This window comes from Polynucleobacter sp. AP-Nino-20-G2 (assembly GCF_018688235.1).
GTDB lineage: Bacteria > Pseudomonadota > Gammaproteobacteria > Burkholderiales > Burkholderiaceae > Polynucleobacter.
Genome location: NZ_CP061313.1, coordinates 1 through 57,671, shown reverse-complemented (window position 1 = coordinate 57,671; position 57,671 = coordinate 1). Strand labels below are relative to the sequence as shown.

50 protein-coding genes, 7 tRNA genes and 3 rRNA genes (1 of these 60 running past the window's edge) are annotated in these 57,671 nt (G+C 46.6%); 6 read left to right on the top strand and 54 right to left on the bottom strand.

Going from position 1 to position 57,671, the window contains the following annotated elements:
• From rplC to FD960_RS00185, 24 genes are all read right to left on the bottom strand, one after another.
• Positions 1–360, bottom strand: partial view of a 50S ribosomal protein L3 gene (gene rplC / locus FD960_RS00300; protein WP_215300497.1) — the 5' portion only. Its footprint begins 297 nt before the window's first position; the window shows 360 of its 657 coding nt (coding positions 1–360); the start codon lies at positions 358–360; the stop codon falls past the left edge of the window.
• A 197-nt stretch (positions 361–557) separates the two neighbouring features.
• A complete protein-coding gene (rpsJ, locus tag FD960_RS00295; RefSeq protein WP_011901899.1) occupies positions 558–869 on the bottom strand; it encodes a 30S ribosomal protein S10 in 312 nt (103 codons plus the stop codon).
• A gap of 111 nt (positions 870–980) precedes the next feature.
• Positions 981–2,171, bottom strand: coding sequence for an elongation factor Tu (gene tuf, locus FD960_RS00290; protein WP_215299194.1), 1,191 nt, complete (start codon positions 2,169–2,171; stop codon positions 981–983).
• Between the two features lie 51 nt (positions 2,172–2,222).
• Complete coding sequence (fusA, locus tag FD960_RS00285) at positions 2,223–4,325, bottom strand: elongation factor G (RefSeq protein ID WP_215299202.1); 2,103 nt, start codon at positions 4,323–4,325, stop codon at positions 2,223–2,225.
• A 27-nt stretch (positions 4,326–4,352) separates the two neighbouring features.
• Positions 4,353–4,823, bottom strand: a complete 471-nt coding sequence (gene rpsG / locus FD960_RS00280; RefSeq protein ID WP_015420229.1) for a 30S ribosomal protein S7 — start codon at positions 4,821–4,823, stop codon at positions 4,353–4,355.
• A gap of 148 nt (positions 4,824–4,971) precedes the next feature.
• Complete coding sequence (gene rpsL, locus FD960_RS00275; RefSeq protein ID WP_062307031.1) at positions 4,972–5,352, bottom strand: 30S ribosomal protein S12; 381 nt, start codon at positions 5,350–5,352, stop codon at positions 4,972–4,974.
• A 176-nt stretch (positions 5,353–5,528) separates the two neighbouring features.
• Entirely contained in the window at positions 5,529–9,791 is a 4,263-nt protein-coding gene (gene rpoC, locus FD960_RS00270; protein ID WP_215299201.1) for a DNA-directed RNA polymerase subunit beta', read from the bottom strand.
• Position 9,792: 1 nt separating this feature from the next.
• A complete protein-coding gene (gene rpoB, locus FD960_RS00265) occupies positions 9,793–13,893 on the bottom strand; it encodes a DNA-directed RNA polymerase subunit beta (RefSeq protein ID WP_215299200.1) in 4,101 nt (1,366 codons plus the stop codon).
• Positions 13,894–14,120: 227 nt separating this feature from the next.
• The gene (rplL, locus tag FD960_RS00260; protein WP_215299199.1) at positions 14,121–14,495 is read right to left on the bottom strand and encodes a 50S ribosomal protein L7/L12; all 375 of its coding nucleotides are present in this window, start codon (positions 14,493–14,495) and stop codon (positions 14,121–14,123) included.
• A gap of 36 nt (positions 14,496–14,531) precedes the next feature.
• Complete coding sequence (gene rplJ / locus FD960_RS00255; protein ID WP_215299198.1) at positions 14,532–15,164, bottom strand: 50S ribosomal protein L10; 633 nt, start codon at positions 15,162–15,164, stop codon at positions 14,532–14,534.
• 235 nt (positions 15,165–15,399) lie between these two features.
• The gene (gene rplA, locus FD960_RS00250; protein ID WP_215299197.1) at positions 15,400–16,101 is read right to left on the bottom strand and encodes a 50S ribosomal protein L1; all 702 of its coding nucleotides are present in this window, start codon (positions 16,099–16,101) and stop codon (positions 15,400–15,402) included.
• A 2-nt stretch (positions 16,102–16,103) separates the two neighbouring features.
• Positions 16,104–16,535 (bottom strand): 50S ribosomal protein L11, encoded by a 432-nt coding sequence (gene rplK / locus FD960_RS00245; protein ID WP_011901890.1) that lies wholly within the window; start codon positions 16,533–16,535, stop codon positions 16,104–16,106.
• 154 nt (positions 16,536–16,689) lie between these two features.
• The gene (gene nusG, locus FD960_RS00240) at positions 16,690–17,262 is read right to left on the bottom strand and encodes a transcription termination/antitermination protein NusG (protein ID WP_215299196.1); all 573 of its coding nucleotides are present in this window, start codon (positions 17,260–17,262) and stop codon (positions 16,690–16,692) included.
• Between the two features lie 10 nt (positions 17,263–17,272).
• Positions 17,273–17,650, bottom strand: a complete 378-nt coding sequence (gene secE, locus FD960_RS00235; RefSeq protein WP_215299195.1) for a preprotein translocase subunit SecE — start codon at positions 17,648–17,650, stop codon at positions 17,273–17,275.
• A gap of 19 nt (positions 17,651–17,669) precedes the next feature.
• A tRNA-Trp gene (locus FD960_RS00230) sits at positions 17,670–17,745 on the bottom strand.
• Between the two features lie 12 nt (positions 17,746–17,757).
• Positions 17,758–18,948: an elongation factor Tu gene (tuf, locus tag FD960_RS00225; RefSeq protein ID WP_215299194.1), complete on the bottom strand. Its 1,191-nt coding sequence runs from the start codon at positions 18,946–18,948 to the stop codon at positions 17,758–17,760.
• Positions 18,949–19,018: 70 nt separating this feature from the next.
• Positions 19,019–19,093, bottom strand: a tRNA-Thr gene (locus FD960_RS00220).
• 21 nt (positions 19,094–19,114) lie between these two features.
• A tRNA-Gly gene (locus FD960_RS00215) sits at positions 19,115–19,188 on the bottom strand.
• Between the two features lie 5 nt (positions 19,189–19,193).
• Positions 19,194–19,278: transfer RNA gene (locus FD960_RS00210), tRNA-Tyr, on the bottom strand.
• Between the two features lie 112 nt (positions 19,279–19,390).
• Positions 19,391–19,504, bottom strand: a 5S ribosomal RNA gene (rrf, locus tag FD960_RS00205).
• Between the two features lie 106 nt (positions 19,505–19,610).
• Positions 19,611–22,484: ribosomal RNA gene (locus FD960_RS00200) — 23S ribosomal RNA — on the bottom strand.
• 268 nt (positions 22,485–22,752) lie between these two features.
• A tRNA-Ala gene (locus tag FD960_RS00195) sits at positions 22,753–22,828 on the bottom strand.
• A gap of 30 nt (positions 22,829–22,858) precedes the next feature.
• Positions 22,859–22,935: transfer RNA gene (locus FD960_RS00190), tRNA-Ile, on the bottom strand.
• A gap of 58 nt (positions 22,936–22,993) precedes the next feature.
• Positions 22,994–24,526: ribosomal RNA gene (locus FD960_RS00185) — 16S ribosomal RNA — on the bottom strand.
• Together the 16S, 23S and 5S rRNA genes with 5 tRNA genes alongside form the textbook arrangement of a ribosomal RNA operon.
• 495 nt (positions 24,527–25,021) lie before the next feature.
• On the opposite strand from FD960_RS00185, the gene FD960_RS00180 reads away from it, so the two are divergent.
• Complete coding sequence (locus tag FD960_RS00180) at positions 25,022–25,678, top strand: GNAT family N-acetyltransferase (RefSeq protein ID WP_215299193.1); 657 nt, start codon at positions 25,022–25,024, stop codon at positions 25,676–25,678.
• Positions 25,679–25,688: 10 nt separating this feature from the next.
• Here the strand turns inward: FD960_RS00180 and FD960_RS00175 are convergent, their stop codons facing one another.
• From FD960_RS00175 to FD960_RS00165, 3 genes are read right to left on the bottom strand one after another with little or no spacing between them, the layout of a single operon-like run.
• Positions 25,689–26,042 (bottom strand): c-type cytochrome, encoded by a 354-nt coding sequence (locus FD960_RS00175; RefSeq protein ID WP_215299192.1) that lies wholly within the window; start codon positions 26,040–26,042, stop codon positions 25,689–25,691.
• 18 nt (positions 26,043–26,060) lie between these two features.
• Positions 26,061–26,708 (bottom strand): BON domain-containing protein, encoded by a 648-nt coding sequence (locus tag FD960_RS00170; protein ID WP_215299191.1) that lies wholly within the window; start codon positions 26,706–26,708, stop codon positions 26,061–26,063.
• A 27-nt stretch (positions 26,709–26,735) separates the two neighbouring features.
• The gene (locus FD960_RS00165) at positions 26,736–27,338 is read right to left on the bottom strand and encodes a phosphoheptose isomerase (RefSeq protein WP_215299190.1); all 603 of its coding nucleotides are present in this window, start codon (positions 27,336–27,338) and stop codon (positions 26,736–26,738) included.
• 105 nt (positions 27,339–27,443) lie between these two features.
• Here FD960_RS00165 and rsmI point away from each other — a divergent pair, with 105 nt between their 5' ends.
• On the top strand, positions 27,444–28,349 hold the full coding sequence (rsmI, locus tag FD960_RS00160) for a 16S rRNA (cytidine(1402)-2'-O)-methyltransferase (protein WP_215299189.1): 906 nt from the start codon (positions 27,444–27,446) through the stop codon (positions 28,347–28,349).
• Between the two features lie 42 nt (positions 28,350–28,391).
• Here rsmI and FD960_RS00155 read toward each other — a convergent pair whose 3' ends face one another.
• A complete protein-coding gene (locus FD960_RS00155; RefSeq protein ID WP_215299188.1) occupies positions 28,392–28,883 on the bottom strand; it encodes a cytochrome c5 family protein in 492 nt (163 codons plus the stop codon).
• 105 nt (positions 28,884–28,988) lie between these two features.
• Here FD960_RS00155 and FD960_RS00150 point away from each other — a divergent pair.
• From FD960_RS00150 to FD960_RS00140, 3 genes are all read left to right on the top strand, one after another.
• Positions 28,989–29,064: transfer RNA gene (locus tag FD960_RS00150), tRNA-Arg, on the top strand.
• Positions 29,065–29,145: 81 nt separating this feature from the next.
• Positions 29,146–30,288 (top strand): fatty acid desaturase, encoded by a 1,143-nt coding sequence (locus FD960_RS00145; RefSeq protein ID WP_371817432.1) that lies wholly within the window; start codon positions 29,146–29,148, stop codon positions 30,286–30,288.
• 41 nt (positions 30,289–30,329) lie between these two features.
• Positions 30,330–30,515 carry a hypothetical protein gene (locus FD960_RS00140; protein ID WP_129560400.1) on the top strand — a complete coding sequence of 62 codons (186 nt, stop codon included), beginning with the start codon at positions 30,330–30,332 and terminating at the stop codon, positions 30,513–30,515.
• A gap of 32 nt (positions 30,516–30,547) precedes the next feature.
• On the opposite strand, the gene FD960_RS00135 is transcribed toward FD960_RS00140, so the two are convergent.
• Complete coding sequence (locus FD960_RS00135; RefSeq protein WP_215300491.1) at positions 30,548–31,180, bottom strand: MBL fold metallo-hydrolase; 633 nt, start codon at positions 31,178–31,180, stop codon at positions 30,548–30,550.
• A gap of 79 nt (positions 31,181–31,259) precedes the next feature.
• Here FD960_RS00135 and gcvH point away from each other — a divergent pair, with 79 nt between their 5' ends.
• On the top strand, positions 31,260–31,652 hold the full coding sequence (gene gcvH / locus FD960_RS00130; RefSeq protein WP_215299187.1) for a glycine cleavage system protein GcvH: 393 nt from the start codon (positions 31,260–31,262) through the stop codon (positions 31,650–31,652).
• On the opposite strand, the gene priA is transcribed toward gcvH, so the two are convergent.
• From priA to dnaA, 25 genes are all read right to left on the bottom strand, one after another.
• Complete coding sequence (gene priA, locus FD960_RS00125) at positions 31,649–33,772, bottom strand: primosomal protein N' (protein WP_251369797.1); 2,124 nt, start codon at positions 33,770–33,772, stop codon at positions 31,649–31,651. The genes gcvH and priA overlap by 4 nt on opposite strands.
• Positions 33,773–34,032: 260 nt before the next feature.
• Positions 34,033–35,151 carry a uroporphyrinogen decarboxylase gene (gene hemE / locus FD960_RS00120; RefSeq protein WP_215300487.1) on the bottom strand — a complete coding sequence of 373 codons (1,119 nt, stop codon included), beginning with the start codon at positions 35,149–35,151 and terminating at the stop codon, positions 34,033–34,035.
• Positions 35,152–35,160: 9 nt separating this feature from the next.
• Positions 35,161–35,577, bottom strand: a complete 417-nt coding sequence (locus FD960_RS00115) for a F0F1 ATP synthase subunit epsilon (RefSeq protein ID WP_215299186.1) — start codon at positions 35,575–35,577, stop codon at positions 35,161–35,163.
• A 21-nt stretch (positions 35,578–35,598) separates the two neighbouring features.
• On the bottom strand, positions 35,599–36,999 hold the full coding sequence (atpD, locus tag FD960_RS00110) for a F0F1 ATP synthase subunit beta (protein WP_062306980.1): 1,401 nt from the start codon (positions 36,997–36,999) through the stop codon (positions 35,599–35,601).
• A gap of 55 nt (positions 37,000–37,054) precedes the next feature.
• Positions 37,055–37,924 carry a F0F1 ATP synthase subunit gamma gene (gene atpG, locus FD960_RS00105; protein ID WP_215299185.1) on the bottom strand — a complete coding sequence of 290 codons (870 nt, stop codon included), beginning with the start codon at positions 37,922–37,924 and terminating at the stop codon, positions 37,055–37,057.
• Between the two features lie 17 nt (positions 37,925–37,941).
• Positions 37,942–39,483, bottom strand: coding sequence for a F0F1 ATP synthase subunit alpha (gene atpA, locus FD960_RS00100; protein WP_215299184.1), 1,542 nt, complete (start codon positions 39,481–39,483; stop codon positions 37,942–37,944).
• 45 nt (positions 39,484–39,528) lie between these two features.
• The gene (locus tag FD960_RS00095; protein WP_215299183.1) at positions 39,529–40,065 is read right to left on the bottom strand and encodes a F0F1 ATP synthase subunit delta; all 537 of its coding nucleotides are present in this window, start codon (positions 40,063–40,065) and stop codon (positions 39,529–39,531) included.
• Position 40,066: 1 nt separating this feature from the next.
• Positions 40,067–40,537, bottom strand: coding sequence for a F0F1 ATP synthase subunit B (locus tag FD960_RS00090; protein ID WP_215299182.1), 471 nt, complete (start codon positions 40,535–40,537; stop codon positions 40,067–40,069).
• Positions 40,538–40,600: 63 nt separating this feature from the next.
• Complete coding sequence (gene atpE / locus FD960_RS00085) at positions 40,601–40,867, bottom strand: F0F1 ATP synthase subunit C (protein ID WP_012357116.1); 267 nt, start codon at positions 40,865–40,867, stop codon at positions 40,601–40,603.
• Between the two features lie 46 nt (positions 40,868–40,913).
• Positions 40,914–41,789, bottom strand: coding sequence for a F0F1 ATP synthase subunit A (atpB, locus tag FD960_RS00080; RefSeq protein WP_215299181.1), 876 nt, complete (start codon positions 41,787–41,789; stop codon positions 40,914–40,916).
• Positions 41,790–41,828: 39 nt separating this feature from the next.
• Positions 41,829–42,323, bottom strand: a complete 495-nt coding sequence (locus FD960_RS00075) for an ATP synthase subunit I (RefSeq protein ID WP_215299180.1) — start codon at positions 42,321–42,323, stop codon at positions 41,829–41,831.
• 68 nt (positions 42,324–42,391) lie between these two features.
• A complete protein-coding gene (locus FD960_RS00070) occupies positions 42,392–43,279 on the bottom strand; it encodes a ParB/RepB/Spo0J family partition protein (protein ID WP_215299179.1) in 888 nt (295 codons plus the stop codon).
• 22 nt (positions 43,280–43,301) lie between these two features.
• Positions 43,302–44,072: a ParA family protein gene (locus FD960_RS00065; protein WP_215299178.1), complete on the bottom strand. Its 771-nt coding sequence runs from the start codon at positions 44,070–44,072 to the stop codon at positions 43,302–43,304.
• A 24-nt stretch (positions 44,073–44,096) separates the two neighbouring features.
• The gene (gene rsmG / locus FD960_RS00060; protein ID WP_215299177.1) at positions 44,097–44,759 is read right to left on the bottom strand and encodes a 16S rRNA (guanine(527)-N(7))-methyltransferase RsmG; all 663 of its coding nucleotides are present in this window, start codon (positions 44,757–44,759) and stop codon (positions 44,097–44,099) included.
• The gene (gene mnmG / locus FD960_RS00055; RefSeq protein WP_215299176.1) at positions 44,752–46,677 is read right to left on the bottom strand and encodes a tRNA uridine-5-carboxymethylaminomethyl(34) synthesis enzyme MnmG; all 1,926 of its coding nucleotides are present in this window, start codon (positions 46,675–46,677) and stop codon (positions 44,752–44,754) included. The genes rsmG and mnmG overlap by 8 nt, the downstream gene beginning before the upstream one ends.
• A gap of 266 nt (positions 46,678–46,943) precedes the next feature.
• Positions 46,944–47,873, bottom strand: coding sequence for a branched-chain amino acid ABC transporter permease (locus tag FD960_RS00050; protein ID WP_215299175.1), 930 nt, complete (start codon positions 47,871–47,873; stop codon positions 46,944–46,946).
• Between the two features lie 2 nt (positions 47,874–47,875).
• Entirely contained in the window at positions 47,876–48,796 is a 921-nt protein-coding gene (locus tag FD960_RS00045) for a branched-chain amino acid ABC transporter permease (protein WP_215299174.1), read from the bottom strand.
• Positions 48,797–48,809: 13 nt separating this feature from the next.
• Positions 48,810–50,033, bottom strand: coding sequence for an ABC transporter substrate-binding protein (locus tag FD960_RS00040; RefSeq protein WP_215299173.1), 1,224 nt, complete (start codon positions 50,031–50,033; stop codon positions 48,810–48,812).
• Positions 50,034–50,055: 22 nt separating this feature from the next.
• Positions 50,056–50,760: an ABC transporter ATP-binding protein gene (locus FD960_RS00035; RefSeq protein ID WP_215299172.1), complete on the bottom strand. Its 705-nt coding sequence runs from the start codon at positions 50,758–50,760 to the stop codon at positions 50,056–50,058.
• Entirely contained in the window at positions 50,757–51,518 is a 762-nt protein-coding gene (locus tag FD960_RS00030) for an ABC transporter ATP-binding protein (RefSeq protein WP_215299171.1), read from the bottom strand. Before FD960_RS00030 ends, FD960_RS00035 begins: the two co-directional genes overlap by 4 nt.
• 108 nt (positions 51,519–51,626) lie before the next feature.
• Entirely contained in the window at positions 51,627–51,842 is a 216-nt protein-coding gene (locus FD960_RS00025) for a DUF3717 domain-containing protein (protein ID WP_215299170.1), read from the bottom strand.
• Positions 51,843–51,858: 16 nt separating this feature from the next.
• The gene (locus tag FD960_RS00020) at positions 51,859–52,353 is read right to left on the bottom strand and encodes an SET domain-containing protein (protein ID WP_215299169.1); all 495 of its coding nucleotides are present in this window, start codon (positions 52,351–52,353) and stop codon (positions 51,859–51,861) included.
• A gap of 5 nt (positions 52,354–52,358) precedes the next feature.
• On the bottom strand, positions 52,359–54,857 hold the full coding sequence (gyrB, locus tag FD960_RS00015) for a DNA topoisomerase (ATP-hydrolyzing) subunit B (protein WP_215299168.1): 2,499 nt from the start codon (positions 54,855–54,857) through the stop codon (positions 52,359–52,361).
• 11 nt (positions 54,858–54,868) lie between these two features.
• Positions 54,869–55,984: a DNA polymerase III subunit beta gene (dnaN, locus tag FD960_RS00010; RefSeq protein WP_215299167.1), complete on the bottom strand. Its 1,116-nt coding sequence runs from the start codon at positions 55,982–55,984 to the stop codon at positions 54,869–54,871.
• A gap of 262 nt (positions 55,985–56,246) precedes the next feature.
• Positions 56,247–57,671 carry a chromosomal replication initiator protein DnaA gene (gene dnaA, locus FD960_RS00005; protein ID WP_215299166.1) on the bottom strand — a complete coding sequence of 475 codons (1,425 nt, stop codon included), beginning with the start codon at positions 57,669–57,671 and terminating at the stop codon, positions 56,247–56,249.

The window sequence follows — 57,671 nt, the reverse complement described above, 5'->3', positions numbered from 1 at the left end:
TTTACCAATTGTTACGCCTTGCACGTCCACTTTTTGACCAGCAGTAAATGCAGCTTCAGCAGGAATTACTTGTCCAGCTGTCATTTCTGCAATTTTTGCTGCATCCAATGGGAATTCGTTGAGACCGTTACCAGCCATCACCCCTGCTTTAGCGAAGTGACCAGCCATTGCTTTGGTAACGCGAGTAGCTCTACGTGTGCCATGTGCTAACTGGATAGCATCATAGCCATCAGTTGCCTGGGTCTTGATTTGAGCGATTCTGTTATCGCTCACGTCAATTACGGTGACAGGAATTGCTTCCCCTTCGTCCGTAAATAGACGGGTCATGCCGATCTTGCGACCGATTAAGCCTAAGCTCATATTCATGCTCCACGCCGACTTCGATTGGTCGGCAAAATTAATTTAAGTGATTTACAAGTAAAAGTACTTCTAAATCAATAAGTTACAACGTTTTTAATGCTGATAAAACCTTAAAATCCGCCCAAATAATTGAGCGAAGCCTTAGATTCTATCCCGAAAGGCCAGTCTTGGCAAGTGCAAAGACTGGAAATACTGAATTACTGCAACTTAATTTCGACGTCCACACCTGCTGGGAGGTCTAATTTCATCAAAGCATCTACTGTTTTCTCTGTAGGATCAACAATATCCATCAAACGGAGATGGGTACGAATCTCTAACTGATCACGTGATGTCTTGTTCACGTGCGGTGAACGCAAGATATCAAAACGCTCGATACGAGTTGGCAAAGGTACTGGACCCTTAACCACTGCACCAGTACGCTTGGCTGTATCAACGATTTCAGCTGCAGACTGGTCAATCAAACGGTAATCAAATGCTTTAAGACGAATACGAATTTTTTGGTTTTGCATATTAATTCCAAAGAGCGTTGTGGTGCTGCCACGTTATATTTCTAAAGAGCACGGTGACATCATCAGCACTGATGTCACCGGTTAGCAAACCGCTAAATATTTTTACTGCTATTAAGCCAAAATCTTTGCAACCACGCCGGCGCCAACAGTACGGCCACCTTCACGGATCGCAAAACGTAAACCTTCTTCCATCGCGATTGGAGCGATGAGTTTTACGGTAATCGTGACGTTATCACCAGGCATTACCATTTCTTTGTCTTTTGGCAACTCGATTGAACCAGTTACGTCCGTTGTACGGAAGTAGAACTGTGGACGATAGTTGTTAAAGAATGGAGTATGACGGCCACCTTCGTCTTTACCCAAGATGTAAACCTCGGCTGTAAAGTGAGTATGTGGGGTGATTGAACCTGGCTTAGCCAATACTTGGCCGCGCTCAACTTCTTCACGTTTTGTACCGCGTAACAAGATACCAACGTTATCGCCTGCTTGACCTTGGTCGAGCAATTTACGGAACATTTCAACACCAGTACAAGTTGTTTTGAGAGTTGGTTTGATACCAACGATTTCAATCTCTTCACCAACTTTAACAATACCGCGCTCGATACGACCAGTCACTACAGTACCGCGACCGGAGATAGAGAACACGTCTTCTACTGGCATCAAGAACGCGCCGTCAACAGCACGCTCTGGAGTTGGGATGTATGTATCTAAAGCTTCAGCCAACTTCATGATGGCTTCTTTACCCAATGGGCCTTCGTCGCCTTCAAGCGCTAACTTAGCAGAACCTTGAACGATTGGTGTGTCATCGCCTGGGAAGTCATACTTAGAAAGAAGTTCACGAACTTCCATTTCTACGAGCTCTAACAACTCAGGATCGTCAACCATGTCGCACTTATTCAAAAATACGACGATGTAAGGAACACCAACTTGGCGTGCCAAGAGGATGTGCTCACGAGTTTGTGGCATTGGGCCGTCAGCAGCGGAGCAAACTAGAATCGCGCCGTCCATCTGAGCAGCACCAGTAATCATGTTCTTAACGTAGTCAGCATGTCCTGGGCAATCAACGTGTGCGTAGTGACGATTTGCTGTCTCGTACTCAACGTGTGCTGTGTTAATCGTAATACCACGTGCTTTTTCTTCTGGAGCAGCATCGATCTGATCGTATGCTTTTGCTTCGCCACCGAATGCTTTTGAGAGCACTGTAGCGATCGCTGCTGTCAATGTAGTTTTACCGTGGTCAACGTGACCGATTGTGCCAACGTTTACGTGCGGTTTTGTCCGCTCAAACTTTTCTTTTGCCATTTTTTTGTCTGCCTTCTTTAGCTAGTCAATATTCAAAATAATGTGGATAAATTACTTCGCTTTAGCAGCCATCACTGCTTCAGCAACGTTCTTAGGTGCTTCGGAATAATGCTTAAATTCCATGGTGTAGGTAGCGCGACCTTGGGTCAACGAGCGCAAGCCAGTTGAGTAACCAAACATCTCTGCCAATGGCACTTCAGCGCGAACAATCTTGCCGCCACCCGGAATGTCATCCATACCTTGCAAAATACCGCGACGTGATGAGAGGTCGCCCATTACGTTACCCATGAAATCTTCTGGTGTTTCAACTTCAACAGCCATCATTGGTTCTAGCAACACTGGGGATGCTTTGCGCATACCGTCTTTGAACGCCATCGAGCCCGCCATCTTAAATGCGTTTTCGTTGGAGTCAACGTCATGGTATGAACCGAAGAACAATGTTGCTTTGATGTCTACCACTGGATAGCCAGCCAAAATACCAGAGTTTAAAGTTTCGATAATTCCTTTTTCTACTGCAGGAATGTATTCACGAGGAACTACACCACCCTTAATAGCGTCAACGAATTCAAAACCTTTTCCTGGCTCTTGTGGCTCAAGCTTCAGTACCACGTGACCGTATTGACCACGACCACCAGATTGCTTAACGAATTTACCTTCGATCTCTTCGCAAACCTTGCGAATCGTTTCACGGTAAGCAACTTGTGGCTTACCAACAGTTGCTTCAACACCGAATTCACGCTTCATACGATCAACCAAAATTTCCAAGTGGAGCTCGCCCATACCGGAAATAATTGTTTGGCCAGATTCTTCGTCAGTCTTCACGCGGAAAGAAGGGTCTTCTTGTGCCAAGCGGTTCAAAGCAAGACCCATTTTTTCTTGGTCAGCTTTTGTCTTTGGCTCAACTGCCTGTGAGATCACCGGCTCTGGGAATACCATGCGCTCCAAAATCACGATGCTATCTGGATCGCACAATGTTTCGCCAGTGGTTGCATCTTTGAGGCCAACAGCCGCTGCGATGTCACCTGCAAATACTTCTTTAATTTCTTCGCGCTCGTTTGCATGCATTTGCAATAAACGACCAACACGCTCTTTTTTGCCCTTGATTGGGTTATAGATCGTATCGCCAGACTTCATTACACCTGAGTACACGCGGAAGAAGATGAGCTGGCCAACAAATGGGTCAGTCATGATCTTAAATGCCAATGCTGAGAATTTCTCATCATCAGATGCTTTACGGGTCGTCGGTGTACCGTCTTCTTCTTCACATGGGACTGGTGGAACGTCCAATGGAGATGGCAACAATTCAACAACCGCATCCAACATCGCCTGAACGCCTTTATTTTTAAAAGCGGTTCCGCACAACATTGGAACGATTTCATTGGCGATAGTGCGTTGACGCAATGCTTTTTTGATTTCTTCTTCGGTCAAGCCTTCGCCGCCGAGATATTTTTCCATCAACTCTTCAGAGCTCTCTGCTGCAGCTTCGAGCATCTTCTCGCGCCACTCTTCAGCAGACGCTTGCAATTCAGCAGGAATATCTTCGTATGTAAACTTAGTGCCCTGTGAAGCCTCATCCCAAATGATGGCCTTCATTTTTACCAAGTCAATAACACCTTTGAAGTTTTCTTCAGCGCCGATTGGAATTTGAATCAAGATTGGGTTCGCCTTGAGACGAGCCTTCATTTGGTCGTAGACCTTGAAGAAGTTCGCACCTGTACGGTCCATCTTGTTTACGAATGCCAAACGTGGAACTTGATACTTGTTTGCTTGACGCCAAACAGTTTCAGATTGTGGCTGTACACCACCCACCGCACAGTAAACCATGCAAGCGCCATCCAAAACGCGCATTGAGCGCTCAACTTCAATAGTGAAGTCTACGTGTCCTGGGGTATCAATAATGTTGATGCGATGCTCAGGGAAATTACCAGCCATGCCCTTCCAGAACGTAGTAGTAGCAGCGGAAGTAATCGTGATACCACGCTCTTGCTCTTGCTCCATCCAGTCCATGGTTGCAGCGCCATCATGTACTTCACCGATCTTGTGATTAACACCGGTGTAGAACAAAACGCGTTCTGTTGTTGTTGTTTTACCTGCGTCAATGTGCGCAGAAATACCGATATTGCGGTATTTGTCGATGGGGGTTTTACGTGCCACTGTTGGTACCTTTTCTTTGCTGTGCGATTAGAAGCGGAAATGTGAGAAAGCTTTATTAGCTTCAGCCATACGGTGAACTTCTTCACGCTTCTTCATTGCGCCGCCACGGCCTTCAGCAGCTTCTAATAATTCGTTGGCCAAACGTTGTGCCATTGATTTTTCGCCACGCTTCTTTGCGGCTTCGCGCACCCAGCGCATTGCCAAAGCGGAACGACGTGATGGGCGAACTTCAACAGGAACCTGGTAGTTAGCACCACCAACACGACGACTCTTCACCTCAACCATTGGCTTAACGTTGCCCATAGCTGTTGAGAAAACTTCGAGTGGCTCTTTGTTTGCTTTTTTCTCGATGTGATCAAAGGCACCGTAAACGATACGCTCTGCTACCGATTTCTTGCCGTCCAACATGAGGACGTTCATGAATTTTGCTACTTCTACATTGCCGAATTTTGGATCAGGCAAGATTTCCCGTTTGGGAACTTCACGACGACGTGGCATAACTACTCCTTCAGTTCAGTTAGGGGTGGCCCACATGGATCACCCGCTCCGGCTGCCCTACTACCTGGAAGATTCCAGGCGGAGCAGCCACTTACTTGTCTTTTAAGTCTGACAAACGAAGACTTGCTACAAAAACTTTAAGTTGCTATTAAGCAGCTTTCTTAGCGCGCTTAGCACCGTACTTGGAACGTGACTGCTTACGGTCTTTAACACCTTGCAAGTCAAGTGAGCCACGAACGATGTGGTAACGAACACCTGGCAAATCCTTTACACGACCACCACGGATCAACACTACTGAGTGTTCCTGGAGGTTATGGCCTTCACCACCAATGTATGAAATCACTTCAAAACCATTGGTTAAGCGAACCTTGGCTACTTTACGAAGCGCAGAGTTAGGCTTTTTAGGAGTTGTTGTATATACACGTGTACATACACCACGGCGCTGCGGGCTGTTTTGCAACGCAGGGCTCTTGCTTTTAACGGTCAGCCGACTTCTTGGCTTGCGTAATAATTGATTAATTGTTGGCATAAAATAGCTCGGTTAGTACTTCTTTGTTGCTTTCTTCAAGAAAATCAATGACTTAGAGAATTTCTAGGTCAAAAAGACCCTCTTCTGAATCAGTAGAACTCAGCATTCTAGCCTGGCCAGCCTTTTCCGTCAACCTCGAGGGGAAAAACTGGCCATTTCTGGCCAGAACTACCAAATTAGCTCGGATCAGCCTCCCCAGCAGGAGCAATCACTTCAGCCTCTATTTCTACAGGCATATCAGCCATTGCTTCCTCTTCGGCGGCAATCATTTGAGCACGATCACGCTCGAATTGCTCTCTGACCTTGCGTGCACGGCGGTAAGACAAGCCGGTACCAGCTGGGATCAGGCGACCAATAATGACGTTTTCCTTGAGGCCACGGAGTGTATCGGTCTTGCCCATAATTGCAGCCTCGGTCAATACACGGGTGGTTTCTTGGAAAGAAGCCGCTGAAATGAAGCTGTCTGTCGACAAGGATGCTTTAGTAATACCCAACAACACGTTCTCGAACTGAGCTGGGTGTTTACCTGCAGCGATCGCAGCATCGTTTGCGTCATACAGCTTAGAACGCTCAACTTGCTCACCAGTAATGAAGGATGTATCGCCTGGATCAGTTACCTGAACGCGACGCAACATCTGACGCACGATAACTTCGATGTGCTTGTCATTGATCTTCACACCCTGGAGACGATATACGTCTTGAACTTCGTCAACGATGTAGATTGCCAACTCTTCGATTCCTTTGAGCGTCAAGATGTCGTGTGGATCGGCAGGGCCTTCCACAATCATCTCGCCCTTGTTCACGACTTGACCGTCATGAACGAGAACCTGCTTCTCTTTAGGAATCAAGAATTCATTTGCTTCGCCATCCATATCGGTAATCACTAGACGTTGCTTGCCCTTGGTTTCTTTACCGAAGGAAACTGTTCCAGTGACTTTTGCCAATACAGCAGCATCTTTTGGTGAACGCGCCTCGAACAATTCGGCAACGCGTGGCAGACCACCGGTAATGTCACGAGTCTTCTGTGATTCGATTGGAATACGCGCCAATACTTCACCAACTTCAACTTTTTGACCGTCTTTAACAGTGATCAAAGCGCCAACTTGCAAGCCAATGTTTACTGGGTGATCTGTACCCGCAATCATCACTTCACCGCCCTTGTCATCAACTAAGTTGATCATTGGACGAACGCCTTTGCTTGCTGCAGAGCGACGCTTACCGTCAATTACCACCAAAGTGGAGAGACCGGTCACTTCGTCAACCTGCTTAGCAACAGTAACACCTTCTTCAACGTTGTCGAAGCGAGCGATACCAGCGTACTCAGAAATAATTGGACGTGTCAATGGATCCCATGTCGCCAAGCTTGCGCCAGCCTTTACTGCCGCACCTTCTTTTAACAAGAGAGTTGCGCCATAAGGCACTTTATGACGCTCACGCTCGCGACCGTTGTCGTCAATGATCAAGGCTTCACCAGAACGTGAAATCACGATCTGCTCACCCTTCGCATTTTTCACAACACGCATCGTGCCGGAGAACTTCAAAGCACCGTTAGATTTGGCTTCAATATTGCTTGCAACCAAAGCACGTGACGCAGCACCACCAATGTGGAAGGTACGCATAGTCAACTGTGTTCCTGGCTCACCGATAGACTGAGCAGCAATCACACCAACTGCCTCACCAACGTTCACCAAGCCACCGCGACCCAAGTCACGTCCGTAGCACTTTGCGCACAAGCCGAAGCGAGTTAAACAAGAAAGTACTGTACGAACTTTAACTTCGTCAATGCCCAATGCAACGATTTGATCTACATGATCTTCGTCAAGCAATGTATCGTTTGGAACGATCACTTCTTGTGTATCAGGATGAACGATGTCACCGATACAGACACGACCCAAAATTCGATCGCGCAATGCTTCGATAATTTCGCCGCCCTCAACAAGCGCCTTCATCGTTACGCCAGATGTTGCGCCGCAATCTTCTTCGATCACAACCAAATCTTGCGTTACGTCACATAAACGACGTGTCAAGTAACCAGAGTTCGCTGTCTTCAATGCTGTATCGGCTAGACCCTTACGAGCACCGTGGGTAGAGATGAAGTACTGCAACACGTTCAAACCTTCACGGAAGTTCGCAGTAATTGGGGTTTCGATAATGGAACCATCAGGCTTCGCCATCAAACCACGCATACCAGCCAACTGGCGGATCTGCGCCGCAGATCCACGCGCACCAGAGTCCGCCATCATGTAGATGGAGTTAAAGGACTCTTGACGCACTGTTTTACCGTTACGGTCGAGCACGTCAACGTGTGACAACTCATCCATCATCGCCTTACCAACCTGGTCACCGGCAGCACCCCAAATATCAACCACGTTGTTATAACGCTCTTGATTGGTTACGAGGCCTGACATGAACTGCTTGTCATACTCTTTAACCTTGGTAGAAGCTTCAGTGATGATGCGCTCTTTAGAAGTTGGAATCAGCATATCGTCGATCGCAACCGAGATACCGGCGTTAGTCGCCAAGCGGAAACCAGACTGCAAGAGGCGGTCAGCAAAAATAACAGTTTCACGAAGACCGCACTTACGGAATGAAGTGTTAATCAAACGTGAGATTTCTTTTTTCTTCAGAGGCTTATTAATTTCCTCGAAAGACATGCCTTTAGGCAAAATCTCTGACAAGATGGCGCGGCCGACTGAAGTTTGATAGATCTTGGTCTTCTCAGCAAAACGGGCATCGCCCTCTGCCTTCTTATCCACGATCTCAAACTCAGTAATACGTACAGCAACGCGTGAAGCCAATTCAACTTGACCAGCTTCGTATGCACGAATCACTTCAGTGATATTAGCGAAGACCATGCCTTCGCCTTTACCGTTGATCTTGTCACGAGTAGCGTAGTACAGACCCAACACCACGTCCTGTGAAGGAACGATAGATGGTTCGCCGTTAGCTGGGAACAATACGTTGTTCGAAGCCAACATCAATGTACGTGCTTCCATTTGCGCTTCGAGCGACAAAGGAACGTGAACCGCCATTTGGTCACCGTCAAAGTCGGCGTTAAATGCCGCGCAGACTAATGGGTGCAATTGGATTGCCTTACCTTCAATCAGCATTGGCTCGAAAGCCTGAATACCGAGACGGTGCAATGTAGGCGCACGGTTCAACATGATTGGATGTTCACGAATGACTTCTTCGAGAATGTCCCAAACGATTGGAGTCTGACTTTCAACTTCTTTCTTCGCAGCCTTAATCGTGGTTGCAATTCCTAAAGTCTCGAGCTTGTTGAAAATGAATGGTTTGAACAATTCCAAGGCCATTAATTTTGGCAAGCCGCACTGATGCAATTTCAATGTAGGGCCAACCACGATGACTGAACGACCTGAGTAGTCAACACGTTTACCCAACAAGTTTTGACGGAAACGACCGCTCTTACCTTTGATCATCTCGGCCAAAGACTTGAGAGGACGCTTGTTAGCGCCAGTCATAGCCTTACCGCGACGACCGTTGTCGAGCAATGAATCAACCGCTTCTTGCAGCATGCGCTTTTCGTTACGAACGATGATCTCTGGCGCGCGCAACTCTAACAAACGCTTTAAACGGTTGTTACGGTTAATCACACGACGATAGAGGTCGTTCAAATCGGAAGTAGCAAAGCGACCGCCATCCAATGGCACCAATGGGCGCAACTCTGGTGGCAATACTGGCAATACTTCCATGATCATCCAGTCGGGCTTAATGCCTGAAGTCTGGAATGCCTCGAGCACTTTTAAGCGCTTAGCGTATTTCTTGATCTTGGCGTCACTACCAGTTGCTTTCAAATCAGCACGAATTGTCTCTACTTCACGATCGATATCGATACCGCGCAAGAGGTCACGAATACCTTCCGCGCCCATGATGGCAGTAAATGCACCGTCACCATACTCTTCGGTCTTGGCGTAGTACTCATCTTCAGACATGATTTGACCGCGCTTCATCGCGCCTTCAGGAGTCATGCCGGGATCAACCACTACATATGCTTCAAAGTAAAGAACGCGCTCGATATCACGCAATGTCATATCGAGAACCATGCCCAAACGGGATGGCAATGACTTCAAGAACCAAATGTGCGCTACAGGGGCCGCCAACTCAATGTGGCCCATGCGCTCACGACGTACTTTGGCGAGCGTAACTTCAACGCCACACTTCTCGCAAATAACGCCACGGAACTTTAAGCGCTTGTACTTGCCGCATAAGCACTCGTAGTCTTTGGTTGGTCCAAAAATCTTGGCGCAGAACAGACCATCACGCTCGGGCTTAAAAGTCCGGTAGTTGATGGTTTCTGGCTTGCGTACTTCGCCAAAAGACCATGAGCGAATTTTCTCAGGGGATGCAAGACCAATCTTGATGACATCAAACTGCTCATCACCCTGCGTTTGCTTAAATAAATCGAGCAATGCTTTCATATCAGTTGCGCTCCATGTCAATGTCAATACCCAACGAACGGATTTCTTTTACCAGTACGTTGAAGGATTCGGGCATGCCAGCATCAATTGTGTGCTCGCCCTTGACGATGTTTTCGTAAACCTTGGTACGGCCTGCGACGTCATCGGACTTCACTGTCAGCATTTCTTGCAAGACATATGAAGCACCGTATGCTTCGAGGGCCCAAACTTCCATCTCACCAAAGCGCTGACCACCAAACTGAGCTTTACCGCCCAGTGGCTGTTGCGTTACTAACGAGTAAGGACCAGTTGAACGCGCATGCATCTTGTCATCAACCAAATGGTGGAGTTTCAAGACGTGCATTACGCCAACAGTGACTGGACGCTCGAACTGATCGCCAGTACGGCCATCGCACAAAATCATTTGCTGACGTGAAGGCGTCATCTTCAAAGAAGTAGCGACTTCTTCTGGATATGCCAACTCGAGCATGCGGCCGATTTCGGCTTCAGTAGCACCGTCAAATACTGGGGTAGCAAATGGCAAGCCTTGGCGTAAATTCTCAGCCAATACCGTGATTTGCTCATCAGTGAAATTGTCGATATCTTCTACGCGACCAGTTTCGTTATAAAGCTGCTTCATGAACTTGCGGAGTTCAGCTTGTTTAGCCTGTTGACGAACCATCTCATCAATACGCTTACCAATACCTTGAGCCGCCCAACCTAAGTGGGTTTCCAAGATCTGACCAACGTTCATACGGGAAGGAACACCCAATGGGTTCAAGACGATGTCAACCGGGCGTCCGTCAGCCATAAATGGCATATCTTCAGCAGGGGCGATTTTAGAAACCACACCTTTGTTACCGTGACGACCAGCCATCTTGTCACCAGGCTGTAAGCGACGCTTAACGGCCAAGTACACCTTAACCATCTTAGTTACGCCAGGCTGCAAATCATCGCCTTGGGTAAGCTTGGTGCGCTTCTCTTCGAAGGCCTCGTCAAACTGCTTGCGCTTCGCTTCGATAGAGGATTTGATTGCTTCAACTTGTGAGGCAACTTCATCATCCGCTGGACGAACATCAAACCAATGATATTTGTCTAAGTCAGCAAGGTATTCCTTGTCGATCTTAGTGCCTTTAGCTAATTTCTTAGGACCGCCATTAGCAACTTTACCAATCAACAGTTTTTCTAAACGCATGAAGGCATCACCCTCAACAATACGCAACTGGTCATTCAAGTCCAAACGATAGCGTTGTAATTCTTCTTGAATGATTGACTGTGCACGGGCATCGCGCTCAATACCTTCACGGGTGAAGACTTGAACATCGATAACGGTGCCAATCATTCCTGAAGGAACGCGCAAAGAAGTATCTTTAACGTCAGATGCTTTTTCACCGAAGATCGCACGCAGTAACTTCTCTTCCGGAGTGAGAGTAGTCTCGCCCTTAGGAGTTACCTTACCAACCAATACATCGCCAGCTTCAACTTCAGCACCAATGTAAACAATACCGCTCTCATCCAAGCGGGAGAGTTGTGACTCTGCCAAATTGGAAATATCGCGAGTAATTTCTTCTGAGCCAAGCTTGGTGTCACGTGCAACTACTGACAACTCTTCAATATGAATCGAGGTGTAGCGGTCATCAGCAACAACCTTCTCAGAGATCAAGATTGAATCTTCAAAGTTGTAACCGTTCCATGGCATAAATGCCACAGTCATGTTTTGACCCAAAGCCAATTCACCTAAGTCGGTAGATGCGCCATCAGCAACAACGTCGCCACGGGCTACACGATCACCAGCCTGAACGATTGGACGTTGATTGATATTGGTGTTTTGGTTTGAGCGGGTGTACTTGATAAGGTTATAAATATCCACACCAACTTCACCAGCAGCAGTTTCATCATCGTTTACACGAATCACAACACGATTCGCATCTACGTAATCAACGATACCGCCACGTGAAGCCAAGATTACTGTGCCAGAGTCAACCGCAACAATGCGCTCTAAGCCCGTACCAACCAATGGCTTATCTGGACGCAAGCAAGGAACCGCTTGACGTTGCATATTCGCACCCATCAATGCACGGTTCGCATCATCATGCTCCAAGAATGGAACCAATGAAGCTGCAGCAGAAACGATCTGGCTAGGAGCAACGTCGATGAAATCGATACGCTCTGGGCTAACCATCATTGTTTCGCCAGCTTGACGCGCTGAAACCAATTCGTCGGCCAACTTGCCGCTCTTGTCGATTGTTGCATTTGCCTGAGCAATCACGTATTTCGCTTCTTCAATCGCAGAGAGGTAAACAACTTCGTCGCTTACCTTGCTATTGGAAACTTTACGGTATGGAGTCTCAAGAAAGCCATGCTCATTCAAACGCGCAAATAACGCGAGTGAGTTGATCAGACCAATGTTTGGTCCTTCTGGAGTTTCAATTGGGCAAACACGACCATAGTGAGTAGGATGCACGTCGCGCACTTCGAAGCCTGCGCGTTCACGTGTCAAACCACCAGGTCCCAGCGCGGAAATACGACGCTTGTGCGTGATCTCTGACAATGGGTTTGTTTGGTCCATAAACTGGGACAACTGTGAAGAACCGAAGAACTCACGAATCGCTGAAGAGATTGGCTTGCTGTTAATCAAATCATGCGGCATGAGGTTTTCTGTTTCGGCTTGACCGAGACGTTCTTTAACCGCACGCTCAACACGTGATAAACCAGCGCGGAATTGATTCTCCGCCAACTCACCTACGCAACGTACGCGACGATTACCTAAGTGATCGATATCATCAACTTCGCCCTTACCGTTACGCAAATCAACAAGAGACTTAATGGTGTCGAGAATATCTTCATTCGACAAGACCATTGGGCCTTCCATCTCTGAGCGACCGAGACGGCTGTTTACTTTCATACGACCAACGCGAGATAAATCGTAGCTATCTTCGTTGTAGAACAAGCGCTGGAACAACGCCTCAACCGCATCTTCAGTTGGAGGCTCGCCAGGACGCATCATGCGATAGATGGCAATACGAGCAGCCATTTGATCGGCAGTTTCGTCAGTACGCAATGTCTGAGAAATATATGCACCAGAATCTAAATCATTGGTGTAAATCGTTTCCAATTGCTTGATGCCAGCATCGCGCAATGTTGCTAACAATTCTTCCGTGATTTCATCATTAGCGTAAGCCAAGATCTCACCGGAGTCTGGATCAATGATGTTGCGCGCAACAACGCGACCAATTAAGTAATCATCTGGAACAACGATATTCTTAGTCTTGGCGGCTTCGAGTTCACGAATATGTTTCGCATTGATACGCTTATCTTTTTGAATGACTACAACGCCATTCTTATCAAGCACATCAAAGCTAGCCATCTGACCACGCAGACGCTCTGGAACAAATTCCATTGAGGCGCCATTCGCGCTCAACGCGAAATGGTCAAAATTAAAGAAGTTTGCAAGGATCTGTTCGTTGTTTAGGCCAATTGCTTTGAGCAAAATGGTTACAGGCATCTTGCGACGACGGTCAACGCGGAAATACAGAATGTCTTTTGGATCAAATTCGAAATCGAGCCATGAACCACGGTAAGGAATGATGCGCGCTGAGAACAGCAACTTTCCTGAGCTATGTGTCTTGCCCTTATCGTGTTCAAAGAACACGCCTGGGGAACGATGCAACTGAGAAACGATGACACGCTCAGTACCGTTGATCACAAAAGAGCCGTTATCTGTCATGAGTGGAATTTCACCCATGTAGACTTCGCTCTCTTTTACTTCTTTAACCTTGGTAGGCGCTTCGCGATCATAAATAATCAAGCGAACTTTTGCGCGTAAGGCTGAGTGATATGTGTAACCACGTTGTTGACATTCTTTTACGTCAAATGGTGGCTGTGATAACTGGTAAGACACGTATTCCATACGTGCATAGCCGTTGTTAGACACAATTGGGAATGCTGATGTAAAGGCAGCTTGAAGTCCCTCAGTAAGACGAGACATTGCTGGCTTTTCAGCCTGTAAAAATTTAGCGTAGGATTCCAGCTGCGTTGCGATCAGGTACGGAACCTGGTGATTATTTACTCGCTTAGCAAAGCTTTTACGGACTCGCTTGCGTTCGGTGAAGCTATAGTTCATTTCATCTCCGAATTCAGCGACTGTACAAAGATTTGGCGGTTGGCCACTACCAACCACTGGCGGACAACACTAAATCGGATAGATCTAGTGTCCGACCAAACTTGCATTCTGCAGTCGTATCAGAAGGCAAACCCGATTCCAATCAGAAATGAAATCGGGTTTGACCACTAATGGTCAAACCCAACAGGACTAGCACCCCCTTTTGAGGGGCGCTAACTGAGTTTGTATTACTTGAGTTCTGCTTTAGCGCCAGCTTCTTCAAGCTTCTTCTTGGCTTCTTCGGCAGTCTTCTTGTCAACGCCTTCTTTGATTGGCTTTGGTGCGCCGTCAACTAAGTCTTTAGCTTCTTTCAAACCAAGACCAGTGATTTCGCGAACAGCCTTAATTACTGAAACCTTGTTTGCACCAGCTTCTACGAGGTTTACAGTGAATTCAGTTTGCTCTTCAGCAGCAGCGCCGCCAGCTGCACCAGCAGGACCAGCAACAGCCATAGCTGCAGCTGAAACGCCAAACTTCTCTTCGAACGCTTTTACCAAGTCGTTCAAATCCATAACGGACATGCTACCTACTGCATCAATGATTTCTTCTTTAGTAATCGCCATTTTTAGCTCCTAATACTTAAATAGTTAATCTGTCGCTTATTCAGCGGCAGGGGTTTCGTTTGCTTCTGTTCCAGCTTCTGGGGCTGCGGCTGCAGGCTCAGCGGCTGCTTCAGGAGCGGCTTCAGCGGCTACTGCTGCTGGGGCTGCTGCTTCTACAGGTGCTGCCGCGGGAGCAGGTGCTCCAGCTGCCTTTTGTGCTGCTACTGCGCCCAATACGCGAGCCATTGCAGAAACTGGGGCCAACATGACACCCAACAACTGAGATAACAACTCGTCGCGGCTTGGAATAGTTGCGAGGGCTTTTACGCCTGCAACGTCTAACAACTTGCCGTTATATAAGCCAGCTTTAATGACTAGCAGGTCTTGAGTCTTAGCAAAGTTCTGCAATACTTTTGCCGAAGCAATCGGATCAGCAGAGATGCCGTAAATCAAGGGGCCAACCATCGAATCAGCAAGGGGCTCAAACTGTGTGCCTTGTGCAGCACGGCGTGCCAATGTGTTCTTCAAAACGCGAAGATATACACCTTGGTCACGTGCGCTAGCACGCAGCTTAGTCAACTGCTCTACTGGAATACCACGGTATTCTGCGAGCACGACTGTTTGAGCTCCAGCCAATTGAGCGCCGACATCAGCAACAATCGCTTTTTTGTCTTGTACATTCAAAGGCACGGTTTAACTCCTAAAAAACCAACTGTTTCCAGTTGGGGTTACACACCAGCGTCTGATCATTTGTCACAAGAATCTTGTGAAATTTTTTCAGGGTCGCCATCTGCGCTGGCCATTACTCTCGTAACGATTAAGAATTAATTTCTATGTAAGCAAACCAATCCGCCAACGGTCTTTGATGTTCGACTCTCACTCAAAGAGCGGGAGTCGACCCAAAGTTCTTTTTGCTACAAGCCTATTACTGAGCGGCTTGTATCGATGCTTGGTCTACACGTACGCCTGCACCCATGGTGCTGCTTACGGCAACCTTCTTTAAATAAACACCTTTAGATGCAGGTGGCTTAGCTTTGTTCAAAGCTTCAAGCAATGCGAGCAAGTTGGATTTCAATGCTGCTGGCTCGAATGAACGACGGCCAATACTTGCGTGCACGATACCGGCTTTGTCCACACGGAATTGGACTTGACCCGCTTTTGCATTTTTAACTGCAGTAGCAACGTCAGGAGTAACAGTTCCAACTTTTGGATTCGGCATCAAACCACGTGGGCCCAATACTTGACCTAAAGTACCAACGATTTTCATTGTGTCTGGAGATGCGATCAAAATATCAAAGTCGATCTTGCCGCCCTTGATTTGCTCTGCCAAATCTTCCATTCCAACGATTTCTGCACCGGCAGCTTTAGCTTGTTCAGCTTTTTCGCCTTGTGCAAATACCGCCACACGTACATGCTTGCCTGTACCAGCTGGGAGCACAACTGCGCCACGCACAACTTGGTCAGATTTCTTAGCATCAATACCCAACTGAACAGCAACGTCGATAGACTCATCGAATTTAGCAGTTGCACACTCTTTAACAAGATTCAACGCCTCTTCCAATGCGTAAAACTTATTGCGATCAACCTTAGATTCGATTGCTTTTAAACGCTTAGATAATTTAGTCATGATTAGAGACCTTCCACAGTGATGCCCATGGAACGGGCGCTACCAGCGATTGTTCTTACAGCTGCATCCATATCAGCCGCTGTCAAATCTGGCATTTTTGCTTTAGCAATTTCTTCTGCTTGAGCACGAGTAATTTTTCCTACCTTATCGGTATGGGGACGTGGTGATCCTTTTTCGATCTTTGCAGCCTTCTTAATCATGATGGTTGCCGGAGGAGTCTTCATGATGAATGTGAAGCTCTTATCAGCAAACGCTGTAATCACGACTGGAATTGGAAGGCCTGGTTCCATGCTCTGAGTTTGAGCATTAAACGCCTTACAGAATTCCATAATATTGAGACCGCGTTGACCCAAAGCTGGACCTACGGGAGGTGATGGATTTGCTTTACCTGCAGGGATCTGCAGCTTAATAAAGCCAATGATCTTTTTTGCCATTGATTGCTCCTAAAAGCGCGCCTAACCTGATTAGGAAAGACCGCTGTTGAGTAAACGCTTTGCTAGTTTTTGGCTTTCTAGCTCCGCTCCTCGGTTATTGCTAACCTCTAAAAAACACTACTATTGCTACAAAACACCGCTAAAACGGAGTTTTTTACATCTTTTCTACCTGGCCGAACTCCAGCTCAACTGGGGTACCGCGGCCAAAAATTGTAACAGAAACGCGCAATCTTGACTTCTCGTAGTTCACTTCTTCAACGTTTCCGTTGAAGTCTGTAAACGGACCTTCTTTAACGCGAACCATCTCACCCACCTCAAACAAGGTCTTAGGCTTAGGTTTATCCACCCCAGCCTGCATTTGATCCATGATTTTGGTGACTTCTGCAGTAGAAATTGGGCTTGGACGGTTTCTTACGCCCCCTACGAATCCAGTGACTTTTGGTGTGTTTTTAACCAAATGCCAGCTTTCATCGGTCATTTCCATCTCAATCAGGACATATCCTGGGAAGAAACGGCGCTCAGACACGGATTTAGTGCCAGACTTGATCTCAACAACTTCTTCGGATGGAACCAAAATACGGCCAAATTTATCCGCCATGCCTGAACGAGCAATGCGCTCTTCCAAGCCTCTTTTTACGCTCTTTTCCATTCCGGAATAAGCATGAATAACATACCAACGCATATTGCCAGTAGCTTGTGGATTTGAGGCCAATTCTGAATCAATCATTTTTTCTTACTCACTTCCAGCCTAAGAAGACTGAAAAAACTAGCCATTCAATTAATTTGTCTGCAATCCACAAGAAGAGGGACATGATCAGAACAAAGCCAAATACGACTAGAGTCATTTGGGTTGTCTCTTTACGAGTTGGCCAAACAACCTTTTTTACCTCGTACCAAGAATCTTTTGCGTAATGGATAAAACGACGTCCATCAGGAGAAATTGCCACAATCAAAACTGCAGCAGCAATGCCACCAAACAAAACAGCCAGTCTAACTAATAAAGATTGATCGACGAGCGTGTAGTACAGAACTAGCGCTGCAACGACAATGAGAGCAGCGAGTCCGGAGACCCAGCTGCTCTTTTCTTCAGAGTGGCTTGCTGTTTGTTGAGACATATACTTTCAGTTCAAATCGTGGCAGGGGCGGAGGGCATCGAACCCCCAACCTTTGGTTTTGGAGACCAACGCTCTGCCAATTGAGCTACACCCCTTTATTAAAACTATTAAGCCAAAATCTTTGCAACCACGCCGGCGCCAACAGTACGGCCACCTTCACGGATCGCAAAACGTAAACCTTCTTCCATCGCGATTGGAGCGATGAGTTTTACGGTAATCGTGACGTTATCACCAGGCATTACCATTTCTTTGTCTTTTGGCAACTCGATTGAACCAGTTACGTCCGTTGTACGGAAGTAGAACTGTGGACGATAGTTGTTAAAGAATGGAGTATGACGGCCACCTTCGTCTTTACCCAAGATGTAAACCTCGGCTGTAAAGTGAGTATGTGGGGTGATTGAACCTGGCTTAGCCAATACTTGGCCGCGCTCAACTTCTTCACGTTTTGTACCGCGTAACAAGATACCAACGTTATCGCCTGCTTGACCTTGGTCGAGCAATTTACGGAACATTTCAACACCAGTACAAGTTGTTTTGAGAGTTGGTTTGATACCAACGATTTCAATCTCTTCACCAACTTTAACAATACCGCGCTCGATACGACCAGTCACTACAGTACCGCGACCGGAGATAGAGAACACGTCTTCTACTGGCATCAAGAACGCGCCGTCAACAGCACGCTCTGGAGTTGGGATGTATGTATCTAAAGCTTCAGCCAACTTCATGATGGCTTCTTTACCCAATGGGCCTTCGTCGCCTTCAAGCGCTAACTTAGCAGAACCTTGAACGATTGGTGTGTCATCGCCTGGGAAGTCATACTTAGAAAGAAGTTCACGAACTTCCATTTCTACGAGCTCTAACAACTCAGGATCGTCAACCATGTCGCACTTATTCAAAAATACGACGATGTAAGGAACACCAACTTGGCGTGCCAAGAGGATGTGCTCACGAGTTTGTGGCATTGGGCCGTCAGCAGCGGAGCAAACTAGAATCGCGCCGTCCATCTGAGCAGCACCAGTAATCATGTTCTTAACGTAGTCAGCATGTCCTGGGCAATCAACGTGTGCGTAGTGACGATTTGCTGTCTCGTACTCAACGTGTGCTGTGTTAATCGTAATACCACGTGCTTTTTCTTCTGGAGCAGCATCGATCTGATCGTATGCTTTTGCTTCGCCACCGAATGCTTTTGAGAGCACTGTAGCGATCGCTGCTGTCAATGTAGTTTTACCGTGGTCAACGTGACCGATTGTGCCAACGTTTACGTGCGGTTTTGTCCGCTCAAACTTTTCTTTTGCCATTTTTTTGTCTGCCTTTAGTTAACTCTTAAACCAACACACGAAATTTAAAATTAATACTTACTACATAGCCTGGTGCCCATGGGCAGGATCGAACTGCCGACCTCTCCCTTACCAAGGGAGTGCTCTACCACTGAGCCACATGGGCTAAATCAAATGCTGTTAATACTGGAGCGGGATAAGAGAATCGAACTCTTGACCGAAGATTGGAAATCTGCTGTTTTACCATTAAACTAATCCCGCACATCTGGTGGAGGGGGTAGGATTCGAACCTACGTAGGCATAGCCAACAGATTTACAGTCTGCCTCCTTTAGCCGCTCGGACACCCCTCCGCGAACCCAATATTCTGACTCCAAATGGAGTTTCTGTCAATCTCTAAAACCTCAAAACGCTTTGCACAAGTAAAAACGCCCAGACCTAAGAGGGTCTGGGCGTCGCATTGGTGCCCGGCAGTTACCTACTTTCACACGGGTAATCCGCACTATCATCGGCGTAAAGTCGTTTCACTGTCCTGTTCGGGATGGGAAGGAGTGGTTCCAACTTGCTATGGTCACCGGGCGTAGAGGGTCGAGTTGCTGATAAATCAACAACTCTATTTGAGTAAGCATGTAATTAAGGATGCAGATTAAATCTGGCAAACATCCAACACAATAGTGCTGGTTATAGGATCAAGCCTAACGGGCAATTAGTATCGGTTAGCTTAACGCATTACTGCGCTTCCACACCCGACCTATCAACGTTGTGGTCTTCAACGACCCTTTATGTAGGTTAAACCTACGGGAGATCTCATCTTCAGGCAAGTTTCCCGCTTAGATGCTTTCAGCGGTTATCTCTTCCGTACATAGCTACCCTGCGATGCTTCTGGCGAAACAACAGGTACACCAGCGGTACGTCCACTCCGGTCCTCTCGTACTAGGAGCAGCCCCCGTCAAATCTCCAACGCCCATGGCAGATAGGGACCAAACTGTCTCACGACGTTTTAAACCCAGCTCACGTACCTCTTTAAATGGCGAACAGCCATACCCTTGGGACCGGCTACAGCCCCAGGATGAGATGAGCCGACATCGAGGTGCCAAACACCGCCGTCGATATGAACTCTTGGGCGGTATCAGCCTGTTATCCCCAGAGTACCTTTTATCCGTTGAGCGATGGCCCTTCCATACAGAACCACCGGATCACTATGACCTGCTTTCGCACCTGCTCGACTTGTCGGTCTCGCAGTTAAGCACGCTTTTGCCATTGCACTTTAGGTACGATGTCCGACCGTACCAAGCGTACCTTCGTACTCCTCCGTTACACTTTGGGAGGAGACCGCCCCAGTCAAACTGCCTACCATGCACTGTTCCCGACCCGGATAACGGGCCAAGGTTAGAACCTCAAACAAACCAGGGTGGTATTTCAAGGTTGGCTCCAGCGGAACTAGCATCCCGCTTTCAACGCCTCCCACCTATCCTACACAGACCGGTTCAAAGTCCAATGCAAAGCTACAGTAAAGGTTCATGGGGTCTTTCCGTCTAGCCACGGGTAGATTGCATCATCACAAACATTTCAACTTCGCTGAGTCTCAGGAGGAGACAGTGTGGCCATCGTTACGCCATTCGTGCAGGTCGGAACTTACCCGACAAGGAATTTCGCTACCTTAGGACCGTTATAGTTACGGCCGCCGTTTACTGGGACTTCAATCAAGAGCTTGCACCCCATCATTTAATCTTCCAGCACCGGGCAGGCGTCACACCCTATACGTCCACTTTCGTGTTTGCAGAGTGCTGTGTTTTTATTAAACAGTCGCAGCCACCTTTTTATTGCAACCCTTTCGTCCTCCCCTTGTACAGGGTCAAACTACCAGGGCGCACCTTATCCCGAAGTTACGGTGCAAATTTGCCGAGTTCCTTCTCCTGAGTTCTCTCAAGCGCCTTAGAATACTCATCTCGCCCACCTGTGTCGGTTTGCGGTACGGTCTTGTTAGACTGAAGCTTAGAGGCTTTTCTTGGAACCACTTCCAATTGCTTCGCGAATAAATTCGCTCGTCTCACGCCCTTGAATTACGCTACCGGATTTACCTAATAGCCATCTCCAACGCAAGAACCGGGACTTCCAACACCCGGACAACTTTCCGCGATCCGTCCCCCCATCGCATCTAACAATGGTCAAGGAATATTAACCTTGTTCCCATCAGCTACGCATCTCTGCCTCGCCTTAGGGGCCGACTCACCCTGTTCCGATGAACGTTGAACAGGAAACCTTGGGCTTACGGCGAGGGGGCTTTTCACCCCCTTTATCGCTACTCATGTCAGCATTCGCACTTCTGATACCTCCAGCATCCTTTACAAGACACCTTCACAGGCTTACAGAACGCTCTCCTACCATCACATTACTGTGATCCGCAGCTTCGGTTATATGCTTAGCCCCGTTACATCTTCCGCGCAGGACGACTCGATCAGTGAGCTATTACGCTTTCTTTAAAGGATGGCTGCTTCTAAGCCAACCTCCTGACTGTTTTAGCCTTCCCACTTCGTTTCCCACTTAGCATATATTAGGGACCTTAGCTGGCGGTCTGGGTTGTTTCCCTCTTGACACCGGACGTTAGCACCCGATGTCTGTCTCCCGTGCTTGCACTTGTAGGTATTCGGAGTTTGCTATGGCGCAGTAATCCGCAATGGACCCCACTACCATGACAGTGCTCTACCCCCTACAGTGATACACGAGGCACTACCTAAATAGTTTTCGGAGAGAACCAGCTATTTCCAGTTTTGTTTAGCCTTTCACCCCTATCCACAGCTCATCCCCTAACTTTTCAACGTTAGTGGGTTCGGTCCTCCAGTACGTGTTACCGCACCTTCAACCTGGCCATGGATAGATCAACTGGTTTCGGGTCTACACCCAGCAACTAGCGCCCTATTCGGACTCGCTTTCGCTACGCCTTCCCTATTCGGTTAAGCTTGCTACTGAATGTAAGTCGCTGACCCATTATACAAAAGGTACGCAGTCACCCCTTACGAGGCTCCTACTGTTTGTATGCACACAATTTCAGGATCTATTTCACTCCCCTCCCGGGGTTCTTTTCGCCTTTCCCTCACGGTACTTGTTCACTATCGGTCGATTACGAGTATTTAGCCTTGGAGGATGGTCCCCCCATATTCAGACAGGATTTCACGTGTCCCGCCCTACTTGTCTCTAGCCTAGTACCACCCAATAATTTTCACATACGGGACTATCACCCTTTATTGTTGGACTTTCCATTCCATTCTGTTAATTACTGAGCTATCACTAGAAGGCTCTTCCCATTTCGCTCGCCACTACTCTGGGAATCTCGGTTGATGTCTTTTCCTCTCGCTACTTAGATGTTTCAGTTCACGAGGTTCGCTTCTCATACCCTATGTATTCAGGTATGGATACCACAAAAGTGGTGGGTTTCCCCATTCAGAAATCCCCGGATCAAAGCTTATTTACCAGCTCCCCGGGGCTTATCGCAGGTTATAACGTCTTTCGTCGCCTGTAATCGCCAAGGCATCCATCATGTGCACTTATTCACTTGATCCTATAACGAGCACCATTGCTAGTACCTGTTACAGGTTTACTTCTACTTCTGACATGTTTGCCGTAATCCAAACTGTAAGTACTTTGTTAAGAACTTGGTAAAACTCGTTTGATATTACTGATTGATGATTCAATCTTTACCCTTATTACATTGTCAAATGTCCTCTCAAAGAAACATTTGACACTTTGCTTACTCAAATTTTTAAAGAACAGCCATAAATGGCAAAACTAAACGATTAAATGTTCGCTTAGTTTTGACATTTAGATGATGGTGGAGGATGACGGGATCGAACCGACGACCCCCTGCTTGCAAAGCAGGTGCTCTCCCAGCTGAGCTAATCCCCCAACGTCCCACTAAGTCTTGTTTCTGGCTGGTGGTGGGTCTGGTAGGACTTGAACCTACGACCCCTGCGTTATCAACACAGTGCTCTAACCAGCTGAGCTACAGACCCGTGGCTTTTATTGTCAACCGATAAGTGTGGGCACTATAGCTCCAGCATCTTTCTCTAGAAAGGAGGTGATCCAGCCGCACCTTCCGATACGGCTACCTTGTTACGACTTTACCCCAGTCATGAACCCTGCCGTGGCAGTCGCCCTCCTTGCGGTTAGGCTAACGGCTTCTGGCAAAACCCACTCCCATGGTATGACGGGCGGTGTGTACAAGACCCGGGAACGTATTCACCGCGACATTCTGATCCGCGATTACTAGCGATTCCAGCTTCACGTAGTCGAGTTGCAGACTACGATCCGGACTACGATGCATTTTCTGAGATTAGCTCCCCCTCGCGGGTTGGCAACCCTCTGTATGCACCATTGTATGACGTGTGAAGCCCTACCCATAAGGGCCATGAGGACTTGACGTCATCCCCACCTTCCTCCGGTTTGTCACCGGCAGTCTCTTTAGAGTGCTCTTGCGTAGCAACTAAAGACAAGGGTTGCGCTCGTTGCGGGACTTAACCCAACATCTCACGACACGAGCTGACGACAGCCATGCAGCACCTGTGTTCACTTTCCCTTACGGGCACCTAATGTATCTCTACTTCGTTAGTGACATGTCAAGGGTAGGTAAGGTTTTTCGCGTTGCATCGAATTAATCCACATCATCCACCGCTTGTGCGGGTCCCCGTCAATTCCTTTGAGTTTTAATCTTGCGACCGTACTCCCCAGGCGGCTGACTTCACGCGTTAGCTACGTTACTCAGGATGTAAATCCCGAACAACTAGTCAGCATCGTTTAGGGCGTGGACTACCAGGGTATCTAATCCTGTTTGCTCCCCACGCTTTCGTGCATGAGCGTCAGTGTTATCCCAGGGGGCTGCCTTCGCCATTGGTATTCCTCCACATATCTACGCATTTCACTGCTACACGTGGAATTCTACCCCCCTCTGACACACTCTAGCTATACAGTCACAGGCGCCATTCCCAGGTTAAGCCCGGGGATTTCACGCCTGTCTTGTATAACCGCCTGCGCACGCTTTACGCCCAGTAATTCCGATTAACGCTCGCACCCTACGTATTACCGCGGCTGCTGGCACGTAGTTAGCCGGTGCTTATTCTTCAGGTACCGTCATTCCCGGACTGTGTTAGAGCCGGTGTTTCTTCCCTGACAAAAGAGCTTTACAACCCGAAGGCCTTCTTCACTCACGCGGCATTGCTGGATCAGGGTTTCCCCCATTGTCCAAAATTCCCCACTGCTGCCTCCCGTAGGAGTCTGGGCCGTGTCTCAGTCCCAGTGTGGCTGATCGTCCTCTCAGACCAGCTACTGATCGTCGCCTTGGTGGGCTTTTACCCCACCAACTAGCTAATCAGGCATCGGCCGCTCTAATCGCGCGAGGTCTTTCGATCCCCCGCTTTCCCCCTCAGGGCGTATGCGGTATTAGCACAGCTTTCGCTGCGTTATCCCCCACGATAAGGTACGTTCCGATGTATTACTCACCCGTTCGCCACTCGCCACCAGGTGCAAGCACCCGTGCTGCCGTTCGACTTGCATGTGTAAGGCATGCCGCCAGCGTTCAATCTGAGCCAGGATCAAACTCTTCAGTTCAATTCCTGTGATCCTTGCGGATCGTCGCACTCATTCAAGAAATTGACTTGGTAATAAAACCAAATCTTTTTACTGTCTATGAGTACTATTTATTTACATCTGTCCCGAAGGACTGGATGCTTTCACTTAGTACCCACAATTATCGGTTGACTAATTTTTAAAGAGGGCTGTTTCGTTTTTGTATTTCGTTAAAACGTTGCAGCAGAGAGATGAGACTTTATACCCATTTTTTGGGTCCGTCAACACCTTTCGTAGTCTTTTTCTTAAAAAAGATGAAGTTTTTTCTGATTGTTGAAATAAACCCTTTAAAAACAGTGGGTTATCTATTGAAAATATTTTCAACTTTTTTTCAAAATATTCGGTTTTTTCTTTATCTTTGCGAAAACTTATCCCGAGGCACCCCCAATTTTTGATGTTTTGTTGCTTTTTTCATCGTTAAATCCAATACCTAGGGAAAACCCTGTTATTTCTGATGATTTCTGCTACTATATTGCTATGCACAATAAATTAGCTAACGGTCACTTACCTGGTAAGCCATATATGGCGGGCCTCGTTGTGCCTGTTCGTGAACTTCATGCGGGCCATAGAGAAGAGATTTTGCGGCACCTTTTACTATTAAATGAAGAGGATCGTCGCTTGCGCTTTGGTACTCAAACGCCCGATGAGGTAATTGAGCACTATGTTGAGCGTCTGGACTTCAATAAGGATGCCGTATTTGGCAGCTTTGATTCTCAACTCCACCTCGTGGGCATGGCTCATCTGGCCTATCTACCCAAGGTTGAGGGTCAATCACAAGCTGCGGAGTTTGGAGTCTCTGTTCTCCCCAATGGCCGGGGGCAAGGGATAGGCACTGCCTTATTGGCCCGCGCCGCTGTGCATTCAAGAAACACCCGCATTGAAACTCTGTTTGTGCATTGCCTTGCGAATAACAAAGCCATGATGCATCTGGCCCAGAAGGCCGGTATGCGTGTTGAATACGCCTACGGCGATGCAGATGCTTACTTAAAACTGCCACCAGCTAATCCAGCAACGATTGTGGAGGAGGCCGCTAATAAGCAGTGGGCAGACTTTGACTATGCGCTTAAAGAAAACCTCAAGCGCTCTAATGAAGCGTGGTGGTGGTTCTTAGGAAGACCTACAAACGCTTCTTAATTTGCGCTTCTTAGTTTCCATTTGGCGCACCGAGCAAGACCCAGGCCACCAACAACGATAGATCTACATCACTTAATTTGGCGTTAGCCGGCATGGGCACAACACCCCATGATCCTGAGCCACCTTTCAGTATTTTGTTTTTCAAAAACACTTTTGCGTTTGGATCAGTTGCATATTTTTTTGCAACATCTTGAAAGCTTGGGCCAACAATTTTTTTATTTACTGCATGACAACCTAAGCAGGCATTTTGTTTTGCAATGCGCTGTGCGCTTGTTGCATCAGTATCAGCAAGCGCGCGCGCAGAACAAGAAGCGAGTATGGCGACCGCGAGTACACAACGCGCATATCGCTTGATCAAAACCATGTGAATCAAAATCGATGATTAGTATTTTGGTGGGCTAGTTGGTTGAGATTCATCAGCCTTACCTTGCTTCTCTAGGCGAGTCTTTTCTGCTTCAGAAATAATATCGAAGTAGGCATAAACATCTTTTACTCCGTTGGTATTGCTTGCCACTTTCTTAGCAATCTCCGCCTCGTTCTCCGTCAAAATTCCCATCAGATAAACGCTGCTACCTTCAGCAACAATTGTCATTGAGTTGGACGGCAACTTATCTGTAAAGATCATTTGGGTTTTAATTTTTGATTCAAGATAAGAATCATTTGCACGAGCGCTGTATGTGCTTACTGGGCCGATGACTAGCTCATTAAAAACCGAGCGAACATTTTTATTTGCCTTAGCATACGCTGCCGCTTGCTCTTTCATATCAGCGTCTTTTACTTCGCCAGTCAACAATACCTTCTGATTAAATGATGTGACGTTGATATGTGCGCTATCGCCAAATTTCTTGTCAAGAGCATTCTCTACCTCTAATCCAATGCCCTTGTCGATCGCCTGTACAGCCGGCGTGCGCCGATCGGCCATGACACTAGCTCCGGCAGCAACGCCGCCTACTGCAACTACTGCGCATGAAGACAAAAAAGAAGTGAGGGTTAATGCGGCTAATACTTTTGCGAATAATTTAATACGCATGGCGGACGCCTTCCAAATGTGAAACGATTAATCGAGCAGCAAATGATCTACGCCATCGCATAGGCTATGCAGTAAAACTAGATGGGTTTCTTGAATCCGAGCAGTGCGCGTAGAAGGTGCGCAAAGATGAATGTCATCGGCATCAAGCAGTGTTGCGATTTTTCCGCCACCATTACCCGTGAGCGCAATAATTTTGATTCCCATTTTCTTGGCGGCTTCAATTGCCTTCACTACATTTTTTGAATTTCCAGAAGTAGAGATTCCCAACAAGATGTCGCCTTTCTTACCAAGACCGCGCACTTGCTTGCTAAATATTTCGTCATAGCTGTAATCATTACCGACCGCTGTCAAAATTGACGTGTCGGTTGTCAGTGCGATTGCAGCTAACTCTTGGCGCTCTCTTTCAAATCGGCCAATCAATTCAGCGGAGAAATGTTGCGCATCTGCAGCAGAGCCGCCGTTACCGCAGGCCATTACTTTTCCGCCGGCGCGCAAACACTCAGTCATAGCTACTACACCACGTGCAACTTGTTCAGGGAGAATTTTCTCAGCTTCTTGCTTAACGGCAATGCTGTCTAAGAAATGTTGGGATGCGCGAGCGCGCAAACGTTCGAGGGTATCTTTATCCATCGCATTATTATGCGCCAAAGTACAAGCAATTACGCAAGCATGCCGGTTCGACCAAAAGCAACGTATGCTCTTACTTATTAACACTTCTTATGCAAAAAGACCCCCATGGAACTAAGCTCCTTTGAATTTCTAAAACAACAGGATCTGCCTGCTGGAGCACTCTATATGGTCGCCACCCCCATCGGGAATATGGGTGATATCACTCTAAGAGCGCTGCATGTTCTCAACTCAGTGGATGGGATAGCTTGCGAAGACACCAGACATAGCGCGCCCCTATTGCAACACTTTGGTATTCATAAAAAGTGTCTGGCCCTCCATGAGCACAATGAAATAGCAGGGGCACAAACGGTTATTCAACATCTCGCCCAGGGCGAGCGTTGGGCGTACATCTCCGATGCGGGCACACCAGGCGTTTCTGATCCCGGCGCGAGACTGGTCAACGCCGTTCAAAATGCGGGCTTTCGCATCATCCCCATTCCCGGTGCAAGCGCAGTATCTTCCGCAATCTCCGCAAGTGGATCCGTAATGCTGCCATCGGAAGGGCGCTTTCAGTTTCTTGGCTTTTGGCCCAATAAGACAAAAGATCGAGATTTGCTAATTCAGGACATTCGCACTAATTCAAAAACTAGTATTTTTTTTGAATCGCCACATCAGATCAAAGAAACGCTAACGAGCTTAAATAAGCACCTTGAATCTGATCGACAAATCCTCGTTGGTAGGGAGCTGACAAAAAAATTCGAGCAGCTAGTGTCACTGCAAGCTTCAGAAATTCCAGGATGGCTAGAAACAGCGGAAAGTCTTAAGGGCGAATTTGTTGTTTTGGTTGCAGGGCGCCAAGCCAGCGCAGACGAGGCTCCAGAGCACGCTTCACTACTTCTTTGGGCAAATGCATTGGGCCCGTATCTTGGAAGCAAAGAAATCGCCGCGGTGCTTTCGCAAACCTTAGGTCTAAGCAAGAAAGAAGCTTATCAAGTTGCGCTAGATGCAAAAGCACAAACTGAGAAAAAATAAAAAGCCGGCATAGAGCCAGCTTTTTATTGGAGCAAAGAAGAATTACTTTTCAGTGGGCGCTTTAGGCTCTGCCAACTTACCGCCTGCGGAATTTGCTAAATACACAACCGCACGGCCAAGCTCGTAATCACTCACATCCGCTGGGCTAGAGCCGCCACGGGCAGGCATCGCGCCCTTGCCTTTGAGTACAGAGCTTAATAAGCCATCGTAGCCCTTGCCCAGGCGAGGTGCCCAAGCAGCCGCATCACCAAACTTCGGCGCACCAGCCGCACCAGTTGCATGGCATGAAGAACAAACTGTTTTATAGACCTGCTCACCCGTCTGCAATTGACGTGGAGCGCTAGCATCTTTGAAATTTAATTGGGCCACTGGCTTAATTAATTGCTCAGCAGAGGCAGAGGAATCTGCGCGTTTGCCATTATTAACAAATACCATTAGCAACAGAATAATGATCAAGGGCACAAAAAAGCTTGCGAACACCATGATGATCAATTGTTTGGGGGACTTAATTAGGTTTCCGTGCTCTTCGCTCATATGACTTTTATCGTTTGACGGGTTGTAGGGTTACTTTGCCGAGATTATAACGAGAGCGCAGGGGTTTAGGCACTTACAATAGCGAAGTTACCGTTTTTACTGCTGGCGCCCGTAGCTCAGTGGATAGAGTATTGGCCTCCGAAGCCAAGGGTCGCAGGTTCGATTCCTGCCGGGCGCGCCAAACTAGGGTGTTTTTTGACCTACATCATGCGTGAAATCGTGAAAAAGGCTATCATTTGCACCTAACTTATTGATTCTTAACATGTCAAATCACCTAAATTCATCCCTTACTGAGCCCTCTATGGCTAATCCTTTGGCTCCTGATCTGCCATTGCCACACCGAAAAATCATCCGTAGCTGGTTGATTCCCATGGCAAAAGGGGAAACAGCAAAAGCCATCATGCTTTTAGTAATTGATGCCGCCTTATGGCTGGGCTGTATTGCTGGAACTATTTTTGTTGAAAGTATCTTACTTAAGATCATCTTTGGCGTAATCGCGGGCTTTGTTACAGGTCGCATCTTTATTTTGGGCCATGACGCCTGCCATCAAAGCTTTACTCAGCACCGTGAGTTGAACAAAATATTAGGTCGCATCGCTTTTCTCCCATCCCTAACGCCTTATAGTCTATGGGATGTAGGTCATAACGTTGTTCATCACGGTCAAACCAACTTAAAGGGATTCGACTTTGTTTGGGCGCCTCTCTCAAAGGCAGAGTTCGATGCACTACCAGCCTGGCGCAAAGCGCTTGAGCGCCTTTACCGCAGTGGCTGGGGCCCTGTTTTCTACTACCTCATAGAGATCTGGTGGAGACGTGAGTATTTCCCAAATGCCAAAAATAAACCTGGCGACCGCCCAATCTTCCTCAAAGACAATCTATTGGTTACTGGTTTTGCCATCATCTGGATTGCGTGCTTGATTGCTGGCGCTATCGCTACAGGCCAATCTGTTTGGGCGGGACTTATTACAGGCTTTGCCATCCCATTCTTGTTCTGGAACGGCATGATCGGTTTTGTGGTCTACGTGCACCATACCCACCCATCAGTGTCTTGGTACGACAAGAAGTCTGAATGGTTGCGTGCCCAGCCATTTGTCTCCACAACCGTCCATTTGACCTTTAACGGGATTTGGGGTTCGTTAATGCACCACATCATGGAGCATACTGCCCATCACGTGGATATGAGCGTCCCTCTCTATCGACTGCAAGAGGCTCAAAATACCCTGGAAACCATCCTTCCAGAGCGTATTTTTGTACAAAAGTTCTCTTGGTCTTGGTATTTCGATACCGCCCGCAAGTGCAAGCTCTATGACTTTGAAAATAAGGCTTGGCTCGATTTCGATGGCAATAAGACAGCTGATTCAGTCAGAGTTGTTCTAAGTCCGGTCCCAGGCGCACAAAACGGGTAAAATAGACCCTCTGTACAAGATTTGGATTACCCGGATTGCCCATGACTACCTCGACTCCAGCTGCTACCCAAGATACATCCCAGAGCCTTAAATTTTGCTCTTCTTGCAGTCGCGAGAAGCGTCTGGAGGGTGGCACATGGATTCCGACAAGCAACCGCAAGCAGCGCTGGATTTGCGCGAGCTGTTTGTACAACCGCACACACCGCACTGGCTCAGCAAAAACCTAATTAAATAAAATTAGGTTTTTGCTTTTTATCCCCTAATCTCCTACGTAGGGATTTGTTTGGCGCTCTTTGCCAAATGTCGACATTGGGCCATGGCCTGGAACAAACTGCACATCATCGCCCAGCGGCCATAACTTAGTCTTAATGGCATTAATGAGGTCTGCATGATTGCCGCGAGGAAAATCGGTTCTGCCGATTGATCCCGCAAATAGCACGTCACCCACCAAAGCCAAACGATCTTCTTTATCAAAAAACACAACATGACCAGGTGTATGGCCTGGGCAATGTAGAACCTCTAAATCAACATTACCAACCTGCACGTGATCACCATCTTCTAACCAGCGCGTTGGTACAAAAGCTTTCGCATGGCCAAAACCAAAGCGCACTGTTTGCTCGGGCAACTGATCCAACCAAAACTGTTCGTCGATTTGGGGGCCCTCAATAGGTACGCCTAGCTGATCGGATAAATCTTTTGCTGCCGCACAGTGATCCAGGTGGCCATGCGTCAACAAAATCTTTTTTACTGTGCCCCCCATCTGCTTAACGCCATCAAGAATTTTGTCTATATCTCCGCCCGGATCGACGACAGCAGCATCTCCGGTCTCTTGGCAAACTAAGATCGAACAATTTTGCTCAAATGGTGTAACGGGAACAATTCCTAATTTGATTGGCATGAATATAAGGCCTTAAATAGTTAAGCCACTAGTTTATGGCAAAGAAGCTAGAATATGTCTCACTGGATAAGACATGAAAACACAAGACACCTTTAAATTAGCAGAAACACACGAGTGGGCAAGCGTAGAAGATGACGGCCTCATTTGGGTTGGAATTAGCAATCATGCTCAAGAAGCCTTAGGTGATGTCATGTTTTTTCAGGCGCCTAAAATCGGCCAGCAAGTGAAGCAAGGTGAGGCAATCGCCGTCATTGAATCAGTCAAAGCAGCTAGCGATATTCATGCGCCAATTAGTGGTGAAATTATTGAGCTCAATGATGAAATGGATGCCAGCCCTGAGATCGTGAATGAAAAGCCGTATGCAGTATGGCTTTTCAAAATTAAACCATCATCTGAAGCGACCCTAAATGCAGATTTAAATAATTTGATGAGTCTTGAAAAATACAGCTCGAGCGCCGGAGCTTAAATAGCGATTGGATCGCGCTCTATCAACCATCGAATGCGCGAGGTCTTACTAATTCGGCCTTGAGAATCTTGTCGTAAATCTTGATCAATCATTTCTAGTGTTTCTTGCAACACTTTTCGATTTGCAGACTCAATCACTAGCTGGGCGCGCTCTGAACCAGCAACACGCATCACTGGCTTGGGTACGGGGTCATACACCCTTAATTCTCGTGTCATCATGCCTCTATTCTTTAAGCGCCCTTTGAGTTCATTTAAAAACCGTATGGCCTTTTCTAAACTCTTCGCTTCCGCATGAATTAAAGCCTGATAAGAGTAAGGCGGCAATGCAGCCTCCTCTCTTTCGTTTGCTGTAAACGCTAAAAATCCATCAACATCATGACGCAAGAGATATTGAAATACGGGCGATTCCGGATATTGTGTTTCAATCATAATGGCGCCACTTTCTTCGCCATCCACACCCGATCTTCCAGCACGTCCCGCAACCTGTACCAACTGCGCAAATAATCTCTCTGCAGCCCTGAAGTCAGCGGAATAGAGTCGACTATCTGCATCTAGCACTGCAACCAAACCGATGTTTTGATAGTCATGCCCCTTGGCAATCATTTGAGTGCCCACCACAATATCAACATTACCTTCATGAATTTCCTGAAAGAGCGCCTCCGCTCCCTTACTCTTTCTGCTTGAATCCGTGTCGACTCTGAGCACTCTTGCTTGAGGCCACATTTTCTCTATGGCATCTTCCAGCTTTTGCGTACCATGACCCAGCGTTTTTAAATCGGCATTGCCACAATCTGGACAGTGGTTTGGGATAGGACTCACCAAGCCGCAATGATGACAACTTAATACGGCGCGCCTACCTAATGCGCCCGCCTTGTGCATTACCGTGTAAGTGGAACATTGCGTGCACTTTGATAGCCAGTTGCAAGCGTTGCAACTCAGTACTGGAGCATAGCCACGGCGATTAATCAAAATTAAGCTTTGTTTTTTTGCCTCGAGTGCTTTTGATATTGCGTTCGCTAAAGTTTTTGTAATTAAGCTTTTTTCCTTGGGCGCGCTAACATCACCATGACTAAATTGATTTTGTGGATCACGCGTATTAATCAAATGTACTCTGGGTAAGCTTGCACCTCGCGCTCGTTGATCAAGGCGTATGTACTCATAGCGACCAGCCTGTGCAGCCATCCAAGTCTCTAAAGATGGCGTTGCCGAGGAAAGCAAAATTGGAATTTTCCGATCATGTGCTCGCCATATGGCTAAATCTCTTGCAGAGTAACGCGTTCCCTCTTGTTGTTTGTATGAAGGATCGTGCTCTTCATCCACAACAATCGCACGTAAATTTGGCATGGGTGTTAATGCTGCCAAGCGCGTCCCCAAAATGATTTGCGCCTTTCCCGTCATCGCTTCTAACCAAGCGATCCCTCTTTTCTTTTCGCTGACGCCACTATGTAGCACCGCCATCGTTTTGTCTGGAAAGTAGGCGCGAACCCTTCGCTCTAGTTGCGGTGTCAAATTAATTTCCGGCACAAGTAATAACACTTGCGCTTTCTCATCTTTCAGGATGCTTGCTAGCCAGTTTAAAAAAACCGCAGTCTTTCCGCTTCCTGTTTGGCCCTGCAACAAAATTGCACGAAATGATTGTCCTGTGTTATTTAACAAATCTTGTAATGCTTGTTTTTGATTTGGATTTAGCTGCGCCTCGGTAATCAAACCCTCTGCCGCAATCTCTTTTTTTATTTTCTTTTTTTCTGCTAATTCTAGTTTTCTGGGGATCTTTTCCCATTCATCCGCTTTTTTCCACATCTGTGGAATGGCCGGCAAAATGGTTTCGCCCAATGAATGTACGTAATATTGACTCGCGAAATTCATCAGCGCCAGGAGAGCAGAATCCAACGGGGGCAATGGTGCAATCTGATTTACTGTTTTTAGTTTTTCTATATCAAATTCGGAGTGATCGCTAACTTTAATGACAACACCCACCGCTTTTGATCTTCCAAATGGCACATCTACCAGTTGCCCAATTTCTGGTAATTTGCCTAATTTTTGAGCATCCCATAGGTAATCAAAGCCTTGCGCTAGAGGCTTATCGAGGACCACCTGAACCACTATGGGCTTATCTATCATTTCCTAAAATTTCCAGCTTTGCTTGTGGATAAGTCTGTGGATATCATTCAAAGATTCGAAAATCTTTTGTTATTTTATAGGATAGTGATTAGAGGCTTAAATTGCTGAATTTGGTAAATATACATATAAATCAGTTATTTACAATGCTTATTAAAAGTGAATGTTCATATTTCTCATGAATCTCACTGTATTTATGTCTCTGCACGTATCTGTGCATAACTTTAGCTAAATTTTTAGCCAAAGTTAGCAATTACTTGGGATTATTGCTTGGCCCGAAGGGCTTTTGATGTGGAGATTACCGCCTCAGATAGGGCGGTGACGCTTTCCGGAGGCGTGAACTGATTAATCCCATGGCCGAGATTAAATATATGCCCATCCAGTGCATGCAGGCCTGGCTTAAGGGCTGGAGCACCAGCCAAATCCTCTAATACCAAACTTGCAGCAGCGGCTACCTGCTTTGGCTCTGAAAATAATATCAGCGGATCAAGATTTCCCTGGAGTGCTAAAGGCTTATTGATTTCTAACAGCTGTTTTCGTGCGCGTCCGAGCGACATTGTCCAATCTACCGCAATGACATCCGCGCCAACTTGAGCCATATCGTTTAGCCAAATTGCGCCGCCTTTAGTAAACATGATGACCGGAATTTTTCTGCCGTCATGCTCGCGCGGCAACAAAGAGATTACTTTTTGCATTGAGGCCAAAGACATTTTTTGATACCAACCATCTGGAAGCATGCCACCCCAAGTATCAAAAATCATCAGCGCTTGTGCGCCAGCCTTAACCTGTTCAGTTAAGTATGCAGCTACCGACTGGGCGTTGATATCCAAAATATGTTGCAACAAATCGGGGCGACTAAACATCATGGTTTTGGCATGACGAAAATCGTCTGAACTGGAGCCATCAATCATGTAGCACGCCAATGTCCATGGACTACCGGAAAAACCAATCAATGGAACGCGCTGCTTGCCGTCCTGAATTAACGCTTTACGAATTTCAGAAACGGCATCAAATACATATTTGAGCTCATTCATGTCAGCTGCGCGCAATTTCTTCACCGCCTCTTCATTGCGAAGAGGGTGATCAAAACTTGGGCCTTCGCCGGCAGTAAATTTCAAACCCAATCCCATTGCATCTGGAATGGTCAAAATATCAGAAAATAAAATTGCAGCGTCTAGAGGATAGCGATCCAATGGCTGGAGAGTTACTTCCGTTGCATATGCTGGATTTTTCGCAAGGCCAAGAAAGCTTCCAGCTCTTGCGCGAGTAGCGTTGTACTCTGGTAGATATCGACCGGCCTGGCGCATGAGCCAAAGCGGTGTTTGATCAACCGCTTCGCCCAAGCAGGCTTTTAAAAACCGGTCATTTAACAACAAGGAGATGACCGGCTTTTACTTTTTACGACGGAAACGTGCAATTGCTGCCAACTGAGCCGCTGCCATTGCAAACTCGGATTGAGCCAAGGCCAAATCAAAGTCTGTGCCACGATTCTGCATTGCTTCTTCAGCACGCTTCTTGGCTTCAGTTGCTTTAGCTTCATCCAAGTCATGCCCGCGAATAGCAGTATCTGCCAGCACGGTTACATGATCAGGCTGCACTTCTAAATAGCCACCCGCCACGAATACAAACTCTTCATCACCATCAGCTTTTTCAATACGAACTGAGCCCGGACGAATACGTGTAATCAAAGGAGTGTGGCCGCGCAAAATACCGAGCTCACCACTTTCACCAGGAAGCGCTACAAACTTGGCTTCACCGCTGAAAATAGATTGCTCAGCACTTACTACATCGACGCGTATGGTTGACATAATTTCCCTAGATGAGTTCGATTAAAGCTTCTTAGCTTTCTCGATGGCTTCATCAATTGAACCCACCATGTAGAACGCTTGCTCAGGCAAGTGATCCAATTCGCCGCTGCAAATCATTTTGAAACCACGAATAGTTTCTTTCAATGGCACGTATTTGCCTGGTGAACCAGTAAACACTTCCGCAACGTGGAAAGGTTGGGACAAGAAACGCTGAATCTTACGTGCGCGTGATACAGCCAATTTGTCTTCTGGTGACAACTCGTCCATACCCAAAATTGCAATAATGTCGCGCAATTCTTTGTAACGTTGCAATGTCATCTGTACATCACGAGCTACTTCATAGTGCTCTTGACCAACCACTTGTGGGTCGAGCTGACGGCTTGTTGAATCCAATGGATCAACCGCTGGGTAGATACCCAAAGCAGCGATGTCACGTGACAACACCACGGTGGAGTCTAAGTGCAAGAAGGTTGTTGCTGGTGATGGATCTGTCAAGTCATCCGCAGGAACGTAAACGGCCTGAATAGATGTAACAGAGCCAGTCTTAGTTGAGGTAATACGCTCTTGCAACTTACCCATTTCTTCAGCCAATGTAGGTTGGTAACCCACAGCTGAAGGCATACGACCGAGCAATGCAGAAACTTCAGTACCAGCTAGTGTGTAGCGATAAATATTGTCAACGAAGAACAAAATGTCACGACCTTCGTCACGGAACGCTTCAGCCATTGTCAAACCTGTCAACGCAACGCGCAAACGGTTGCCAGGAGGTTCGTTCATTTGACCAAACACCATCGCCACTTTGTCGATAACGTTAGATTCTTTCATCTCGTGATAGAAGTCATTACCTTCACGAGTACGCTCACCAACACCGGCAAACACAGACAAACCTGAGTGTTGCTTAGCGATGTTGTTAATCAATTCCATCATGTTCACGGTCTTACCAACACCCGCACCACCGAACAAGCCAACCTTACCGCCTTTAGCAAACGGGCAAACTAAGTCGATCACCTTAATACCGGTCTCGAGCAAGTCAACAGAAGGTGAGAGCTCATCAAACTTCGGCGCTGGTTGGTGAATAGCGCGACGCTCTTCAGTAGCAATAGGGCCTGCATCATCAATTGGGCGACCCAAAACGTCCATAATGCGACCGAGTGTAGCTGGGCCAACTGGTACAGAAATTGGCTTGCCAGTGGAAGCAACTTCCATGCCGCGACGCAATCCATCGCTTGCACCCATCGCAATTGCGCGAACTACGCCATCGCCGATCTGTTGCTGAACTTCGAAGGTTAAACCCTTTTCAGCAAATGATTTTTCGCCGCTTTCAACTAATGTCAACGCATCATAAATGTTTGGCATTTTGTCGCGTGGGAACTGAATGTCCACCACTGGACCGATACATTGCACGATATTTCCGTTACTCATCGCATTTCTCCGCTTTTAATTCCTGAATTCTTTCGTATTCTTAAACGCTGACCGCTTAAACCGCAGCCGCTCCGCCAACAATCTCTGACAACTCTTTAGTAATAGCAGCCTGTCGTGTTTTGTTGTAATCCAATTGCAATTCGCCAATGACATTCTTCGCATTATCTGAAGCGGCCTTCATTGAGACCATGCGAGCAGATTGTTCTGAAGCCATGTTTTCAGCAACAGCTTGATAAATCATTGCTTCTACGTAGCGCTTTAATAGTCCATTCAAAATGGACTCTGCATCAGGCTCGTAAATGTAATCCCAAGAATTTCCTACTTTTTCTTCTGGAGTTAAAGCTGCTGGCTCCAAAGGCAAGAGCTTTTCTAATACTGGCTCTTGCTTCATTGCGTTAACAAAGCGGGTATATGCCAAATAAACAGCATCAATCTCGCCGCGCTCAAACGCTTCTAATTGGGCGGTGATCGCGCCAATCAAAACATCCATATGTGGCGTATCGCCAATTTGGATTGTTTGAGAAATCAACTTTGCTTTTGAGCGATTTAAAAACTGAAGGCCTTTTGAACCGATGGCAGTGTATTCAATGCCAATATTCGTTGCCTCCATGTCGCGCACTTGGTTTGCAATCAGACGCAATACGTTGGTGTTCAAGCCGCCGCATAAGCCCTTGTCTGTTGTAACCAAAATCGTGCCAATTTTCTTGACTTCGCGAGTTGCCATGTAAGCAGGGCGGAACTCAGGATTTGCTTTAGAAAGATTAGCAACAATCTCACGAATTTTTTCAGCGTATGGACGCGCATTACGCATGCGCTCCTGGGCGCGACGCATCTTGGATGCGGCGACCATTTCCATTGCCTTCGTGATCTTGCGCGTGTTTTGCACGCTCTTGATCTTTGATCGTATCTCTTTTGTGCTTGCCATGATTTATGCGAGCCCTCTTAGAAAGAGGCTGAACGCTTGTAATCCTCAATTGCAGCACGCAAAGCAGCTTCGTCATCTTTGCTCAAGTCTTTGGTTTCTTCAATACGCGCCACTAAATCAGCGTACTTAGATTTCAAATGATCTTGCAAACCTTTTTCGAATGCCAATACGTTCTTCACTTCGAGGTCATCAAAGTAACCATTGTTAACTGCGAACAATGACGCAGCCATTTCCCAAACTTGCAATGGCTTGTACTGCGCTTGCTTACACAATTCAGTAACGCGACGACCACGCTCTAATTGCTTGCGGGTTGCTTCGTCCAGGTCAGAAGCGAACTGGGCAAACGCTGCCAATTCTCGATACTGTGCCAAGTCGGTACGAATACCGCCAGACAATTTCTTAATGACTTTAGTTTGTGCAGCACCACCAACACGTGAAACAGAAATACCAGCGTTAATCGCAGGACGTACACCCGCGTTAAACAAGTCAGTTTCCAAGAAGATCTGACCGTCTGTAATCGAAATCACATTGGTTGGAACGAATGCAGAAACGTCACCCGCTTGAGTTTCAATAATTGGCAATGCAGTTAAAGAACCTGTCTTACCTTTTACAGAACCATTTGTAAATTTCTCAACATACTCAGCATTTACACGAGCAGCACGCTCAAGCAAACGTGAGTGGAGATAGAACACATCGCCAGGGTAAGCTTCGCGACCTGGTGGGCGACGCAATAGCAAAGAAATCTGACGGTATGCAACCGCTTGTTTTGTTAAATCGTCATAAACGATCAAGGCATCTTCACCGCGATCGCGGAAGTATTCGCCCATTGTGCAACCAGCATACGCTGAGAGGTACTGCATCGCTGCAGACTCAGAAGCACTTGCTGCAACAACAACGGTATATTCCATTGCGCCTAGCTCTGTGAGCTTGCGAACAACGTTAGCAATGGTGGAAGCTTTTTGACCAATCGCAACGTAAACGCAATATACGCCTTTACCTTTTTGGTTAATGATCGCGTCAACCGCAACCGCTGTCTTACCAGTTTGACGGTCGCCAATGATCAACTCGCGCTGACCGCGGCCGATTGGAACCATCGCATCAATCGCCTTCAAACCAGTTTGAACTGGCTGGCTAACAGATTGACGAGCGATAACGCCTGGGGCAACTTTTTCAATAAAGTCAGTCAACTTAGTATTGATCGGACCTTTTCCGTCAATAGGCTGACCGAGTGCGTTTACTACGCGACCGAGCAACTCTGGACCAACTGGAACTTCCAAAATGCGGCCAGTACATTTCACTGGATCGCCTTCTTTAATGTGGGTGTATTCACCCAACACCACAGCACCAACTGAATCACGCTCAAGGTTCAACGCGAGGCCGATTGTGTTGTTTGGGAATTCCAACATTTCGCCCTGCATCACACCAGACAAGCCATGTACGCGGCAAATACCGTCGGTCACTGAAATTACAGTGCCTTCGTTGCGAAGTTGGGAGTCGACACCCATTTCGCTAATTCGGCTTTTGATCAGCTCGCTGATCTCGGAAGGATTGAGTTGCATTACTTACTCCTGGGTCTTATTTCGTATGTTCTTAATAGGGATAACTTATGCGCCAAGACTTGCTTGCATTTGAGCTAACTGTGCCTTAACTGAACTATCCAACACTTCATCTCCAACCTGAATGCGAACTCCGCCAATCAGTGTTGGATCCACTTGGATAGTTGGGCGCAATTCTTTACCCCCAAAGCGCTTCTTCAAACTTGACAACAAATCATTTAGCGCAGAACCCTCTAATGGGAATGCGCTAGTAATCATTACTTCTGCTGCACCTTCGCTCTTATTCTTCATCGCCTCAAATTGACGCGCAATTTCAGGGACTGCAGCTAAGCGGTGGTTTTGATTTACAAGACTCAAAAAGCTCGAGATTTTGCCGTCCAGCTTTGTCTTCACCATGCCGGAAAGCAATTTACTTAAATCATCTGCGGATACTTTTGGATTGTTTGATAGAACGGCAACTTCCGGCAATTCTGCCAATTGCGCCAATTCATTTAACTGCTCTAAACAACCAGCAAGCTCAGCAGGCTTGGCGCTTTGAAAAAGCGCTTCAGCATAAGGGCGTGCAATCGTGGCTAATTCAGCCATATCAAAGTTCTGCCTTTAGTTGATCAAGCAATGCGCCGTGAGCTTTTGCATCAACTTCGCGACGCAAAATTTGCTCGGCACCTTTAACAGCTAACAAAGCCACTTCGGCGCGCAACACTTCACGGGCGCGAGTCACTTGTTGATCTGCATCTTGCTTAGCTTGAGAAATGATGCGAGCAGCTTCAGCTTGTGCATTGACGCGAATTTCTTCAGCGGACATTTGCGCACGTTTTTCTGCTTCTGCAACACGCTGCACACCTTCTTGGCGTGCTTTAGTTAATTCTTGCTCTGCTTCATTGCTTGCCAATGCGAGTGCTTCTTTACCACGCTCGGCGGCAGCTAAGCCATCGGCAATTTTGCTTGAACGCTCATCTAGCGCCTTAACTAGCGGTGGCCACACAAAGCGTGCAACAACCCACCATAAGACGAAGAAAACGATCATTTGCGCGAATAGGGTCGCGTTCAGATTCACGATATTCCTTTCAGTATTGTTGAGAACGGTTGGATGACCCGGTGGTCATCCACGCCAAAACAATTACTTAATAACTGCGAGCAGTGGGTTTGCGAAAGCAAACAACATTGCCACACCAACGCCGATCAAGAACGCAGCATCGATCAAACCAGCCAAAAGGAACATCTTAGTTTGGAGTGGCTCCATCAATTCTGGTTGACGTGCACAAGCTTCGATGTACTTACCGCCCATCAATGCAATACCTAAACAAGCACCAATCGCGCCGAGGCCGATGATGATACCGATAGCGATTGCTGTGAAACCTTGAATGTTTGCGAGAAATTGTTGCATGTTGCTGACTCCTGAAGTTAAAGAGATAAGTTAAAAATAAAAAATCTTAGTGATGGCTATGCGCTTGCCCGATGTAGACCAAAGTCAACATCATGAAAATAAAGGCTTGCAACAAGATAACCAAAATGTGGAAGATGGCCCAGGCTGATCCAGCAATAACATGGCCCACCAATCCGAACAGGGATAAATCTAAATTAAATGTCCACACACTACCTAGCAATGCGATCAACAAGAAAACCAACTCGCCGGCATACATATTGCCAAACAGTCGCATTCCCAAAGAAACGCCTTTTGCAAGATATTCGATGATGTTCAAAGCGAGGTTAAATGGCGCTAAATACCACTTAGCACCAAAGGGTGCGGAAACGAGCTCATGTAAAAAGCCGCCAAAACCCTTAACTTTGAAGCTATAGAAGAAAACCAGGACCAAGACAGACATGGACATGCCCATAGTGGCATTGAGGTCAGTTGTTGGCACTAGTCTGTGATGCGGAACATGAACGCCGAAGCTTTCAATAAAGTGGTTTACACCCAAAACCCAATCCACCGGGATTAAGTCAAGCGTATTGAGGAGGATGATCCAAAAGAATACGAACAATGCGAGCGGCGCAATAAAAGTGCGATTGCCGTGAACAATGCTCTTAGCTTGCGTATCAACCATTTCCACAATCATTTCTACAAAACACTGGAAACGGCCGGGAACGCCTGGAGTTGCGCGACGTGCTGCGATCAACAAAACAAACACTGACAAGAGCCCCATGAGGGACGCCCAGAAAATAGTATCTAAATTGATGATGCTGAAATCAATAATGGACGACTGTGGTCCACCTGTATTAGTGAGGTTTTGTAAGTGCTCAGAAATGTACGCTGTTGGCGTCATTTGCTCGGCTGCCGCGTGGGCTTGGTTTACTTCGCTAGACATCTCTTAACTAGTCCTTTGGTTCAATCTCATTTATTACTTTTAGCGCCAAAACCACGCTAGCCACACACACTTCAGGGTGAGCACATAAGTCACCAACAATGGGACCCAAAGCACACCCGGGATCAAATAAGCAACCCCCAAAAACAGCATTAAGGTCACGGCAATTTTGATAAATTCACCCGAAACCAATGCTGCCAAAAAATTCCCTGGATTCAATATTTGCGATTTTTTTGCTAATTCCAGCCTTATTAAAAACAAGGCTGACGGCAAGACGCTAATTAAACCACCTAAAAAGGCCGACTGAGTATAAACGCTTACCCCTTCCGGCTCCCCAAAATATGACCAAATCACCATACTAAGCACGGTAACAAGCAATTGTGCGGCCAAAATTTTCCAAGGCGACAGTGGGGGGTGTTTAACGGCGTTGCTAGCTTGCAGCGCTGCCATTTCCGCCTTACTGAAAACCCGATACACCTCTTCTTCGGGATCATCCCACTCATTTACCTCGGAAAATCGATTTTTTTGAGGAATCAATTTAGCCCCGTGAGTTTAATGTGTGCACTGCAATAGGTCAAATGTTTTAGGGTCATTTCCAAAGACTTTTAAGCCTCGACGCCTAGCTTTTTTAACAAAGAATCCAGCTCGTCGAATTGGCTAAAGCGAATTCTCAACTCGCCACCCCTTCCCTTGAACTTAAATTCTGCGTTTAAACCGATTAAATCAGCAATTTCTTGGGTTAAACGACGCATATCCGGGTCTCGACTTGGGGCACCGCCATCAGTCTTGGTTTTCGCTTTTTTGTCCCCAATCTGACCGCCGGCGAGCGCTAGAGCAGCAGACATTCTTTCGGCCTCTCGCACAGAGAGGCCTTGGGCTGCAATTCTTTGCGCCAAGGCAACCTGGCTGGCCCCAGGAAGCGAAAGCAATGCGCGCGCATGACCCATGTCAATTTCACCCGCCAAGAGCATTGCCTGCACCGGTTTTGCCAGCTGACTTAAGCGCAACAAATTGGTAATAGCGCTACGCGATTTGCCCACCGCTTTTGCAGCTTGTTCATGTGTAAAGCCGAACTCTTCAATCAACCTTGCAAGGCCCTGAGATTCTTCCAGCGGATTTAAATCTTCGCGCTGCATATTTTCAACCAAGGCCATTGCTGCGGCAGCCTGATCATCTGCGCCCGATACTAAAACTGGCACCTCTTTTAAGCCCGCTAAAGTTGCCGCACGAAAGCGTCGCTCACCAGCAATAATTTCATATTTACCCGGAGCAACTAGACGCACCAACAACGGTTGCATTACCCCTTGCTCACGAATGCTTTCTGCTAACTCCTGCAGTGCACTCACTTCCATCTTTTGGCGTGGCTGATACTTTCCTGCCTGCAATGCTGTAAGTGGCAGACGATTGATCTCGACTGAATTTTCTTTTTGCGCCTTATCACCAAGCAACGCCTCGAGTCCACGACCCAAACCTTTTTTCTTTATTGCAACCATAATTTTTTATTATTCCCGAGAGTTACATCTGCTTGATACGTTCAATCATTTCCGCACCAAACTCTAAGTACGCTTTTGCGCCACGCGATGATTTATCAAACGCCACCCCAGGAAGCCCATAGGATGGAGCCTCTGCCAGTCGAACGTTCCGCGGAATGATGGTCTTAAATACTTTATCGCCAAAGTGTTCTAGCAACTGTTCTGAAACTTGTTGTTGCAAGGTCATGCGTGAATCAAACATCACACGTAGCAAACCAATGATGACTAAGTCCGGATTTAAATTTGCGTGAACTTGTTTGATAGTATTCACCAAATCCGATAGACCCTCCAACGCAAAGTATTCACATTGCATTGGAACAATCACACCATTGGCCGCACACAAACCATTGAGCGTTAACAATGACAACGCAGGAGGGCAGTCAATCAGAATAAAGTCGTAATCATTTGCGACAACAGCAAGCGCATCTTTTAAGCGCTGCTCACGAGAATCCAAATCTACTAATTCAATTTCAGCGCCAGCTAAGTCACGATTTGCTGGCAAGACATCGTAGCCAGAACTCTCGCACCGCTGCGCACATTCTTGCACTGACGACAATCCAATTAACACTTGATAGACGCTAGTATTGAGATCTGCTTTTTCAATGCCAGATCCCATTGTGGCATTTCCTTGAGGATCCAAATCAACCAACAAAACCCGTTGTTGGTGTCCAGCCAAACCGGCGGCCAAATTCACAGCGGTTGTGGTTTTCCCAACACCGCCTTTTTGATTAGCAATACAGAATATTTTCGCCATGGTTTTTCTTTAAAATGTCTCGCCTTAAAGGGGTAATTTTCTCACGGGGGATAGCACCAAAAGGCGCCTCTCCACCGCTAAGTTTGGGATATGAAGGGGCTCATCAGCAATCAGACGCCATCTGTCCATGGACACCTCTTGAAGCTCTTCATCAGCGCGCTTTGCTTTCATTGCAAACACCAAGCCATCTGGCTTCAAGAGAGGCAAAGATAGCTCCAAAAAATGGGCAAGATTAGTAAACGCCCTAGAAATAACGGCATCAAACTGACCCGGCTTATTTTTCGCTACCGCCTCTACACGTTCACTCAATACCTCAACATTCTTCAAACCCAATCTTCCCCGCACATGTTGCAAAAAAGCAGTCTTCTTACGAATTGCTTCAATCAAGGTTAAATGCCAATCGGGCTCGAGAATTGCAATCGGAATCGCGGGTAGGCCACCGCCAGAGCCTAAATCGGCAATCTGAGGTGTTTTCTGCGACAAAAATTGGCGCATTATTGGTAAAACTGCAATAGAATCAATAAGATGCAGATGTATAGCGTTTTTTTCACCCTCAATAGCGGTGAGGTTATGAACTCGATTCCAGCGGCTCATTTCTTGCAAAAAGACTTCTAAATTGGCAATATTTTCAGGGCTCAGGCTTAAGCCCAAATCCCCAATTCCCAAAGCCAATAACTCATTACTCATGCGCTTGCTCTTGGGTTCGGCCCAAACCTTTTTTAAGGTGCACCAACAACAAAGATAGTGCAGCTGGTGTTACCCCTGAAATTCTGCCGGCTTGGCCGAGAGTGCTGGGCTTGTGTAAGTTGAGCTTTTGCTGCACCTCTTTAGACAATCCGAGCACCTGGGTGTAGTCGAGCGAATCCGGAAGGGGGAAAGACTCATTATGTTCCTGGCGGGCAATTTCTACCGCCTGTCTATCTATATACCCTTGATATTTAATAGAAATTTCTACTTGGTCGGCAATCTGCTGCGCTAAACCCAAATCATCGTCCAGGGTTTCCGGGGCCCACATGCGATCAGCGAGGCCCGTTATCGCCTCATAACTAACGCCTGGACGCCGCAAAATATCAGCCAAACTACATTCGTGAGATAGCTCTTGACCCAAGAGGCCCGCAATAGCCTGCGCAGAACCATGCTTTGGCCCAATCCAAATATCTTGCAAACGAGATGTTTCACGTGAAACAGCCTCTTGTTTTCTGCAAAATACATTCCAACGATAGTCATCCACCAACCCAAGTTCGCGACCAATTGTTGTTAAGCGCATATCCGCGTTATCTTCACGAAGGCTAAGGCGATACTCAGCTCTGCTCGTAAACATGCGATAAGGCTCTTGAACTCCCAAGGTAATGAGGTCGTCTACAAGAACGCCAATATAGGATTCACTCCGCTTTGGTAGCCAAGGTTCCTTGCCTTGTGAGGCAAGGCCGGCGTTAATACCCGCGAGCATCCCTTGGGCCGCAGCCTCTTCATATCCTGTGGTCCCGTTAATTTGGCCTGCAAAGTACAGGCCTGCAATTGCTCTGGTCTCCAGGCTATGACGAAGGTGCCGAGGGTCAAAGAAGTCGTACTCAATTGCATATCCTGGGCGCACAATCACAGCAGACTCTAGGCCGCGGATACTCCGCACTAAATCCCACTGGACATCAAAGGGGAGGCTGGTTGATATCCCGTTTGGATAGAACTCATTGGTTGTTAACCCCTCTGGCTCCAAAAAGATCTGATGGCTATTTCGGGAGGCAAAACGATGAATTTTGTCTTCAATAGAAGGGCAGTAGCGGGGACCTACACCCTCAATAACGCCTGTGTACATTGGGGAGCGATCTAAGCCACCCCGAATAATGTCATGGGTCTGCTCATTGGTATGGGAAATCCAGCAAGGAACTTGCTTGGGATGTTGCTCCGGGCGGCCTAGGTAAGAAAAAACCGGCACAGGGTCCAGATCACCGGGCTGCTCAAGCATGACGGAGAAATCAATCGTTCGGCCATCAATCCGAGGTGGAGTACCCGTCTTTAATCTTCCCTGTGGAAGCTTTAATTCTTTTAATCTGGCCGACAATGAAACAGATGCAGGGTCGCCTGCACGTCCGCCGGCATAGTTATTTAAGCCCACATGGATCTTGCCATCCAAAAAGGTGCCGGCAGTCAACACTACTTTCTTGGCAAAAAACTCTAGGCCCATCTGGGTGACCACACCCTGGACCTCATCACCCTGAACCAAAAGGTCATCCACCGCAGCCTGAAATAAAGTCAGATTTTGCTGATTTTCTAGACGACGTCGAATCGCGGCTTTATAGAGGATCCGATCGCCTTGGGCGCGGGTTGCGCGCACGGCTGGCCCCTTACTGGAATTGAGGATCCTAAACTGGATACCCGCTTCATCAGTGGCCGCAGCCATGGCCCCACCCATGGCATCAATTTCTTTTACTAGATGACCCTTGCCAATACCCCCAATAGAGGGGTTACAGCTCATGGCACCCAAATTCTCAATGCTATGGGTAATTAAAAGGGTGTCGCATCCCATGCGCGCAGCCGCAAGCGCAGCTTCAGTTCCAGCATGACCGCCGCCAACCACAATGACATCGAAGTTCTTTGAATAACGCATAATTTGCCTCTGATAGGGCGATGATCATAGCATTTTGTATGTTTCACGTGAAACAATTAAAGAGCAAGTCACCCCAAAACAAGATTGTTTATATGTAAGTCACTGTTTTAATTGACTTTTTTATAATTCTCTAAGTTAAATCATGCGCCAAGCAAGGATGGGGACAGCAAAGTCAGTTTTGCTGGGCTTAAAAGAAAGAGGAACCCCTTAAACGAGTACGGCGCCGAGGCGCCGTACTAAAAACCTTAAATTTCAAAAAATAAAAGTCAATGCTTATTTTTAAAAAGGTGGGCAATTTCACCAACCACTCCTCGGCGAAACGCCAAAACACAGATCACAAAAATAAAGCCAGTTGCAATCGTGCTCCAGGAGCCAATGTTAGCTAGATAGTTCTGCAAACCAACAACAATGCCGGCACCAACAACGGGGCCAAGAATGGTGCCCATGCCACCAAGCAAGGTCATCAATACAACCTCACCAGACATGTGCCAATGAACATCGGTAAGAGTTGCAAGCTGAAACACGAGAGATTTCATAGATCCAGCCAAACCGGACAGGGCAGCAGAAATCACAAATGAAATTAACTTGAAGCGGTCAACGTCATATCCCAAAGAAATTGCACGCGGCTCATTTTCACGAATGGCTTTCAATACTTGGCCAAATGGTGAGTGGACGGTGCGCATGATTAATGCAAACCCCAGCAAGAACACACTCAACACAAAGTAATACATGGCTACATCGTCTTTTAGATCAATTAAGCCAAACAACATTCCACGGGGTACACCTTGAATACCATCCTCGCCACCAGTAAAGGGGAGTTGAACAGCAAGGAAGTACACCATTTGAGAAAGGGCCAAGGTGACCATCGCAAAGTAAATTCCTTGCCGGCGAATTGCCAATGAACCAATTAAGTAGCCAAGAGCGCCAGAACCAAGAACACCTAAAATAATTCCAACCTCTGGAGAAAGGCCGGACTCCTTGCATAGATAAGCTGTAATGTAAGCAGAGGTACCAAAGAATGCGGCATGACCAAAAGAAAGCAGCCCAGTAAAGCCAAGCAATAAATTAAATGCACACGCAAAGAGTGCGAAGCACAACACCTTCATTGCAAATACTAGATAAATAAAATCTTGGAAAGGCAGAAGCAGGGCAATTAAAACCAAAATGCCATAAAGTAATTTCAATTTTGGATTCATATTTATTTCTCCCTGCCAAAAAGTCCAGCGGGGCGAATCAACAACACGATCGCCATGATCACAAAAATGACAACGCCCGATGCTTCGGGATAAAACACTTTGGTTAAGCCCTCAACCAAACCCAAGGCAAGACCGGTCAAAATGGAGCCCATAATGGAACCCATTCCACCAATAACCACCACAGCAAAAACAACAATGATCAGATTTGAACCCATCAATGGATTCACCTGAAAGATTGGCGCAGCTAATACACCAGCAAAACCAGCAAGACCCACACCATATGCATAGGCCAAGGAAATCATCAAAGGAACGTTGATGCCAAATGCTTGTAGTAATTTTGGATTTTCTGTTCCAGCGCGCAGATATGCACCCAATTTTGTTCTCTCGATAACGTACCAGGTTGAGAAACAAACCACCAGAGAAGAAACCACCACCCACAATCGATACTTGGGCAAAATGATGCCGATCGACTCAAGCGGAATAGCGCCTTGTAGTAACTCTGGGGCTGGATAGCTCTCGCCAGAAATTCCATACCAATGACGGAACATGCCTTCAATAATTAAAGCCAAACCAAAAGTCAGCAGAAGGCCATACAGATGATCAAGATGGTAAAGACGACGCAACATCGTGCGCTCTAGAATCAAACCAAAACCAGCCATCACCAGCGGCACAAGAATTAATGCAAACCAATAATTAATTGATAGCTCTGGAAAGCCAAGCCACTGACCAACTTGTGTCAACCCAATCCAGGCAATAAACGCACCCATGGTGTACTGAGCACCATGTGAAAAATTAATAATGTTGAGAAGGCCAAAAATAATGGCCAACCCCAAGCTCAATATGGCGTAGAACGAGCCATTGATAAGCCCCACCAAGAGCTGGGCTACCAGCCCTTGTGGGGTAATTCCAAGAAGTTCAAACATGCTTGATTTCTAATTACTTGTTAACCAGTTTGCACTTGGACTGTGAGAGCGGTAATGTTGCCTCAGCGGCAGGAATCACTGCGCGCACATTGTAGTAATCCCATGGGCTCTTAGAGTCAGAAGGCTTCTTCACTTCGAGCAAATACATGTCATGCTCAAACTTACCATCGGCACGAATCTTGCCTTTAAAGAGGCCATCATCAATATTGGTAGATTTCAAAGCCTTCATCACCGCTTGAGTGTCATCAGTGCCAGCTTTTTGTACGGCGTTTAAGTAGGCAAGAACAGATGAGTAAACACCAGCCTGAACACTGGTTGGCATACGCTTATGTTGCAAGATGAAGCGCTTGGAGAATGCGCGGGTTTTTTCATCTTTATCCCAATAGAAGCCCTCTGTGAGATACATACCCTGCGCTGCATTCAAACCCAAAGAATGAACATCTGAAATAAACATTAACAAAGGAACAACGGTTTGTTTTTTATTGATACCAAACTCGGAGGCTTGTTTAACGGTATTAATAGTGTCCTGACCAGCGTTGGCCAACGCCACAACATCCGCTCCGCTTGCTTGAGCCTTTAAGAGGTAAGACGAAAAGTCACTATTGGGGAATGGGTGCTTGCTGGTGCCCAACACTTTTCCACCATTTGCGGTCACAACATTAGTTGCATCTTTTTCCAAAGCCGCACCAAATGCATAATCAGCAGTAATGAAGTACCAATTCTTTTTTCCTTGCTTAACTACCGCTTTGCCTGTGCCATTTGACAGGGCATAAGTGTCGTAAGTCCAATGAACGTTATTGGCAGTACATTTTTCGTTGGTGATGGGTAATGAACCGGCACCAGAAACCAAAGTAATTTTATTTTTTTGCTCAGCCACTTCCATTACAGCCAAAGCCACGTTGGTAGATACCAGCTCAACAATGACATCTACACCATCTTTGTCATACCATTCGCGTGCTTTGTTGGCAGCGATGTCGGCCTTATTTTGGTGGTCTGCACTAACCAGTTCAATTTTTTTGCCGATGACAGTGCCGTCTTTAGAAAAATCTGCAATCGCCATCTTTGCGGCAATCACAGCACCAGGCCCAGCCAAATCAGAGTAGGTAGATGAAAGATCAGTTAACACCCCAATCTTCACAACATCACCACTAACCTTTGCGCCACTTTGTGCAAAGGCCGGGTTTGCCCCAAACATCGTTGCCGCAACTAGGCACGCTGTAATTTGCTTTAATTTCATTTCTATCTCCTATTGAAAACCACTAAACACCAAGATACTCATTTAATAGAGCGGCTTTTTCTGCCAATTCGTTTTGCGCAACAACCTCAACCACCTTGCCATGCTCTACAACGTAATGACGATCCGCCAAGGGCGCTGCAAATCTAAAGTTTTGCTCCACAAGAACAATGGTGAAGCCTTTTTTTCTTAGACTTCCAACGACTTCACCCAACTTCTCAACAATCACCGGGGCAAGGCCCTCGGTAATCTCATCTAACAACAATAATTTGGCGCCCGTTCTTAAGATCCGTGCCATAGCTAACATTTGCTGCTCACCACCAGATAAGCGTGTTCCAGGGCTATGGCGGCGCTCATATAGATTGGGAAACATCTCGTAGATTTCATCCAACCCCATACCGCCAGAGGAGATTTCTGGCAATAACAGTAAGTTTTCTTCGGTGCTCAGGCTAGCAAAAATACCTCTCTCTTCTGGGCAATACCCAACACCAAGGCGCGCAATCCTATAAGTTGGCATGGTGATAGCCTCTTGGCCATAAACCTTGACAGAGCCAGCCCTCTTGCTGGTAAGACCCAAAACCGTCTTTAAGATAGTGCTACGGCCAGCGCCATTTCGACCCAGTAGTGTGACTACCTCACCATCATTCACAGAAAAGTCTACGCCGTGCAGAATATGCGACTCGCCATACCAAGACTCTAGGTTTTTAACCTCTAAAGCTAGCGAACTCATAGCGCCTCTCCGCCGCGACTACCCATATAGGCCTCAACAACCAAGGGGTTGCTTGAAACCTCATGGTAAGAACCTTCGGCTAAGACCGAGCCACGCTGTAAAACCGTTATGCGATCGGCAATTGAAGAAACCACCTTCATATTGTGCTCCACCATGAGGATGGTTCGACCCTTGGCCACCCGATCTATTAACTCGGTCACGCGCTCAACATCTTCATGACCCATACCTTGAGTTGGCTCATCTAGGAGCATTAACTCGGGCTCCATAGCTAAGGTGGTAGCAATCTCAAGAGCCCTTTTACGGCCATAAGCCAGATTTAAAGTCTCCTCTTGGGCAAAATCAGCAAGACCCACCTCATGCAAAAGCTCCTCAGCACGCTCATTGAGCACATTTAAGGAGTCGCCCGACCGCCAAAAATGAAACTCCGTCCCTAAACCTCGTTGCAGTGCAACACGGACATTTTCTAAAACGGTTAAATGGGGGAAAACGGCTGAAATTTGGAAAGAACGAATGACCCCACGGCGCGCAATTTGAGCTGGGCGCTCTTTGGTGATATCAAAGCCGTTAAATAAAATTTGGCCGCTAGTGGGTTCCAAAAACTTGGTGAGTAAATTAAAGCAGGTGGTTTTACCAGCGCCATTCGGACCAATAAGGGCATGGATAGTTCCCCGGGTAATGTCCAGATTTACATCACTAACAGCGGAAAAGCCTTTAAAGGTTTTTCCAAGTCCAATGGTTTTTAATATTGTTTCTTGCAAGCTTAAATCCTCAAACCCTTCGTTGAGTAAGAGCTTGAGAATAACCCAAGAGTGGATTTACTTATATAGCGATAACCCTAAAAGGACAGGGGGCGCATGAGCAAATACTTACAAGGTCTTTAGGTAATTTTGAATTGCAGATTTAGCAGATTCATCTAAGACATCCATTGGCACTCTTTGTGCCCCCTGGACAATCATTAAGGCATAAGGCTTTGCAAGCGCTGCGGCCTCTGAACATAAATGCAACTCTTCGCCAGAGGCTGGGGATTGACTGCGCCAATAATTAATTGCCGCCTCCAACTCTTGAATACTAATGAACAACATGCTGATAAAAAATAAATTATTTGTTGTCGAGCGACAACATGGTACCGCGGCACTTTTTAGCACCACAGCGGCACTCATAATCCTTCATCATCTGCTTGGTCACACGACCCTCCACATCTAAAGAGTAGTCATAAAAAAGCTCTTCCCCCACCTTGAGGTCACGTTTTGCATAAATAAATACGCGAGGCTCACCTTTAAAACTATCCTCGCGAGTTTCACAACTTGGTTTACAAGAGTGATTAATCCAGCGCGCTGCATTGCCCCCATACTTTGCATCAATACAGCGGCCATCCTCGAGAGAAAAATAGAAGGTGTGGTTTGGATCTTTTGGATTATGTGGGTGGCGCTTTTCGGCCAACTTCCAACTAATCCGCTCACCCTTGTACTCAATAATGGCGTCGCCTTTTTTAATTGGCTTTGCTACAAAAACCCCTTTCCCGTGAATAGGAGAGGATTTCACAACAATACGAGACCGATCAATTTTTGGGGCCGACAACTTCTTTTTACTCATCTAAATTAAACATCCAAATTTCGAGCGATTAGAGCATTCTTCTCAATAAAGGCGCGGCGTGGTTCAACCTCATCACCCATCAAAGTTGTAAATACTTGATCAGCAGCAATTGCATCTTCAATTTTTACCTGCAGCAGTGTGCGTGATCCAGCATCCATGGTGGTTTCCCACAACTGAGAAGGGTTCATCTCACCCAAACCCTTGTATCGTTGACGGCTTAGAACGCGCTCAGCCTCAGAGAGCAGCCAAGCAAAAGCTGCCCTGAAATCTTGAATAGATTGCTCTTTTTGATTTTTGTCTGGATCTCCACGGCGCACTTTTGATCCCGGAAGAACTTTTCCAGATAAAACTGCGGCGGCATTTGCAAGGCTTTGATAATCATCGCCGTGAACAAAGTCGGAGTTAATTGCAGATAACTTGAGATTACCGTGAATACGACGGGACAACAAAAGCTTATAACGATCCGTGCGCTCTTCTTTCTGCACAATAATCTCTGGCGGCAAGGCTAAAGGATTCAAAGAGTCCGCAAGCGCTGCATGCAAACGCTCAGCAGAATCTTGAGCCTCTTTTTCTGTATCTAGATTTAATTTAGTACCCGAAGCAATTGCTCGCAAAGCGTCTTCATCAATGGTGCGTGATAGACGATCAACAACCGACTGAATCACTTGATAGTGTTTAGCCAATTCTCCAAGAGCGGCACCCTCGATAATTTCACCAGTAGGCGTTTGTAGTGAGGCTGACTCTAATGCAATTTTTAACAAGAGTTGATTTAGCTCGGCATCATCTTTAATGTACTGCTCGTTTTTTCCAAACTTCACCTTATATAAAGGTGGTTGAGCAATGTAGATATGCCCGCGCTCAATTAGCTCAGGCATTTGTCTATAAAAGAATGTGAGCAAAAGAGTGCGAATGTGACTACCATCTACGTCCGCATCGGTCATGATGATGATGCGGTGATAGCGCAGTTTATCTGCCTTGTATTCTTCAATTCCAATACCGGTTCCAAGCACTGTAATTAAAGTAACAACCTCTTGGCTGGCCAGCATTTTGTCAAAACGCGCTTTTTCAACGTTGAGAATCTTTCCTTTTAAAGGAAGAATGGCTTGAAAGCGACGATCTCGACCCTGCTTCGCAGAACCGCCCGCGGAGTCGCCCTCGACAATAAACAGTTCAGATTTTGCAGGGTCTTTTTCTTGGCAGTCAGCCAACTTACCAGGCAAACCAAGTCCATCAAGGGCGCCTTTGCGCCTTGTCATATCGCGCGCCTTACGCGCAGCCTCTCGCGCACGAGCTGCATCGACAATTTTTCCACACAAGATTTTCGCGTCAGCCGGGCGCTCTTGTAGGTAGGCACTTAATGCCTCCGCAACAATCTCCTCTACGGGCCCACGAACCTCACTAGAAACCAATTTATCTTTTGTTTGGCTTGAAAACTTAGGCTCAGGAACTTTTACAGATAAAACACAGGCAAGACCCTCGCGCATATCGTCGCCAGAAATTTCCACCTTTGCTTTTTTAGCAACTTCGTTTTCATCAATATATTTATTGATAACGCGTGTCATCGCGGCGCGTAAGCCGGTTAAATGAGTTCCACCATCACGCTGAGGAATGTTGTTGGTAAAACAGAGTACTTGTTCGCTGAAACTATCATTCCACTGCATAGATACTTCAGCGGTAATTTGGCCACCGAGATCTGATGGACGAACACCTTCGGCATAAAAAATATTAGGGTGTAAAACGTTTTTGGTTTGATTGATGTACTCAACAAACCCTTTTACACCACCAGAGAAAGCAAAGTCCTCTTCTTGACCGGAGCGTTGATCAATCAACTTAATGTGAACGCCATTATTTAGGAATGAGAGTTCACGAATACGTTTTACTAGAATTTCATAGTGGAACTCAACGTTTCCAAAAATTTCTTCGTCCGCTAAAAAGTGCACCTCAGTGCCAGATAGCGTTGTGTCTCCGGTTACCGTAATTGGAGATACAGCAACACCATTCTCTTCTTGAATATTACGGTTCTGAATAACGCCCCTAGCAAACTCCATGTAATGGGTTTTGCCATCACGACGAATGGTAAGCTTTAACCACTTTGACAATGCGTTTACGCAACTTACACCAACACCATGCAAACCACCGGAAACCTTGTAGCTGTTTTGGTCAAACTTACCACCTGCATGCAACTCTGTCATGACGATTTCAGCGGCACTCCTTTTTGGTTCGTGCTTATCGTCATACTTGATTCCAGTCGGGACGCCGCGCCCGTTATCAACAATAGAAATTGAGTTGTCAGTTTGAATAACTACAGTGATTTCAGAACAGTACCCAGCCAAAGCTTCGTCAATTGAGTTATCCAACACCTCAAACACTAGGTGATGTAAGCCTGTGCCATCGGAGGTGTCCCCAATATACATTCCGGGACGTTTACGAACAGCCTCAAGACCTTCTAAGATTTGGATCGATGATGCCCCGTACTGCTCAACTACTTTTTTTTCTTCAGTCATTTTTTTCTAAATTAAATACGCATTGGCATCACAACATATTTGAAATCTTCAGAGCCCGGGAGTGTGATAACCGCACTACTATTGGCATCACCCAGGCTAATTTGAATCTTGTCGTTTTTGAGGTTTGATAAAACATCTAATAGGTAACTAACGTTGAAGCCGATTTCAACGCTATCGCCACTGTATTCAGTTTCAATCTCCTCCTGCGCCTCTTCTTGTTCAGCGTTGGTAGATTGAACGGTAATTCGATTTGGTGATAATGAAAAGCGCACACCCTTAAATTTATCGGTAGTTAGAATTGCAGCCCGCTGTAGAGCGGATTGCAAAACATCACGACCCACTACTAATGAGTTTTTATGCCCCTTAGGAATTACTCTTTGGAAGTCTGGGAACTTACCCTCAACTAATTTAGAAATCAGCTCGATATCACCAAAAGTAAATTTCACTTGATTGGATGTCAGACTCATCTCAAGCAATTCATCAGAGTCTTCAAGTAAGTGTTGGCACTCTAAAATGGTTTTACGAGGAACAATAATTTCCTGTCTTTCACCAGAGCCGGTTGGCGCCTCCGCCAACTCCACTTGAGAATAAGCTAAACGATGTCCATCGGTTGCAACAGCAATCACTTGCTTTCCTTCAACAACCAACAACATACCATTTAGGTAATAGCGAATATCTTGTTGGGCCATTGCAAAATGCACTTGGCTAACCAACTGACGGAAACTTTTTTGAGTCATTTTCCAGCTAGCAGTAAGCTCACCAACGCTTTGCATTACAGGGAACTCTGCCGCAGATAAAGTTTGCAAAGAGAAGCGACTCTTACCGCTTTGAACAACCATCTTGTTATCTTTAAGGTTTAAGGCAACCGGTCCCTCAGGTAGGGCGCGCAAAATATCAAGTAGTTTTCGGGCGGCTACAGTGGTTGTTACATCCTCAGCACCAACACCAAAACTGGCGTTGGTTGTAATTTGAATTTCTATATCGGTTGATACAAAAGAAACTTTGTCGCCTTGCTTCTTGAAAAGCAAATTAGCCAAAATCGGCAATGTATGTCGACGTTCAACAATGCCACTTACAACCTGAAGGGGTTTTAATAAACTATCGCGCGAGGTGTTTACGAGTTGCATTGCTTTTAAATCCTTGTATATATCTTATTAGTAGTAGTAATAAGGCTCAATTTTTCGGTGGATAAGTCAAAAACTGTATATAAAACAACCTATTAAAACTAAAAAAACCTGTGGAAAACTTTTGTATAAGCGCTGCATAAATATTGGATAACTTTTTATCAACACCCTATTTTTGCATGAAGCCGCAGCTTTCCACAATTTATCCACAGACTATCCCCAAAGTTATCCATTGGGCTATCCACAACCTTATCCACAGCCAAGGTTAGGACTTTAGTGTTTGCTCAATAACATGGATCTCATGGTTAAGCTGCCCATCATGAGACCGCTCTTCACCAATTTTGCGCACAGCATGTAAAACGGTAGTGTGGTCCCGCCCCCCAAACAACTCACCAATCTCTGGGAGACTCTTCTGAGTTAATTCTTTGGCCATAAACATAGCAATTTGGCGTGGTCGAGCAATATTTGCAGGACGCTTCTTGGAGTACATATCGGCGACTTTAATGCTGTAAAAATCTGCGACTGCCTTTTGGATATTTTCAACTGAAATCTGTCGATTTTGAATTGAAAGCAAGTCCTTTAGGGCTGTACGGGCCACATCAATAGTGACCTCTTTCCCATGAAAACGCACAAAAGCTAAAATTTTTCGCAACGCACCTTCAAGTTCCCGAACATTGGACCTCAAATGTTTTGCAACGAAAAAAGCCACATCCTCACTCATGGGGATGCCCTCACTTAATGCCTTTTTCATCAAAATAGCGACCCGCATCTCCAGCTCAGGTGGCTCAATCGCAACCGTCAAGCCCGAATCAAATCGAGATATAAGGCGATCATCGATGCCTGCCATTTCTTTGGGGTAGGTATCGCTAGTAATGATGACTTGAGCCTTGTTGCTTAAAAGCGCCTCAAACGCATAAAAGAACTCTTCTTGTGTTCTAGATTTACCGCTAAAAAATTGAATATCGTCAATTAGTAATAAATCAAGGGAGTGGTAATAGCGCTTAAAGCGGTCAAACGCCTTTTGTTGGTATGCGCGGACCACATCCGAAACATACTGCTCCGCGTGAATGTAGCGGATTCGAGCGCTTGGCTTCTCTTTAAGGAGGTGGTTGCCAATAGCATGAATTAAGTGGGTTTTGCCAAGCCCTACCCCACCATACAAAAACATGGGGTTATAGGATGTCCCGGGGTTGTGTGCCACCTGAATCGATGCGGCCCTAGCCAACTGATTTGCTTTGCCGGTAACAAAAGTATCAAAGGTGAGATTGGGGTTGAGTTTGGAGTGGTCCTCAATTTCGAAGGCCTGCTCTTCTGTTGAGGTGGTGTCTAACTCAACACTACTCTCTGGTGTTTCAGCCCTTCCTTGGGGTGGGTTTACTTCGGGAGTCTCAGTGGCGCCCCCCTCTACATTAAGTACAAAATTGAGCGAAATGGGGCAACCAAAATACTGTGATGCCAGTTCTTGAAAACGGTCAGAAAAAGTTTTTTTGGTCCAATCCAGCTTAAATCTATTTGGCGCCCCAACAGTGAGTAACTGCTCACTTTCATCATAGGAGACCAGGCTTAAGGGTTGAATCCAAGTTTTAAATTGTTGCGGGGAGAGTTCGCGCGCAAAGATTCCAAGCGCGTCATCCCAAAAACCCAGAGGGTTAAGTGAATTCAAGGTGGGTGGGTTCTGTAAATTGCTCAT

Bases quoted from the DNA above. Each gene is read 5' to 3' on its own strand.
- rpsJ (WP_011901899.1), bottom strand. From the start codon at position 869: ATGCAAAACCAAAAAATTCGTATTCGTCTTAAAGCATTTGATTACCGT.
- tuf (WP_215299194.1), bottom strand. From the start codon at position 2,171: ATGGCAAAAGAAAAGTTTGAGCGGACAAAACCGCACGTAAACGTTGGC.
- rpsG (WP_015420229.1), bottom strand. From the start codon at position 4,823: ATGCCACGTCGTCGTGAAGTTCCCAAACGGGAAATCTTGCCTGATCCA.
- rpsL (WP_062307031.1), bottom strand. From the start codon at position 5,352: ATGCCAACAATTAATCAATTATTACGCAAGCCAAGAAGTCGGCTGACC.
- rpoC (WP_215299201.1), bottom strand. From the start codon at position 9,791: ATGAAAGCATTGCTCGATTTATTTAAGCAAACGCAGGGTGATGAGCAG.
- rpoB (WP_215299200.1), bottom strand. From the start codon at position 13,893: ATGAACTATAGCTTCACCGAACGCAAGCGAGTCCGTAAAAGCTTTGCT.
- rplL (WP_215299199.1), bottom strand. From the start codon at position 14,495: ATGGCGATTACTAAAGAAGAAATCATTGATGCAGTAGGTAGCATGTCC.
- rplA (WP_215299197.1), bottom strand. From the start codon at position 16,101: ATGACTAAATTATCTAAGCGTTTAAAAGCAATCGAATCTAAGGTTGAT.
- rplK (WP_011901890.1), bottom strand. From the start codon at position 16,535: ATGGCAAAAAAGATCATTGGCTTTATTAAGCTGCAGATCCCTGCAGGT.
- nusG (WP_215299196.1), bottom strand. From the start codon at position 17,262: ATGATTGATTCAGAATTGGCCTCAAATCCACAAGCTACTGGCAATATG.
- secE (WP_215299195.1), bottom strand. From the start codon at position 17,650: ATGTCTCAACAAACAGCAAGCCACTCTGAAGAAAAGAGCAGCTGGGTC.
- tuf (WP_215299194.1), bottom strand. From the start codon at position 18,948: ATGGCAAAAGAAAAGTTTGAGCGGACAAAACCGCACGTAAACGTTGGC.
- FD960_RS00180 (WP_215299193.1), top strand. From the start codon at position 25,022: ATGCACAATAAATTAGCTAACGGTCACTTACCTGGTAAGCCATATATG.
- FD960_RS00175 (WP_215299192.1), bottom strand. From the start codon at position 26,042: ATGGTTTTGATCAAGCGATATGCGCGTTGTGTACTCGCGGTCGCCATA.
- FD960_RS00170 (WP_215299191.1), bottom strand. From the start codon at position 26,708: ATGCGTATTAAATTATTCGCAAAAGTATTAGCCGCATTAACCCTCACT.
- FD960_RS00165 (WP_215299190.1), bottom strand. From the start codon at position 27,338: ATGGATAAAGATACCCTCGAACGTTTGCGCGCTCGCGCATCCCAACAT.
- rsmI (WP_215299189.1), top strand. From the start codon at position 27,444: ATGGAACTAAGCTCCTTTGAATTTCTAAAACAACAGGATCTGCCTGCT.
- FD960_RS00155 (WP_215299188.1), bottom strand. From the start codon at position 28,883: ATGAGCGAAGAGCACGGAAACCTAATTAAGTCCCCCAAACAATTGATC.
- FD960_RS00145 (WP_371817432.1), top strand. From the start codon at position 29,146: ATGTCAAATCACCTAAATTCATCCCTTACTGAGCCCTCTATGGCTAAT.
- FD960_RS00140 (WP_129560400.1), top strand. From the start codon at position 30,330: ATGACTACCTCGACTCCAGCTGCTACCCAAGATACATCCCAGAGCCTT.
- gcvH (WP_215299187.1), top strand. From the start codon at position 31,260: ATGAAAACACAAGACACCTTTAAATTAGCAGAAACACACGAGTGGGCA.
- priA (WP_251369797.1), bottom strand. From the start codon at position 33,772: ATGATAGATAAGCCCATAGTGGTTCAGGTGGTCCTCGATAAGCCTCTA.
- FD960_RS00115 (WP_215299186.1), bottom strand. From the start codon at position 35,577: ATGTCAACCATACGCGTCGATGTAGTAAGTGCTGAGCAATCTATTTTC.
- atpD (WP_062306980.1), bottom strand. From the start codon at position 36,999: ATGAGTAACGGAAATATCGTGCAATGTATCGGTCCAGTGGTGGACATT.
- atpG (WP_215299185.1), bottom strand. From the start codon at position 37,924: ATGGCAAGCACAAAAGAGATACGATCAAAGATCAAGAGCGTGCAAAAC.
- atpA (WP_215299184.1), bottom strand. From the start codon at position 39,483: ATGCAACTCAATCCTTCCGAGATCAGCGAGCTGATCAAAAGCCGAATT.
- FD960_RS00095 (WP_215299183.1), bottom strand. From the start codon at position 40,065: ATGGCTGAATTAGCCACGATTGCACGCCCTTATGCTGAAGCGCTTTTT.
- atpE (WP_012357116.1), bottom strand. From the start codon at position 40,867: ATGCAACAATTTCTCGCAAACATTCAAGGTTTCACAGCAATCGCTATC.
- atpB (WP_215299181.1), bottom strand. From the start codon at position 41,789: ATGTCTAGCGAAGTAAACCAAGCCCACGCGGCAGCCGAGCAAATGACG.
- FD960_RS00070 (WP_215299179.1), bottom strand. From the start codon at position 43,279: ATGGTTGCAATAAAGAAAAAAGGTTTGGGTCGTGGACTCGAGGCGTTG.
- FD960_RS00065 (WP_215299178.1), bottom strand. From the start codon at position 44,072: ATGGCGAAAATATTCTGTATTGCTAATCAAAAAGGCGGTGTTGGGAAA.
- rsmG (WP_215299177.1), bottom strand. From the start codon at position 44,759: ATGAGTAATGAGTTATTGGCTTTGGGAATTGGGGATTTGGGCTTAAGC.
- mnmG (WP_215299176.1), bottom strand. From the start codon at position 46,677: ATGCGTTATTCAAAGAACTTCGATGTCATTGTGGTTGGCGGCGGTCAT.
- FD960_RS00050 (WP_215299175.1), bottom strand. From the start codon at position 47,873: ATGAATCCAAAATTGAAATTACTTTATGGCATTTTGGTTTTAATTGCC.
- FD960_RS00045 (WP_215299174.1), bottom strand. From the start codon at position 48,796: ATGTTTGAACTTCTTGGAATTACCCCACAAGGGCTGGTAGCCCAGCTC.
- FD960_RS00040 (WP_215299173.1), bottom strand. From the start codon at position 50,033: ATGAAATTAAAGCAAATTACAGCGTGCCTAGTTGCGGCAACGATGTTT.
- FD960_RS00035 (WP_215299172.1), bottom strand. From the start codon at position 50,760: ATGAGTTCGCTAGCTTTAGAGGTTAAAAACCTAGAGTCTTGGTATGGC.
- FD960_RS00025 (WP_215299170.1), bottom strand. From the start codon at position 51,842: ATGTTGTTCATTAGTATTCAAGAGTTGGAGGCGGCAATTAATTATTGG.
- FD960_RS00020 (WP_215299169.1), bottom strand. From the start codon at position 52,353: ATGAGTAAAAAGAAGTTGTCGGCCCCAAAAATTGATCGGTCTCGTATT.
- gyrB (WP_215299168.1), bottom strand. From the start codon at position 54,857: ATGACTGAAGAAAAAAAAGTAGTTGAGCAGTACGGGGCATCATCGATC.
- dnaN (WP_215299167.1), bottom strand. From the start codon at position 55,984: ATGCAACTCGTAAACACCTCGCGCGATAGTTTATTAAAACCCCTTCAG.
- dnaA (WP_215299166.1), bottom strand. From the start codon at position 57,671: ATGAGCAATTTACAGAACCCACCCACCTTGAATTCACTTAACCCTCTG.